55 protein-coding genes, 3 tRNA genes and 1 other annotated feature (1 of these 59 running past the window's edge) are annotated in these 57,671 nt (G+C 38.9%); of the genes, 27 read left to right on the top strand and 31 right to left on the bottom strand.

Annotated features, from left to right (window positions below; translation table 11 throughout):
• The 16 genes from ODU34_RS06965 to ODU34_RS06890 all read right to left on the bottom strand — a co-directional run.
• Window positions 1-1,592: the 5' portion of an SspB-related isopeptide-forming adhesin gene (locus ODU34_RS06965; protein WP_105183392.1), read on the bottom strand. The gene continues 1,981 nt to the left of window position 1, outside the view; only the first 1,592 of its 3,573 coding nucleotides appear in the window; it begins with the start codon at window positions 1,590-1,592; its stop codon lies beyond the left edge, outside the window.
• A 64-nt stretch (window positions 1,593-1,656) separates the two neighbouring features.
• Window positions 1,657-2,406 carry an LPXTG cell wall anchor domain-containing protein gene (locus ODU34_RS06960; RefSeq protein WP_105183393.1) on the bottom strand — a complete coding sequence of 250 codons (750 nt, stop codon included), beginning with the start codon at window positions 2,404-2,406 and terminating at the stop codon, window positions 1,657-1,659.
• A gap of 32 nt (window positions 2,407-2,438) precedes the next feature.
• Window positions 2,439-2,747 carry a hypothetical protein gene (locus tag ODU34_RS06955; protein WP_024380723.1) on the bottom strand — a complete coding sequence of 103 codons (309 nt, stop codon included), beginning with the start codon at window positions 2,745-2,747 and terminating at the stop codon, window positions 2,439-2,441.
• Window positions 2,748-3,039: 292 nt separating this feature from the next.
• Window positions 3,040-3,264, bottom strand: a complete 225-nt coding sequence (locus ODU34_RS06950; protein WP_024380722.1) for a helix-turn-helix domain-containing protein — start codon at window positions 3,262-3,264, stop codon at window positions 3,040-3,042.
• Window positions 3,265-3,271: 7 nt separating this feature from the next.
• The gene (locus ODU34_RS06945) at window positions 3,272-5,749 is read right to left on the bottom strand and encodes an SEC10/PgrA surface exclusion domain-containing protein (RefSeq protein WP_105183400.1); all 2,478 of its coding nucleotides are present in this window, start codon (window positions 5,747-5,749) and stop codon (window positions 3,272-3,274) included.
• A gap of 44 nt (window positions 5,750-5,793) precedes the next feature.
• Window positions 5,794-6,861 (bottom strand): replication initiator protein A, encoded by a 1,068-nt coding sequence (locus tag ODU34_RS06940; protein WP_105183394.1) that lies wholly within the window; start codon window positions 6,859-6,861, stop codon window positions 5,794-5,796.
• A gap of 9 nt (window positions 6,862-6,870) precedes the next feature.
• Window positions 6,871-7,035 (bottom strand): hypothetical protein, encoded by a 165-nt coding sequence (locus ODU34_RS06935; RefSeq protein WP_153595807.1) that lies wholly within the window; start codon window positions 7,033-7,035, stop codon window positions 6,871-6,873.
• Between the two features lie 405 nt (window positions 7,036-7,440).
• The gene (locus ODU34_RS06930) at window positions 7,441-7,659 is read right to left on the bottom strand and encodes a hypothetical protein (protein WP_024400304.1); all 219 of its coding nucleotides are present in this window, start codon (window positions 7,657-7,659) and stop codon (window positions 7,441-7,443) included.
• A 119-nt stretch (window positions 7,660-7,778) separates the two neighbouring features.
• Window positions 7,779-8,030, bottom strand: a complete 252-nt coding sequence (locus ODU34_RS06925; protein WP_002938218.1) for a Veg family protein — start codon at window positions 8,028-8,030, stop codon at window positions 7,779-7,781.
• A gap of 3 nt (window positions 8,031-8,033) precedes the next feature.
• Entirely contained in the window at window positions 8,034-9,389 is a 1,356-nt protein-coding gene (gene dnaB / locus ODU34_RS06920; RefSeq protein ID WP_105178897.1) for a replicative DNA helicase, read from the bottom strand.
• Between the two features lie 31 nt (window positions 9,390-9,420).
• Entirely contained in the window at window positions 9,421-9,873 is a 453-nt protein-coding gene (gene rplI / locus ODU34_RS06915) for a 50S ribosomal protein L9 (RefSeq protein ID WP_398578427.1), read from the bottom strand.
• A 10-nt stretch (window positions 9,874-9,883) separates the two neighbouring features.
• Complete coding sequence (locus ODU34_RS06910) at window positions 9,884-11,845, bottom strand: DHH family phosphoesterase (protein ID WP_044758771.1); 1,962 nt, start codon at window positions 11,843-11,845, stop codon at window positions 9,884-9,886.
• A gap of 106 nt (window positions 11,846-11,951) precedes the next feature.
• Window positions 11,952-13,868, bottom strand: coding sequence for a tRNA uridine-5-carboxymethylaminomethyl(34) synthesis enzyme MnmG (gene mnmG, locus ODU34_RS06905; protein WP_105178898.1), 1,917 nt, complete (start codon window positions 13,866-13,868; stop codon window positions 11,952-11,954).
• A gap of 35 nt (window positions 13,869-13,903) precedes the next feature.
• Entirely contained in the window at window positions 13,904-14,326 is a 423-nt protein-coding gene (locus tag ODU34_RS06900) for an NUDIX hydrolase (protein WP_105178899.1), read from the bottom strand.
• A 36-nt stretch (window positions 14,327-14,362) separates the two neighbouring features.
• Entirely contained in the window at window positions 14,363-14,815 is a 453-nt protein-coding gene (locus ODU34_RS06895; RefSeq protein ID WP_398578426.1) for an NUDIX hydrolase, read from the bottom strand.
• Between the two features lie 141 nt (window positions 14,816-14,956).
• Window positions 14,957-15,283, bottom strand: a complete 327-nt coding sequence (locus tag ODU34_RS06890; protein WP_014638837.1) for a helix-turn-helix domain-containing protein — start codon at window positions 15,281-15,283, stop codon at window positions 14,957-14,959.
• 125 nt (window positions 15,284-15,408) lie between these two features.
• Here ODU34_RS06890 and ODU34_RS06885 point away from each other — a divergent pair, with 125 nt between their 5' ends.
• On the top strand, window positions 15,409-15,798 hold the full coding sequence (locus ODU34_RS06885) for a nuclear transport factor 2 family protein (RefSeq protein ID WP_024389859.1): 390 nt from the start codon (window positions 15,409-15,411) through the stop codon (window positions 15,796-15,798).
• 42 nt (window positions 15,799-15,840) lie between these two features.
• Here the strand turns inward: ODU34_RS06885 and mnmA are convergent, their stop codons facing one another.
• Entirely contained in the window at window positions 15,841-16,965 is a 1,125-nt protein-coding gene (mnmA, locus tag ODU34_RS06880) for a tRNA 2-thiouridine(34) synthase MnmA (RefSeq protein ID WP_029179677.1), read from the bottom strand.
• 214 nt (window positions 16,966-17,179) lie between these two features.
• Here mnmA and sdaAB point away from each other — a divergent pair, with 214 nt between their 5' ends.
• Together sdaAB and sdaAA are read left to right on the top strand one after the other, a co-directional pair.
• Entirely contained in the window at window positions 17,180-17,851 is a 672-nt protein-coding gene (gene sdaAB, locus ODU34_RS06875) for an L-serine ammonia-lyase, iron-sulfur-dependent subunit beta (RefSeq protein WP_002938202.1), read from the top strand.
• Between the two features lie 12 nt (window positions 17,852-17,863).
• On the top strand, window positions 17,864-18,736 hold the full coding sequence (gene sdaAA, locus ODU34_RS06870; protein WP_398578425.1) for an L-serine ammonia-lyase, iron-sulfur-dependent, subunit alpha: 873 nt from the start codon (window positions 17,864-17,866) through the stop codon (window positions 18,734-18,736).
• A 441-nt stretch (window positions 18,737-19,177) separates the two neighbouring features.
• Here the strand turns inward: sdaAA and ODU34_RS06865 are convergent, their stop codons facing one another.
• The 8 genes from ODU34_RS06865 to yfmF all read right to left on the bottom strand — a co-directional run bounded on the left by ODU34_RS06865 (window position 19,178) and on the right by yfmF (window position 26,334).
• Complete coding sequence (locus ODU34_RS06865) at window positions 19,178-19,732, bottom strand: LysM peptidoglycan-binding domain-containing protein (protein WP_398578428.1); 555 nt, start codon at window positions 19,730-19,732, stop codon at window positions 19,178-19,180.
• Window positions 19,733-19,863: 131 nt separating this feature from the next.
• Window positions 19,864-20,658, bottom strand: coding sequence for an energy-coupling factor transporter transmembrane protein EcfT (locus ODU34_RS06860; RefSeq protein WP_044667418.1), 795 nt, complete (start codon window positions 20,656-20,658; stop codon window positions 19,864-19,866).
• Window positions 20,651-21,493 (bottom strand): energy-coupling factor ABC transporter ATP-binding protein, encoded by an 843-nt coding sequence (locus tag ODU34_RS06855; protein WP_002938195.1) that lies wholly within the window; start codon window positions 21,491-21,493, stop codon window positions 20,651-20,653. Before ODU34_RS06855 ends, ODU34_RS06860 begins: the two co-directional genes overlap by 8 nt.
• Window positions 21,469-22,305, bottom strand: a complete 837-nt coding sequence (locus ODU34_RS06850) for an energy-coupling factor ABC transporter ATP-binding protein (protein ID WP_105178921.1) — start codon at window positions 22,303-22,305, stop codon at window positions 21,469-21,471. Before ODU34_RS06850 ends, ODU34_RS06855 begins: the two co-directional genes overlap by 25 nt.
• A complete protein-coding gene (pgsA, locus tag ODU34_RS06845) occupies window positions 22,305-22,844 on the bottom strand; it encodes a CDP-diacylglycerol--glycerol-3-phosphate 3-phosphatidyltransferase (protein ID WP_014638849.1) in 540 nt (179 codons plus the stop codon). Before pgsA ends, ODU34_RS06850 begins: the two co-directional genes overlap by 1 nt.
• Window positions 22,845-22,863: 19 nt before the next feature.
• Window positions 22,864-23,718, bottom strand: a complete 855-nt coding sequence (rodZ, locus tag ODU34_RS06840) for a cytoskeleton protein RodZ (protein WP_105121897.1) — start codon at window positions 23,716-23,718, stop codon at window positions 22,864-22,866.
• Between the two features lie 82 nt (window positions 23,719-23,800).
• Window positions 23,801-25,084 carry an EF-P 5-aminopentanol modification-associated protein YfmH gene (gene yfmH / locus ODU34_RS06835; protein WP_136647022.1) on the bottom strand — a complete coding sequence of 428 codons (1,284 nt, stop codon included), beginning with the start codon at window positions 25,082-25,084 and terminating at the stop codon, window positions 23,801-23,803.
• Window positions 25,081-26,334, bottom strand: coding sequence for an EF-P 5-aminopentanol modification-associated protein YfmF (gene yfmF, locus ODU34_RS06830; protein ID WP_105178903.1), 1,254 nt, complete (start codon window positions 26,332-26,334; stop codon window positions 25,081-25,083). Before yfmF ends, yfmH begins: the two co-directional genes overlap by 4 nt.
• A gap of 73 nt (window positions 26,335-26,407) precedes the next feature.
• Here yfmF and yaaA point away from each other — a divergent pair, with 73 nt between their 5' ends.
• Together yaaA and recF are read left to right on the top strand one after the other, a co-directional pair.
• Window positions 26,408-26,791 carry a S4 domain-containing protein YaaA gene (gene yaaA / locus ODU34_RS06825; RefSeq protein ID WP_105256916.1) on the top strand — a complete coding sequence of 128 codons (384 nt, stop codon included), beginning with the start codon at window positions 26,408-26,410 and terminating at the stop codon, window positions 26,789-26,791.
• Between the two features lie 2 nt (window positions 26,792-26,793).
• The gene (recF, locus tag ODU34_RS06820; protein WP_105256915.1) at window positions 26,794-27,888 is read left to right on the top strand and encodes a DNA replication/repair protein RecF; all 1,095 of its coding nucleotides are present in this window, start codon (window positions 26,794-26,796) and stop codon (window positions 27,886-27,888) included.
• 70 nt (window positions 27,889-27,958) lie between these two features.
• On the opposite strand, the gene guaB is transcribed toward recF, so the two are convergent.
• Together guaB and trpS are read right to left on the bottom strand one after the other, a co-directional pair.
• A complete protein-coding gene (gene guaB / locus ODU34_RS06815) occupies window positions 27,959-29,440 on the bottom strand; it encodes an IMP dehydrogenase (protein WP_024379541.1) in 1,482 nt (493 codons plus the stop codon).
• A 230-nt stretch (window positions 29,441-29,670) separates the two neighbouring features.
• Complete coding sequence (gene trpS, locus ODU34_RS06810; protein ID WP_105256914.1) at window positions 29,671-30,696, bottom strand: tryptophan--tRNA ligase; 1,026 nt, start codon at window positions 30,694-30,696, stop codon at window positions 29,671-29,673.
• A gap of 46 nt (window positions 30,697-30,742) precedes the next feature.
• Window positions 30,743-30,949 (bottom strand) — a binding site (T-box leader).
• A 101-nt stretch (window positions 30,950-31,050) separates the two neighbouring features.
• Here trpS and ODU34_RS06805 point away from each other — a divergent pair.
• From ODU34_RS06805 to ODU34_RS06795, 3 genes are all read left to right on the top strand, one after another.
• Window positions 31,051-31,923: a YitT family protein gene (locus ODU34_RS06805; protein ID WP_105256913.1), complete on the top strand. Its 873-nt coding sequence runs from the start codon at window positions 31,051-31,053 to the stop codon at window positions 31,921-31,923.
• 64 nt (window positions 31,924-31,987) lie between these two features.
• Window positions 31,988-33,610, top strand: a complete 1,623-nt coding sequence (locus ODU34_RS06800; RefSeq protein WP_002941755.1) for an ABC-F family ATP-binding cassette domain-containing protein — start codon at window positions 31,988-31,990, stop codon at window positions 33,608-33,610.
• A gap of 36 nt (window positions 33,611-33,646) precedes the next feature.
• Window positions 33,647-36,226 carry a YfhO family protein gene (locus tag ODU34_RS06795; protein WP_136647387.1) on the top strand — a complete coding sequence of 860 codons (2,580 nt, stop codon included), beginning with the start codon at window positions 33,647-33,649 and terminating at the stop codon, window positions 36,224-36,226.
• A 68-nt stretch (window positions 36,227-36,294) separates the two neighbouring features.
• On the opposite strand, the gene ODU34_RS06790 is transcribed toward ODU34_RS06795, so the two are convergent.
• Window positions 36,295-36,367 (bottom strand) — tRNA-Asn (locus ODU34_RS06790).
• A 5-nt stretch (window positions 36,368-36,372) separates the two neighbouring features.
• Window positions 36,373-36,444, bottom strand: a tRNA-Glu gene (locus ODU34_RS06785).
• 111 nt (window positions 36,445-36,555) lie between these two features.
• Between ODU34_RS06785 and ODU34_RS06780 the strand changes: the two genes are divergently transcribed.
• Window positions 36,556-36,629: transfer RNA gene (locus ODU34_RS06780), tRNA-Arg, on the top strand.
• Here the strand turns inward: ODU34_RS06780 and ODU34_RS06775 are convergent.
• Window positions 36,627-37,310 (bottom strand): YoaK family protein, encoded by a 684-nt coding sequence (locus ODU34_RS06775; protein ID WP_136647388.1) that lies wholly within the window; start codon window positions 37,308-37,310, stop codon window positions 36,627-36,629. The two genes, ODU34_RS06780 and ODU34_RS06775, sit on opposite strands and share 3 nt — an antisense overlap.
• 24 nt (window positions 37,311-37,334) lie before the next feature.
• A complete protein-coding gene (gene rlmH / locus ODU34_RS06770) occupies window positions 37,335-37,814 on the bottom strand; it encodes a 23S rRNA (pseudouridine(1915)-N(3))-methyltransferase RlmH (protein ID WP_002941741.1) in 480 nt (159 codons plus the stop codon).
• A 173-nt stretch (window positions 37,815-37,987) separates the two neighbouring features.
• Here rlmH and ODU34_RS06765 point away from each other — a divergent pair, with 173 nt between their 5' ends.
• From ODU34_RS06765 to ODU34_RS06680, 18 genes are all read left to right on the top strand, one after another.
• Window positions 37,988-39,184: a S1C family serine protease gene (locus tag ODU34_RS06765; protein ID WP_136647389.1), complete on the top strand. Its 1,197-nt coding sequence runs from the start codon at window positions 37,988-37,990 to the stop codon at window positions 39,182-39,184.
• The gene (locus ODU34_RS06760; RefSeq protein WP_012775418.1) at window positions 39,184-39,948 is read left to right on the top strand and encodes a ParB/RepB/Spo0J family partition protein; all 765 of its coding nucleotides are present in this window, start codon (window positions 39,184-39,186) and stop codon (window positions 39,946-39,948) included. The genes ODU34_RS06765 and ODU34_RS06760 overlap by 1 nt, the downstream gene beginning before the upstream one ends.
• 202 nt (window positions 39,949-40,150) lie before the next feature.
• The gene (gene dnaA, locus ODU34_RS06755; RefSeq protein WP_105106256.1) at window positions 40,151-41,524 is read left to right on the top strand and encodes a chromosomal replication initiator protein DnaA; all 1,374 of its coding nucleotides are present in this window, start codon (window positions 40,151-40,153) and stop codon (window positions 41,522-41,524) included.
• Between the two features lie 154 nt (window positions 41,525-41,678).
• Complete coding sequence (gene dnaN / locus ODU34_RS06750; RefSeq protein ID WP_105243060.1) at window positions 41,679-42,815, top strand: DNA polymerase III subunit beta; 1,137 nt, start codon at window positions 41,679-41,681, stop codon at window positions 42,813-42,815.
• Between the two features lie 91 nt (window positions 42,816-42,906).
• Entirely contained in the window at window positions 42,907-43,788 is an 882-nt protein-coding gene (locus ODU34_RS06745) for a diacylglycerol kinase family protein (RefSeq protein WP_105147666.1), read from the top strand.
• Window positions 43,789-43,797: 9 nt separating this feature from the next.
• Window positions 43,798-44,001: a DUF951 domain-containing protein gene (locus tag ODU34_RS06740; RefSeq protein ID WP_029171245.1), complete on the top strand. Its 204-nt coding sequence runs from the start codon at window positions 43,798-43,800 to the stop codon at window positions 43,999-44,001.
• A gap of 103 nt (window positions 44,002-44,104) precedes the next feature.
• Window positions 44,105-44,464: a helix-turn-helix domain-containing protein gene (locus ODU34_RS06735; protein WP_029179657.1), complete on the top strand. Its 360-nt coding sequence runs from the start codon at window positions 44,105-44,107 to the stop codon at window positions 44,462-44,464.
• An 83-nt stretch (window positions 44,465-44,547) separates the two neighbouring features.
• Window positions 44,548-45,663: a redox-regulated ATPase YchF gene (gene ychF / locus ODU34_RS06730; RefSeq protein WP_014637241.1), complete on the top strand. Its 1,116-nt coding sequence runs from the start codon at window positions 44,548-44,550 to the stop codon at window positions 45,661-45,663.
• A gap of 538 nt (window positions 45,664-46,201) precedes the next feature.
• The gene (gene pth, locus ODU34_RS06725) at window positions 46,202-46,771 is read left to right on the top strand and encodes an aminoacyl-tRNA hydrolase (RefSeq protein ID WP_105178913.1); all 570 of its coding nucleotides are present in this window, start codon (window positions 46,202-46,204) and stop codon (window positions 46,769-46,771) included.
• Window positions 46,771-50,265, top strand: a complete 3,495-nt coding sequence (gene mfd, locus ODU34_RS06720; protein ID WP_136647390.1) for a transcription-repair coupling factor — start codon at window positions 46,771-46,773, stop codon at window positions 50,263-50,265. The genes pth and mfd overlap by 1 nt, the downstream gene beginning before the upstream one ends.
• A 49-nt stretch (window positions 50,266-50,314) precedes the next feature.
• The gene (locus ODU34_RS06715) at window positions 50,315-50,587 is read left to right on the top strand and encodes an RNA-binding S4 domain-containing protein (RefSeq protein ID WP_004194330.1); all 273 of its coding nucleotides are present in this window, start codon (window positions 50,315-50,317) and stop codon (window positions 50,585-50,587) included.
• Complete coding sequence (locus ODU34_RS06710; protein WP_004194327.1) at window positions 50,574-50,942, top strand: septum formation initiator family protein; 369 nt, start codon at window positions 50,574-50,576, stop codon at window positions 50,940-50,942. Before ODU34_RS06715 ends, ODU34_RS06710 begins: the two co-directional genes overlap by 14 nt.
• Window positions 50,939-51,052 (top strand): SP_0009 family protein, encoded by a 114-nt coding sequence (locus tag ODU34_RS06705; RefSeq protein WP_105142890.1) that lies wholly within the window; start codon window positions 50,939-50,941, stop codon window positions 51,050-51,052. Before ODU34_RS06710 ends, ODU34_RS06705 begins: the two co-directional genes overlap by 4 nt.
• A 12-nt stretch (window positions 51,053-51,064) precedes the next feature.
• Entirely contained in the window at window positions 51,065-52,345 is a 1,281-nt protein-coding gene (locus tag ODU34_RS06700; RefSeq protein WP_105178915.1) for a serine hydrolase, read from the top strand.
• Complete coding sequence (gene tilS / locus ODU34_RS06695; RefSeq protein ID WP_105178916.1) at window positions 52,346-53,614, top strand: tRNA lysidine(34) synthetase TilS; 1,269 nt, start codon at window positions 52,346-52,348, stop codon at window positions 53,612-53,614.
• A gap of 7 nt (window positions 53,615-53,621) precedes the next feature.
• The gene (hpt, locus tag ODU34_RS06690; RefSeq protein ID WP_012775463.1) at window positions 53,622-54,164 is read left to right on the top strand and encodes a hypoxanthine phosphoribosyltransferase; all 543 of its coding nucleotides are present in this window, start codon (window positions 53,622-53,624) and stop codon (window positions 54,162-54,164) included.
• Window positions 54,165-54,185: 21 nt separating this feature from the next.
• Window positions 54,186-56,159: an ATP-dependent zinc metalloprotease FtsH gene (gene ftsH, locus ODU34_RS06685; RefSeq protein ID WP_024407779.1), complete on the top strand. Its 1,974-nt coding sequence runs from the start codon at window positions 54,186-54,188 to the stop codon at window positions 56,157-56,159.
• 637 nt (window positions 56,160-56,796) lie between these two features.
• Window positions 56,797-57,267 carry a sigma-70 family RNA polymerase sigma factor gene (locus ODU34_RS06680; RefSeq protein ID WP_105178917.1) on the top strand — a complete coding sequence of 157 codons (471 nt, stop codon included), beginning with the start codon at window positions 56,797-56,799 and terminating at the stop codon, window positions 57,265-57,267.
• Window positions 57,268-57,671 lie beyond the last annotated feature (404 nt).

Raw genomic sequence — 57,671 nt, 5'->3', positions numbered from 1 at the left:
CCAAATGTATCTCCACTTTCCGAAACAATAGCACCTGAACCATAGTAGCGTACAGGTGAATCAATACTATCGTGACCACTATATGGAGCAATCGTATCAATAGATGTACTAGCATAAATATAACCATTATGGTTTTGGACTTGACTGCCAGTAATCGGAACAAAACGCATATTTGCACTTAAGTCCTTGACATACTCAAAATAACTATCTTCTCCCAAGGAATTCATGGATGAAATAGAGAAAATAATCGGATTCTCTTTAGTCGCAACTACCTTGCCAGAAGCAGTATAAAATGTTTTTTCAATATGGAGTTCATCACCGACACCTACAAATCCTTGTGTTGCATCTGAACCAAAGATGACTGTTTCAGTCGGATCTTTAGAGACAGTCACAATTGATGCTCCTTTTTCTGATGCAACAGCTGTATAGCGAGCAACAACCTTTGTAATCTTTTCTCCGTTAGCTGTTCCAGAAAAATCCCCTACATACGTTACCGTTGCGGTCTGCCCAACTGCAAGAAGAAATGTTGTTCCATTTGAATAATCTACAGTGCCTACATAATCTCCTTCCGAGTAACTAGATACCGTGTGAACAAGATTACGATTTGCATTACTAACTTCTTTACGTTTTTCAGGGTTTACAAACTTTGTAACACCATCGATACTTCCGATTGTTACATTTGGCTCAGAACGATAAATAAGACTCTGACCCACCGCTTCACTAAGATGACCTTCTTCTTTTGTTTTAGCTTGCATCTCAGCTAATTCAGCTTCATATTTAGCTTTCTCTTTGATATAGTTAGCTAGTTGAATATCGTACAATGCTTTTGCTTGATCGTATTCAGCCTTAGCTTTGATATAGTCTGGGTCATTGACACCAGTAGTCGCTTTTGTCTTCTCCCACTCCGCTAGAGCTTCTTTGTATTCACGTTCTACTCGCTCTACTTCTGCCTTGTTATAATCCATGGCTTCTTGACGAGCTTTTTCATTTTCAATGACCTGAGTCTTGCGTTCGCTATTGATTTTATCTGCCTTTTCTTGAGCTGCCTTGTTTCGGGCATCGATTTCCGCATTTTCACGAGCGATACGCTCTGCTTCTTCCTTGTTTTTGCGGTCGATTTCCGCATTGTAGTCTTCAGCTTTCTTGATAGCTTCTGTATTGTCTTCTTGTTTGACAGTAGCTTCTTTGACCGCTTCTGCCTGTTTAGCTAAATCTGCCTGAGCTTGGTCTAGGTTATCGTAGACGATTGCTTTACTGTCTTCAGTAACGGTCACTCCTGCTTCTTTGGCATCAGTCACAGCCTTGTCTAGCTCAGTAGACGTTACAGGACTTGTCAGCTCACCTGTCTTCTGACCGGCTTCTGCTTGCGTCGCTAGACTCTCAGCCGATGGAGTTTCTTGGACCGTTTCAAGGTTGGTAGCAGGATTGGGATTAACCACCTCAACTGCTGGAGTTGTTTCGGTTACGATTTCTTCTGCACTAACAGATGTAGTAACCATTGCGCCAAAGAGGGCAATCCCACATACAAGCCCATAGGCTTTCGACTTGCGGAAGAATCCGTGCCCATTAACTGTTGTTATTTTTTGATACATTTTGTATTCCCTTTGCTTTCTTTTTTTCTTAGTTTAATGACATTCCGGTCAAAATTGGTTTTAACTAGTTAAATTGTTTTTTACGATAGTAACCCACTACACCCAACAGGAATATACCTAACAGAGATAGGAGGGAGTTTGCTTCCCCTGTATTTGGGAGAGTTTTCATCTGTCCATCCACTGTTTTGACACTAATGGTCTTATCCTTGTTTACGACTGCGCCGATTGATTCCGCAGAAACAGTCGCAGTTGATCCGTCCGCATAGCGAATGATTGGCTGGCTATTATCCGTACTAATGATGGTATAGCCAGTGTCTGTCACAATAGGCTTGTCTGGTGTGACTGCTTCTACTGGTTGCTTGGTTTCTGTCGAGATAGTCCCAATTTGACTCTCGCCGTTATTCACTGCCTCTTCTGCAGTTTTAGGGGGAGCGGGTGTCTCCGGTTGTGGAACATCCTGTTTTGGTTTTTCCGTTGGTGGAGTTGGTGTGTCTGGTCTTGTAGAGGGTTCTGTCGGCTGAGTCGGTATTTTCTCCTTTGGTTGTTCCGTAGACGGGAGCGTTGGGTCTACAGGTACAGTTGGTTCTTCAGGGGTTGTTGGCTCTTCCGTTGGAGTGGTCGGTTCGACTGGTTGACTTGGCTCAACTGGGGTTGGGACTTCTGTACTCGGTTCTGTGGATGTAGATGGTTGTGTGACCTCAACAGGGGCAGACGAATCAATTGGAGTTGTTTCATCTGCGAAAGCTACAACACTATTTGACAAGACAAGTGCTGATAGTGTAAGCATAGAAAGAATGTTCTTTTTATTTAACATAGTGTTACCTCAGTGTTTAATTTTTGTGTTGATTAGTTAGGACGGTGATACCCTTTTCCAGTCAAGCGTAGGATAGATTGATTTTTATAGCGTTCTCTTCTTGCAATCAGTATATGATCACGCTGAACGGTTCTAATTTGTCGGTAGAGTTTATGAAATGGAATCACTTCCTCTACTATCTTTAGCTCTCCATCCACAATCGCTCTTTTTGGCGTTGTGCCGCAATCTGAACGAAGGGTAACGATCTCGCCTGTCAATAGATACGCTGTTACATTCCCTTGACCTCCTAACTTTCGTAAATCAGAGAGTGTCATCTCTCTATCTGGTCTTATTTCATTCATGACAATTCTCCTTTTTTTGGATTGAATGAAAGGCTGCATTTACAGCCATGCCGAAAGCTCCCGTAGAGCTTTGCCGTGTTTCATGCGCACGTTTTACAGTCTGAGAAAACGCAAACTCTTACTAAAGCAGGACACGTCAACTGGCTTTAGTCGTGTTGTGGCTGGACTAGATATCCTTTTCTAGTTCGTTACTCGCCCCCTTTTTTCTTTTATCCATAGCCACGCTGTATCAGGGCAAGCCTTGTATTTGATTGTCAATGTGCTGTAGTTTTATGACGTCTCGGTCAAATAGTTATTTTTGTACGGTATCTGCTGGAATCTGTATACCCAGTAGATCAGAAACAGGGACTTGAAAAAAGGTTGCGACTCGCTCTATATTTTCTACATTGGTTCGACTAGCTCCTCTTTCCCAATTTGAGATGGTTTCACGTAGTACCCCTATGTTGTCCGCCAGTTCCTGTTGACTTAATCCAGCTTGTTTTCGTAGGGTTTTAATGCGTTGTGCAGTATGTGTCACAAGTAGCTCACCCCTCTTTCTTTTTCCGTGAGAAGAAGACGAGACTAGCTAGAGCTAGACCAAGTACCATCAAGGAAGAAGTTTTCGTTCCTGTAGTTGGTAGACTAGCTTGTGTGGTTTTTGTTGGTACTGTCTGAGTGATTGGTTTGGAAGTTTGTGCCGGTGCTTTTGGAGCTTCTGACACATAGCCTGTAATACGACCTGTTCCATCCACGACCGGGACTGGTTGACCCCCTTCATGGATAATAGTCTCATACTGTTTAGCCAACTCTACTTGACGCTGTGCTTCAAGGACAGCTTGATAAGCAGATAGGACCGTTTGATAGTGGTTCAATGCTTTCGCTTCTTCCTGTTTTAGTTCTGCTAGTGTTTCAAGCGCTTCTGTCAAGATAGCTTCTTTTGCCTTTAGGCTATTTGAAGCCTGTAGAAGACGAATTTTAGCTACTTCTAATCGAGCAGGAGCTTCTTCTAGCTTGATGAGATAGGTTTGCGCTTCCTTCAGTTTTGATTGAGCGGTAGAAAGCTGTGTTTGAGCAACCGCTACGTTTGTGTGAGCTGTTTCTAAGTCCAATTGTAATCGTGCCAGCTTTTCTTGTTCAATAGACAGTTGTTCTTTAGCTTTGTCTAGGATAGCTTGTTTCTGTGCTAAGATTTGTTTGGCTTTAGCTAGATTCGCTTGCTTCACTTTGACGTCTTCCTGTAGATTTGCAAGAGTTTCTTGTGCCTTGTCATTCGCAAGATTAGATAGACGGACAGTTTCTTCCAAAGCTGATACTTTCGCTTGTGCTTGTGGTGTTAATACTGGAACAGCCTGTGCAGTTGCTAAATCTGTTTGTGCTTGAGTAAGTGTGGCTTGGGAAACAGCTTGATTTTGAAGAGCTTGTGTCTTGATCGCTTGTGCTTGACTATTTTGAATTGTAGCCTGTGCCAAGACTTCCTGTGCTGTTTGATAAGTAGCTAAAATCTGCTCGTTCGTTTTAAGATTTTGGATCGCTGTCGTATCAAACGTTGAACTGGATTGAATATGCGAATCTGCTACAGTTAGGAAATGAACAGATGAAGCATCTTGACGAGAGGAGAGATCAACTCCTGAATAAACAACATCATTAGACAAACCAGCAATGGATAGTGCATGTAAGTATTCATAACCTCCAACCATAAAATTAAGCAACCCTTGATAAATCATAGCCTTAGCTTGAGAAATCGTCATTTTTGGTTGTGGGCGACTGACCGTAAACATATTCTCGTAATATTGACCGCCAGTTTTCAAACCAAGTTTTTCAGCCGCTTGCTTCACTGCTTTTACATCATGACCAACATCATTCCAAGACCAATTGTCAGCTACATAACCATCTGTAGTTGCATCTGCTAGTTGTAAAGCTCCTTTTGTCACGACTGTTGGTTTTGTACCAACTAGATGACGAATTTGATTGATCAAATCTGATGCAAATAGAGAGAGTTCAGTACGTGCTTCTTCCGAAAGATTGTTGGTATCAAGTAGCTCCTCACTATCATTTAGATTAGCTTTGAAGCTGTTTTGTTTACGTAAATCTGTTATGAGAGCATCAAGTTTTTCTTTGGCAGGCTGGCTATATGTTTTTCCATATTCTTTGAGAGCCATGATATAGTCAGACGATAGCGTGATTGTGTTGAGCGCATTCAAATCATTCTCAGTAACCTTAAAGGCATCTTGTGCCACTTGTAAAACCGAAGCTGTTTCCGTTGCTTTATCAGTCGCTTCAGTAACAAGAGCTGTTTTAGATGCTACATCTTGTGTAGCTGCCGATACCGTTTGTTCAGCTTGGGCAATCGTTGATAATCTAGTCGCATCTGCTTTTTGGGCTGTGGCTAATTCTGTTTGAGCTGTCACTAGGGCTTGTTTGGCTTCTGTTAGTTGTTTTTCAGCTTGTTCAGCTTTGGCAATAACTTCCGCTTGACCTGTACCATCTAAAATCGCTTGTGCTGTATTGACATCTTTTTCTGCTTCTGTGACAGCTTGTGTTTTCTCATTGACATCTACCTGAGCAGTTGATACAACAGTCTTCTGGTCTTTGACAGCTTGTTGGCTATCCGCTTCTGCTTGGTTTTTGTCTTCTAGGTTTTGACTAGTTTCCGTAACGGTAGCTTCTGCATTTTTAATCGATGCTTTTGCCTTAGAGATATTTTCTGGTGTAGCTTGTTCTGCCAACTCGGCACTCTCTACTAGCTCGGTTTGAGCTTGATTGACTGTTTCTTTAGCTGTGTCAACGTCTTTTTGAGCTTGGTTCACAACTTCTTCTTGTGCTGTTACAGTTTGGTTAGCTTTATCAAGTTCAGCTTTAGCGGTTGCCACGTCGGTTTCTGTGACTGTAGCCTGTTGGCTTGTGCTTGTTTCCACAATTGGTTTTGATTCAGTTGCTTGTGGTACTTCTTCTGCATGGACCACTTCACGGCCGGTAGATAATACTGCGGTTGCAAGTGCGCTTAAGACGGTTAATTGTTTCATGATACTCTCCTTTTATTTACTTGTGTTTTTGTTGTATTTTTTTATCATACTTGACCACCCTCATAATAGCGTTGTGCATTCAGATGGGCGACTCTTCTTACTTCTGCTTGTCTCTCTGTTTTGAGGTTTTCAAGCATAGCTAGTAGATAAGCCAAGGGCTTCTCGCAGTCATGAGGAATATGGTCAATCATATTCAAGACCTCTCTGCTTGTCGCAAAGCCTTCTGTGAGATACTGCCCTATTCTCATTTTTTGGTTATGGGTTAAGGTATAACCGTGAGGATAGATATACCGATCATTGTACTTATCCGCAATCACCTGTAGTAGCGAATAATATTCTGGTGCTACGTATTTTTCCTTATTTTTATTTTGTGTAGCTGTATCAGCTCCAGCTCTTCTAGAACTATTATCTAGAAAACCAGAATTGTTATTATCAGTATTACTTCCGTCCATAATATGGACGCCCTGAGGTATAGATTTTGGACGTCCATTTTCTGGACTCCCATTTTTCGTTGATTTTTCGGGGTTTGTTGGGCGTCCATTTTTCGGACTCCCATTCTCATCTTCCGGAGCTTTGGGAAGTTCAAAGAGGACTTCTCCATTCAGATTGACAGTTTTTACATGGATGTATGTGACCTTTCCCTTATCTCTTCCCGAGGTAAGATAGTTAGCCTGATAATACTCGTATTCCTGGAGGTTAGCATTCACATTCTGGAGATAGAGACGGTTGGGACGGTTGGCTCCTTGACTGACTTCTCGTAGTAGACCAATTTCTTGAAGCTCTTTCTTGATTTTATGGACAGTCATTTTGCCTTTGTCCAATACCTCCATCAGTTCCTCTACTGTATAAACCATAAAGACTGAACCATTCTCGTCAACATAATCTTTAACTCCCTGATGATATGAGCGAATACTCAATAAACACCGATTATAGAAAGCTCCATAAGCCAGCTTGGCGTCATTAGATAACTTTCTAGCATAAGGGCTGGTCAGCTTGATTTTCTTCTTTACTCTTCCATCAGAACCATACTCTTTTTCAATACTGGGTAAAAAGATTTGAGGAATTTGGTAAAATGTTTGAGTACTTATTTGATCAATTGTAATATCTGCCATTTGGGTCTCCTATCTTGTTTTCAATAAAGCTGTCTGTCCAGATGGTGTAAAGAATATGAGACCTGAAATCTCCCATTCCTGCATAATAGCTATTGCTTTAGGGAGCGAGACCCTTTGACTATTCATAATATTTGTGACAACGCATTTTCTTGCAAGTAGTTCTTTTTGTGTCATGTTGGTATCCTTTCTCAGTTGTGTTGTAATAGCTCCTCTGACATTAACTTTGTTTCTTTGGCGTGTTCAAGACCAGTAACGTAGCCTTCAAGGTCCATTTCAATTTCGATTTTAATGGTTTTACTTTTCTCCACGTAAAGGTTTTATATTATACTTACAAGCTCTTCTTCAGTCAGTTTCCAGAAACAATGACTGCAAATAGTTCTGTCTATATCCATCCACCAGCAAGCTCCATGAATAGAATCAATACATGGCGTATTCCAAGTGCAGCCACATATCCTACAAATTCCTGTTTCCATATTCTCCCTCCTCATCAGGTATTAATTGTTTTAATTCACTGGGAAAGCCATTCTCTATCCAGTCTTCAATCATCTTGTCTATTTCTTCTTGGGTCATAACATCTCCTTATGATGAGTTATATAGATAGGGCTTAGATGATACAAACATTGAGTCAGTGATGCTATCGAATAAAGTTAACTGGATACATTCTGAAACGTGTATATTCGAAATAGATACATTTTCTTCCTCGACTTCAATATCTTCTAAATCATCTTGACTATGATCGATAACTTCAAAAATTTCTAATGTATCTAAATTCATTATGATTTCAATTTGGTTTGACATCAGATAAAGTATCCTTTCAACATTTTGAACAAGCAAAAAAGAGAGCAAATTCATGCTCTCTTAGGCTAATTAGGTATTTTATTTTTGTTTTCCCAAAACTCTAGACACTTACATAGCGATTAATCCAAATAATGAATCAAAATCTTTTCTGTCAAAATGTCTGAGTAAGTATAAGATTCCACAAAGGTATTGTTTGGATCTTCAAATTCAACGATAAAGAGAGACTGATAAACCTCCACAATACGCCCCTGCTTATTCTTCTCACGCTTACGACCATTTTCAAGGGTCAATTCAACAATTTGTCCCTCATGGTCTTTAATATCTTGTTTGATTTGCTTCATTTTAGCAACATCTGTAAATGCATCACTCATTCTCTATCCATCCTCTCTCTTGGAAATACTTGCAAATTTATTGTATTCTTTTTGGAACATCAGTTCCACGGTACCACGCGCACCGGAACGGTTTTTCTCGATGATGACTTCAACCGCATTGTTAGGAATGCCACCGTCTTCCTGCTCACCGCGCTCATAGTAATCATCACGATACAAGAAGGCAACGATATCGGCATCCTGCTCGATAGATCCCGATTCACGAATATCAGATAGAACAGGTCTCTTATCCTGACGTTGCTCAACTCCACGCGACAACTGACTGAGGGCGATAACAGGAACTTTCAATTCCTTGGCCAAAATCTTCAGCTGACGGGAAATCTCAGAAACCTCTTGTTGTCGGTTTTCACGACCTGTTCCCGTAATCAATTGAAGATAGTCAATCAAGATCAAGCCCAGATTGCCCGTTTCCTGAGCCAACTTACGTGAACGCGAACGAATCTCTGTAATCTTGATACCTGGTGTATCATCAATATAGATACTAGCCCGAGCCAGGTTAGCTTGAGCCACCATGTACTTATTCCATTCTTCCTGCGTCAAATGCCCCGTACGAATAGCCCTCGAATTGATAACTCCCTCAGAAGCGAGCATACGGTCAACCAAGCTTTCTGCACCCATCTCCAAAGAAAAGATGGCAACTGTCAACCCCAGTTTTGTACCGATATTTTGTGCAATATTGAGAGCAAATGCCGTCTTACCAACCGCAGGACGAGCGGCAAGAATAATCAACTCTTCCTCATGCAGACCCGTTGTCATGGCATCAAGAGCAGGATAACCAGTTGCAATCCCTGTAATATCCGACGTCTGCTTAGCACGAGTTTCAAGGTTGTCAAAGTTGATATTCAAGACATCATCAATCCGCTTGAAACCACTTCGACTGGCTCCCTCACTGACATCAATCAAAGCTTTTTCAGCATTGGCAATAATGTCATCTGAACCATCCGCACCCTCATAAGCCTGATTAACTACATCCGTCAAACGGGCAATCAGTTTACGGAGATTAGACTTTTCAGCAACAATCTTGGCATAGAATTCCGCATTGGCTGCCGTCGGCACGGAACTAATGATTTCAGCCAAATAGGCCAAACCACCGATATTTTCCAAATCACCATGGTTGACCAGATAGTTCCGCATGGTAGTCGCATCAATTGCCTCATTTCTATCAGAAAGAGCAATCATAGCTTTAAAAATTAGCTTATGAGCATGTTTGAAAAAATCTTCAGCTTCGATGTATTCACGAACGAAGACCAGCTTGCCTTCATCAAGGAAAATAGCTCCTAATACCGATTGTTCAGCTAGAATATCCTGCGGTTGCACCCGCAATTCATCCAACTCTGCCAAGATCTCACCTCCTCACTGGCTAGATAAATAATTAAGCTTCCTTAATACTCAAATTAATGATGCCTGTTACATCTTGATAGATTTTAACTGGTACATCAATGAGACCAATCGCACGAATTGGGTGATCCAGCTGAATATGGCGTTTATCAATATTGATGCCAAATTGCTTGTCCAATTCTTCAGCAATTTTCTTGCTGGTAATAGAACCAAAGGTACGACCATCTGGACCAACTTTTTCGACAAATTTCACTAAAGTAGCTTCCTCAGCCAGCTTAGCCTTGATAGCCTCTGCTTCTGCAATCATCTCTGCATGAGCCTTTTCCTTAGATTTTTCCTGACCACGAAGGGCACTGATCGCTTGATTTGTTGCTTCCTTAGCCAAATTTTTCTTGATCAAGAAATTTTGGGCGTAACCTGTTGGAACTTCCTTAATCTCACCCTTTTTACCTTGACCTTTAACATCTGCTAAAAAGATTACTTTCATATCTGTTCTCCTAATTTCCATTTATTTCTTCGCGGATTTTATCCGTCAACTTTTCACATACTTCTGCGATTGTCTGGTCATATACCTGAGCGGCAGCTAGGTTAAAGTGGCCACCTCCACCCATTTCTTCCATAATGCGTTGAACATTGATTTTACTATGACTCCTTGCAGAAATAGATACATACCCTTTGGTATTTCTTGTTACAACGAATACCGCCTCAATTCCTGCCATGTCCAATATTGTATTGGCAGCCTTGCTCGGAATAATATTATCGTATTCTTTAGTATCATCTGCACACGCAATAACAACATTGGACTCAATTCTCTGCCCACTTAAAATCAGTTCATTGATTTGACGATATTCCTCAAAATCTGTCGCAGCAATCTGCTGAATTTCCAAGCTATCGCTACCACGAGTCCGCAAGTAACTAGCCACATCAAAAGTACGACTGGTCACACGAGATGTGAAATTTTTTGTATCAAGCATAATCCCAGCCATCAATAAACTAGATTGAATGCGATTAAGCTTATGGTGTTTGTCATTCTGGAACTGAATTAATTCCGTTACTAACTCACTCGCAGAACTAGCACCACTCTCTATATAAGTCAAAACTGCATTATTTGGGAAATCTGTATCGCGACGATGATGATCAACCACCACAACCTGGGTAAATTGTTCATAGAAATCCTTATCCAAAGTCAAGCCAATCTTTGAATGATCTACCATGATTAACAACGACTGGAAAGTGACCATCTTCATGGCTTCCTCAACCGTTAGCAAATTAGAACAATTTTCATCACTCAACTTCTTGATAGCACGTGCAATATCTGGTGCCATTTCATCTGGATTATACACCGTATAGGCATTGTTCATAATATTTTGAGCAAAGTACTGCATACCGACCGCGGATCCAAGCGCGTCCATATCTAAATTACGATGTCCCACCACAAAAACAGCATCAACCGATTTGAGTTTATCTGATACAGCAGTCATCATAGCACGAGTCCGCGTACGTGTTCGTTTAACGGAAGAAGCCGAGCCACCGCCAAAGAAAAGTGGCTGTTTACTCTCATCATTTTCCTTGACCACAACCTGGTCTCCACCACGAACCTCAGCCATATTGAGATTTTGGAGCGCAACCTGTCCGATTTGGTGATGATTTTCATTACCATACGCCAATCCCATACTCAAAGTCAAACCTAAATCTAACTTTTTAGCCTCCTCGCGGAACTTATCAATAACTGAAAACTTATTCTCTATCAATTTTTCCAACACAGCATAATCTGTAAAGAAATAGAATCGATCCATTGTGCCGCGTCGGTAGTAGATACCGTAATCATGGCAAAATTCCGAAACAAATTGAGCCAAGAAGGAATTGACTTGGCTGATTTGAGAATCCGTTACAGCATCCTCAAGCTCATCATAGTTATCAACTGAAATAATCCCTATAACAGGACGGCTTCCGATCAAACTATTTGTCGCCGAATACTCTGTTGACGCATCAAAAAAGTAAAATAACCCTTGATCAAAATCAACGTTAACAGCGTATCTCTTGCCTGAAAAGTTCGCATAAATTCGCTCCTCATCCAGACCAACGTCAATAATTTCACGTAGTTTTTTTTGATCAAACTCACCATTTTCTTGAGCAAAAATCAGCTCAGCAAAGGGATTAAACCATTCTACCTGATTACTATCTGGTCGAACTTTGATAACTCCCACTGGCATTTTATCCAAGAGCATCATCAAACCAGAATTGGCCTGATTATTGAGATATTCAATCTGTTCTAGCTCACTAAATTCATAAGAATGTTTTTGATAAATAAACAGCGCAATCAACACCAATAGGCTGATGAGTAGCGCAAAAACTGTACTGGCACCAATTGGAAAAAGTCGGTGGACAAGAGCCACCAACCCAAATAAAATGACACCTATCATGACAAAGTGAATTGTCGAAAATCGAAATCTTTTCATCACTAACCTCTGCCTGCCATTCTACCATAAATTCAGTAAAAAAGCTACTTTTCACATGATTTTAAAGTAGTTGACATATAGCTGACATACAGCGAAAAGAACAGCCTTAGTGACTGTCCTTTGATTTGTTTTTAGAAATGGAACGACTGCGTCCTTCCAAGTAGACCATGAGAATGGATATATCCGCTGGATTGACACCGGAAATCCGACTAGCCTGACCAATGGTTTCTGGTGAAATCAGCTTGAATTTCTGGCGAGCCTCGGTCGCAATGGAGTCAATGTCATCCCAGTCGATGTCAGCTGGAATGCGTTTTTCTTCCATACGTTTCATCTTCTCCACCTGATCCAAGGCCTTGGCAATATAGCCCTCATACTTAACCTCTGTTTCAATCAATTCAATGGTCTTGGCATCCAAGTCCTCTGCCGCTGGACCGATAAAGGCCACCGCATCTGCGTAAGTCACATCTGGACGACGCATGAATTCCTTGGCGGTAAGGGCATCCGTCAATGGCTTGAAGCCCATAGCTACGACTTTTTCGTTGGTTTCCTTGATTGGTTTGAGTTTGATAGACTCCAAGCGTTTCATTTCATTGTCAAATTGGTTTTTGTGAATCTGGAAGACCTGCCAGCGTTCATCATCCACCAAACCTACCTGACGACCGATTTCCGTCAGACGCATATCAGCATTGTCATGACGCAGAATCAAGCGGTATTCTGCCCGACTGGTCAAGAGGCGATAAGGCTCCACCGTTCCCTTGGTTACCAGGTCATCAATCATAACACCAATGTAGCCGTCGCTTCGTTTCAAAATCAACTCAGGCTTGCCCTGCACCTTGAGGGCTGCATTGATACCAGCGACAATTCCCTGACCTGCCGCTTCTTCATAACCCGATGTTCCGTTGGTCTGACCTGCTGTAAAGAGTCCTGAAATCTTCTTGGTTTCCAGCGTCGCCCGCAACTGATGAGGCATAACCATATCGTACTCAATGGCATAGCCCGTCCGCATCATCTGGGCATTTTCCAAGCCTTTAATGGAGTGGATCAAGTCCTGCTGCACATCTTCTGGCAGACTGGTTGACAGCCCTTGGACATAGATTTCATCGGTATTACGACCTTCTGGCTCTAAGAAAAGCTGGTGGCGTTCCTTATCCGCAAAACGAACAATCTTGTCCTCGATAGATGGACAATAACGGGGGCCAATCCCTTTGACAATGCCTGAAAACATAGGTGCTCGGTGAAGATTGCTGTTGATAATCTCATGGCTGGTCGCATTGGTATAGGTCAACCAGCAAGGGATCTGGTCCTGCAAATAATCCTCGTCCTTGGACAAGAATGAAAAGTGATTTGGCTTTTCATCGCCTGGCTGAATCTCGGTTTCGTCGTAGTTAATGGTGCGAGCATTGACACGCGGTGGCGTTCCTGTCTTGAAACGACCGATTTCAAGACCCAATTCTTTCAGATTATCCGCCAGCGTGATAGAAGCTAGGCTATTGTTAGGACCTGACGAATACTTGAGGTCCCCTATGATAATCTCGCCACGCAAGGCTGTACCCGTCGTCACCACAACTGCCTTGGCGGAAAATTTCTGGTTGGTAGCCGTGCGGACACCGATAACCTTGCCGTCTTCTACCAAAATCTCATCAATCATGGTTTGACGTAGGGTCAGATTTTCCTGACGCTCGACCGTCCGTTTCATCTCCGCTGCGTACTCTGTCTTGTCCGCCTGAGCCCGCAAGGCACGAACAGCTGGCCCCTTACCCATATTGAGCATCTTCATCTGGATATAGGTCTTGTCAATGTTGCGGCCCATTTCGCCACCTAGGGCATCGATTTCCCTTACCACAATCCCCTTGGCAGAACCACCAATGGAGGGATTACATGGCATAAAGGCCACCATGTCCAAGTTAATCGTCGCAAGCAGGGTCTTACAGCCCATCCGACTAGCTGCCAATCCCGCCTCTACACCCGCATGCCCCGCACCGATTACGATGACATCGTAGTTTTCTGCAAATGTGTGTGTCATTTTTATTTCTCCTTTATGTTCATGATATGTTTGACTTACCCATTCCAGTTTGGCAAGTCTTGAGCCAGAAAGGCTGGCACGACATCTAGGTTGACAAGCTTGTCAACGTCAATCCATTCACAAGCTTGTTTCAAGCTTTCTTCAATCATCTCCTTAGGCATTTCTCCAATAGGATCGACGATAAAATGAAACTCGATGTTGTGAAAATCTATATCTTCGTGTGTAAACTGATTTTCAACGACAAAAGCTAGTTGGTTGACACGACTGTCAATCCCTAATTCTTCTTTGACTTCCCGAACAACCGCATCTTGTGCAGTTTCGTTGACTGCAATCGCACCGCCAATGGTATAATAACGCCCCTTAGAGTCCTTCGTGAGGAATATTTTCCCATTTTTTATAATCAATGCAGTCGCCCGAACACCAAAAATCTGATTGTCAATTCTGGTCCTAAAATCCATTCTTCCTTCTCTTTTCTAAAATTTCATTTAGATAGGCTAGCTTTCCCAATTAATAAAATGCTGCAACTGTCCCTTCCAACCAACTAGTTCCGTCTTGAGAAAGGCAGGGTTGAGGTCGAGATTTTCCAAGTCTGCAAAAGCAACCCACTCACACTGACGAATGGAAGCCCCTTCTTCCAGATAGGTAACTGGCTCAGACAGTGGGGTAACAAGGTAAAGAAATTCAATCTGATGATAGGATTTCTCCTGCAAACTAAACTGATTTTCAACGATGAAAGCCAGCGGTCCAACCTCCACATCAATTCCAAGTTCTTCTTGCATTTCCCGTTGCACAGCCTCTTTGGTTGTTTCACCAAGCTGAATAGCACCACCCAAGGTATAGTAGTTCCCCTCCGGTGACTTAACAAGATATAACTTCTCATCTTGTACCACCAAGCCCGTCGCACGAACACCGAAGATTTGATTGTCGTGTCTCGTTCTGAAATCCATCTTCTCTCCCCAATCGCAAAAAATAGCCAAAACTCTCGAAAATTGCAGGACAAAAAAGCCTACAATTCCCATGAGCTTTGACCATCATGATAATTGTTACTCTTATTCTATCAAAAGATTTGTAGAATTTCAAATCTAGTGTTACGCTAACGTTTCAATATATTCTAAGCCCCAAGCCTCAACAGCATCCAGTACCGAACGAAATTTTTCGCCCATCTCAGTCAAGCTATACTCTACACGAGGGGGGACTTCTGCATAGACCGTGCGACTAATAATGCGATCCTCCTCCAATTGTCTAAGGTGCCTTGTTAACATGGTTTGAGTAATACCTGGAATCAGTCGCTGTAATTCATTGAAGCGTTTCGTTCCTGTACTGAGTTGGTAGATAATCACCAATCCCCACTTACCAGTCAAAACTTTTTGTGTTGTTGCAAAAGGGCAAATACCATATTCACTAACTTTTTTCAAAAAAATTCTCCTTTATTTATCACAATAGTATCACTTTTGATACTAACGAATGCAAAAGTACCTACTTGCATAATGGAATGCTTCAGCTATAATTGTACTATATCAAAAAAATTGGAGGACATCAAATGTCAACAAACTTGGAAATTTTTAATGCCTATAACAATGCTCTCATCGCTGGTGATTTTGCAGCTCTTTTTGAAACAATGGCTAATGACATTATCTGGCATCAACCCGGAAATCATTCAACATCTGGTGCTAAAATTGGTAAGGAAGTACTCGGAGCACATCTAGCAACTTTCGCCGAAAAAACAAATGGAACTTTCAAAGTAGTGACAAACTGGGTATCCGATAATGATACTCTTGTTGCCGCTAACGTAACATTCCTCGGTACTCGAACAGATGGTGAAGAACTAAACATGAATGGCATCGATCTTTTCCGTATGGAAGATGGCAAAATCAAGGAAGTTTGGCTCTTCTCAGCCGACCAAAAAGCCGAAGATGCTTTCTGGGGATAAGATAAAAAGCTTAGCATGAGGGTGCTAAGCTTTTATTTTTGATTAAATATACTGACAAGCAACCCCATCTTTGTAGGCCATATCGATCATGCCACCGCCCAGACACTCTTGACCGTCGTAGAAAACAACGGCTTGTCCTGGTGTGATTGCTCGTTGTGGCTCTGCAAAAATAACTTCTGCCTTGTCACCTTTTACCTTGACAGTTACTTTACTATCTGGTTGACGATAGCGGAACTTAGCTGTGCATTCTAGCGTGAATTCTTCAGGCATATTACGTGTAAAATGTACTTGACTAGCCTGTAAAGAAGTTGACATCAAGGACTCATGATAGAAGCCTTGACCGACATAGAGGATATTTTTTGACAGGTCTTTCCCGACAACAAACCAAGGCTCATTGTCCCCACCGATTTGTCCTCCGATACCAAGCCCGCCCCGCTGGCCAATGGTATAGTACATAAGACCTGTATGTTCTCCCATGTCACGACCGTCCACCGTCATCATCCGGCCGGGCTGGGCTGGCAAATATTGTCCTAAAAATTCTTTGAAGTTCTTTTCACCGATAAAGCAGATGCCTGTCGAGTCTTTCTTTTTAGCGGTCGCCAAGCCTGCTCGCTCTGCTATTTCCCTTACCTGAGGCTTTTGTAAATGGCCGAGCGGAAACATGGTTTTCTGCAGCTGTTCCTGTGAGAGTTGGCTAAGGAAGTAGGTCTGATCCTTGCCATTGTCTGCCCCACGTAGCATATGAACGGTGCCGTCCTCGTCGCGTGACACCTGAGCATAGTGCCCCGTCGCCACATAGTCCGCCCCCAAATTCATAGCGTAATCCAAGAAGGCCTTGAACTTGATTTCCTTGTTACACATGACATCTGGATTGGGGGTGCGGCCAGCCCGATACTCTGCTAAAAAGTACTCAAATACGCGGTCCCAATACTCTTTTTCAAAGTTGACAGAGTAGTAAGGAATGCCGATTTGGTCTGCCACTGCAGCCACGTCCTTGTAGTCTTCTGTTGCTGTACAGAAGCCATTTTCGTCCGTGTCGTCCCAGTTTTTCATGAAGATGCCGATCACATCGTAGCCCTGCTCCTTGAGCAAGAGAGCCGTAACCGATGAATCCACACCGCCACTCATACCGACAACAACACGGGTTTTAGAATTGTCAATTGACATAATCTTCTCCCATCTTTTCGTAGAAATAACGATTTGAAGGTCGTATTCCAAAATTTGATTATCCAAAAACGATTGACGATTTTGAACAACTTGTATTATACCATACAAAAAGAGTAAGCGATAGAATTTTAACATAAGAAAACACATTCATCTAGGCATATTCTCTAACTGGAAAATTTGATATAATAGTACCAAGAAAAACGTGAGGATTACTATGACAAACTTAAAATTTCAGTCGGTCTTTGATATTATTGGACCTGTTATGATTGGTCCATCTTCTAGTCACACAGCTGGTGCGGTCCGCATTGGAAAAATTGTGTCTTCCATCTTCGGCGATGAGCCAACAGAGGTGGAATTTCAACTCTACAATTCCTTTGCCAAGACCTATCGTGGTCACGGTACGGATGTAGCCTTGGTAGCAGGTATTCTGGGCATGGATACGGATGATCCCCGCATTCCTGACTCTCTTGATATTGCAAGAGAACGAGGCATTAAGGTTTACTGGCGTGTCAACAAGGACAGCAATACCCCACATCCCAATACCACCAGAATCATCATAAAAAACGATAAAAAATCCATCTCAGCCACAGGCGTTTCCATAGGTGGGGGAAACATTCAAGTAACAGAGCTCAACGGTTTTTCTGTCAATCTCAATATGAATACGCCAACTATTATTATTGTTCACCAAGATGTCCCTGGTATGATTGCGAAAGTGACCGATGTCCTTTCTAAGTATGACATCAATATCGCCCAAATGAACGTGACACGTGAAAAAGCTGGCGAAAAAGCCATTATGATTATCGAAGTGGATGCTCGCCAATGTGAAAATTCTATTGCAGAAATTGAAAAAATTCCACACCTGCACAATGTAACCTTCTTCAACTAGAAAGAGAAAGACATGTTTTATACTATCGAAGAATTAGTTCAGCAAGCAGACAACTTTTCTGGTAATGTAGCTGAACTCATGATTGCTACTGAAATTGAATTGACCGGTCGCAGCCGCGAAGAAATATTGACAATTATGTCAAGAAACTTGACAGTTATGAAAGACTCCATCGTAGATGGACTTACTGAAAGCAAATCCGTATCTGGTTTAACAGGGGGTGATGCTGCCAAGTTAGATGCCTATATGAAATCTGGTAAAACCTTGTCAGATTCCGCTGTCCTATCCGCCGCAAGAAATGCCATGGCCGTTAATGAGTTGAATGCCAAAATGGGCTTAGTCTGTGCCACTCCGACAGCAGGATCTGCAGGCTGTCTACCAGCTGTGCTAGGAGTTGCTATTGAAAAGTTCAATTTGACAGAAGAACAGCAACTTGACTTCCTATTTACAGCTGGAGCCTTTGGACTAGTTATCGCCAACAACGCCTCCATCTCAGGTGCAGAAGGAGGGTGTCAGGCAGAAGTCGGATCTGCCTCTGCTATGTCTGCCGCAGCATTAACTCTTGCAGCAGGTGGAACTCCCTACCAAGCCAGCCAAGCCATCTGCTTTGTCATCAAAAATATGCTGGGTCTGATTTGCGATCCCGTCGCTGGTCTGGTAGAAGTCCCTTGTGTCAAACGTAATGCAATGGGAGCAAGCTACGCCTTGGTTGCTGCCGATATGGCACTAGCAGGTATCGAATCCAAAATCCCCGTTGACGAAGTTGTCAATGCCATGTACCAAGTTGGTTCAGCCCTCCCAACTGCCTTCCGTGAAACTGCTGAAGGTGGCCTTGCAGCTACACCGACGGGTCGTCGCCTTGCTCAAGAAATTTTTGGAGAAGATTGACAATAGTGTAAACCAAAAAGGACCTTAACGGTCCTTTTCTTATTATGACTTCGAGCTAGTTTTCTCATAGAGAAAAACAAGAAGACCATCACCTATGCTTGTGGCTGGCAAGGCTTTGAGCTTCCCTTTCTTTTCCTGTTATAATCTAATTTGTCAAGTTAAATAAAGGAGGAGTAAACTAGTCCAGTGGACTAGTTTAGCATGGCTAAAACCGTTACAGTTTATCACATACCAAATGTATGTCACCCCTAAGTACCGCAGGAAATCCATTTACTAAAACATTAGAAGGAACTTAATTGATATTTTCCATCACCTATGTCCATACAGCGTGGAAATCAAAAGTTTTGAGCTAGAGGCTACTACTGAACGAAAAAGCAGTTGCGAAATACATTCGTGAGACAGAAAAAGTCTAGCATCGTGCTAGACTTCTTCTAATTTATCTTAGTACCAACCATTTGCCAACCAGAAAGCCTTGGCTGCAGACCATGAACCATAGCGACTAGCAACATAAGCATCTGCTACACGCTCTTGGTTTTCTGGTAAGTAATCACCATTCAAGTAAGTATTTGTCAACTGGTAACGACCAATGTAGATACCGTTACGGGCATCATAGCTACCGCTTGATTCCTTCATTGCAATCCATTCTTTTGCTGCTGCATCTTCAGCACTCAAATTTGAAGAATAGGTGCTAGTTGTTGCAGTAGAAGTTGATGATGTTGTTGATTGAGTTTGTTCAACTGAACTCTCTACTGCCTTCACTGTCACATCACCCAATTCGATAACTTGACCGACATGGATAAAATCTAAGTTGGTAATCTTATTCTGCTCTGCTAATTTTTCAACAGTAGTATTGTGTGTTTCAGCAATTTCAGACAGGGTATCACCAGACTTTACAGTATAGGTTTCTGCACTGACTACACCCGCAGTCAAAAGGGAGATTCCCGCTACCAAACCAGCAATAGTTGTTTTTAAGTTTTTCTTTAATGTAATGTTCATAATAGTCACATTCCTTTCTGTCATGTGTCTATCATACCCTCTAACTATTACTTAGACTTTGTGAAATTGTTACAAATATTACAGACAAATTGAGATTAGACAATAAAAACGCTATTTCTAGCGTTTTTTACTCATTTTTTCAATATAAATAAGAGTCCAGCTAAAGCTAACATAACTAAAATTGCTAACGTATCTGCTAACTTCCATTCCAAAATCCGATACTTGGTTCTCCCATCTCCGCCTTGATACCCACGCGCCTCCATCGCCGTTGCAAGAGCATCTGCCCTCTTAAAACTTGATGCGAATAACGGAATCAAAATAGGAATAACTGACCTTACCTTCTGAATAAGATTTCCCTCATTAAAGTCCACTCCACGAGCTCTCTGAGCATTCATAATCCGAGTGGTATCATCCATCAAGGTCGGTACAAAACGCAAGCTCATGGACAACATCAAACCAATTTCATGCACAGGAACTTTAAATTTCTTCAAAGGTGCAAGACCTGATTCAATACCATCAGCCAAACTGAGCGGTGTCGTCGTCAAGGTCAATAAGGTCGAGAAGAAAATAATCAAAACAAAGCGAACAAAAATAATCGCCGCCTGTTGCAAACCCTCAACTGATAATTTAAAAATCCAAAATTCCCATAAAAGTGTCGCTCCAGGTGTAAAGAAAACCTGAAAGAAAGTTGTAAATAGAATAATTCCTATCATCGGTTTCAAACCATTAATAAAAAATGATAAGCGAATACGAGATAAAACAACCATTCCTAAAACAAATGCTATCAACAAGGCATTGGTGACCAAATTATTGGCCCAAAAAATCATCAATAGAAATCCAAACATTGCTAAAAGCTTACTTCTTGGATCCAAGCGATGAATAATTGAATCCCCAGGAATATAGCGACCTAAAATTAATTTATCCATGTGTCACCATCCCCGTAAATTCTTCAATTGTAATAGGAAGACGTTCAAATACAAAGCCTCTTCTCTCCAAATTAGCTGCAAACTTAGTAATCTTAGGCACTCCCAACTGAATACTCTCTAAAAAATCTACCTCTTGAAAAATATCGACTGGTTTACCAGAACGGACCAGCTTTCCCTTCTCCATAATGTAAACAAAATCAGCATAGTTAGCCACATCGTCCATCAAATGAGTTACCAAAACGATTGTCATGCCTGATTCATGAAGCTTTTTGAAAATATCCATCAATTCCTGACGACCCGCAGGGTCCAAGCCAGCTGTTGGTTCATCCAAAACTAAGATACTTGGTTCCATTGCCAGAATCCCAGCAATAGCCACCCGACGCATTTGACCACCAGATAGTTCAAAAGGACTACGCTCAAACAAGCTTTCATCAATTCCAACCAAGGCCAACTTTTCACGCGCAATCGTTTCAGCCTCTTCCTGAGAAACTCCGAAATTTTGTGGACCAAAAGCAACATCTTTCAAAACTGTCTCATCAAACACTTGACTTTCAGGAAATTGGAAAACGAGCCCCACTTTCTTCCTTACTTGCTTAATATCCTTATTTTCAGACGTCGCTGTAATCACAACATCATCAATGACTACTCTTCCTTCTGTTGGTACATTTAATCCATTCAAGAGTTGTAAAATTGTTGATTTGCCCGAACCCGTATGCCCAATAAGGGCCGTGTAAGAGCCATCAACAATCTCCAAATCCACACCAAAAAGCGCACGCCCCTCAAAAGGAGTGCCAGCTTGATAGGTATAGCTTACTTCTTGGAGATCAATTCCCATAAAGTTTCCTCTAATTCTTCCTCTGTAAAATAGCGGAGCGGTAAATCAAGTCCAGTCTGGCGCAAAAATGAAGCCAGTTCTGTCGTAAATGGTCTATCCAAGTCTAAATCTACCAAATCTTCTCGCATAAATAGTTCATTTGGAGTGCTAATTGATTCAACCTGTCCATTTTTCATCACGATAACTCGGTCACTCAATGCAACCTCATCCAAATCATGTGTTATAGAGATAACCGTCATACCATGACGCTCCTTAATTTCACGGACAATTTTAATCAAGTCGAGACGACCTTCTGGATCCAACATAGACGTAGCCTCATCCAAAATAATAATTTTTGGACGTAAGGCAACCACTCCAGCAATCGCCACCCTCTGCTTCTGACCACCAGATAAACGAGCAGGCTCACGTGTTTTGAAATCAGTCATTCCAACCAATTCCAAAGCTTCGTCAACTCGACTACGCATCTCCTCCAAAGAGATTCCCTGGTTCTCTAAACCAAATGCAACATCATCTTCAACTGTGGCACCCACAAATTGGTTATCTGGATTTTGAAAAACCATACCAATCAAGCGTCGCTTATCCCATACATTATCAATGGTTAAGGCATCACCGTCAATATAAATATCACCTGATTCAGCTTCCAACAAACCATCAATCAAACGAACTGTTGTTGATTTACCCGAACCATTATGTCCAATAATAGACAACCACTCTCCCTGTTTCACGTGAAACGAGACATCATTTAGGGTATAGCGCTCATCCTCTTGGTTGTATTTATATTTAAGATTTTTTACTTCGATAATATTTGTCATCATTTAAAAGTATCTTTGAATAAGTAAGAGGCACCCCTGAAATAATCATAGCCTGAATATAGGGTGAAGAAAAGTGCAATATAGAGTGTTATTTGCCCCACGACGTTCCAGTGTAAGAGCAGGAAAATAACTGCAAACATCTGTGAGAATGTTTTGATTTTTCCTGGCATAGCCGCAGCTAGAACTGTTCCTCCATTTTCCACCAAGAGTAGACGAAGACCTGTCACTGCCAATTCACGACAAATAATAATTGCAACTACCCAAGCTGGAGCAAAGCCAAGCTCTACAAGCATGATAAACGCTGTCATCACCAAAATCTTATCTGCCATCGGATCCGCAAATTTTCCAAAGTTTGTTACAACCTGCCATTTACGAGCCAAGTAGCCGTCTAGATAATCCGTAATACTAGCTAATGCAAAAATAAGTGCTGCCAACACATGACTAATTGTTGAATCCCAAACGGTCAGTAACAAGATAAAAATTGGGATTACCAAAATCCTACCTATCGTCAATGCATTGGGAATATTTTCTTTTTTCATTCTAATACCTTTATTGCCCTTATTCAAAATTTAAAGTGACCGACCCTGTATCGGCTGTCAGAGCTGATATATCTAACTTTTGGCCACCTACACTTACCTCTACTCCTTTGACAACACCAAGAACAAGTGTAGTAGAAGTCACTCCTTCTTCAATAGTAGTAGTTACTGTTGGATTATCAGGTGTTAGTGTAACGCCCCCCTCTAACAAGGTGTCAGAAAGGCTGATCCAACTCGTTGTATTTTTTGCTGTTACAGTCACTTCTACTGGATAAGTCACTGTTTTAAGGGTCGCAACAATGTTAGAACCTGATCCTGAAATAGTCACATTTTCTGTAGCGGAACTACTTGAACTCGTTGAATTTGACTGCGCCTGCTCAGTAGAACTCGTCTCTGTGCCACTACTTGCTTCAGATACAGATTGCTCAACTATACTATATGACGTTGTAGTAGGCGTAATAGATGCTCTATTTTGGAGCCTGCTATGAACAATATAAGTCACAAAAATAATAATCAAACCCGTCGCAAGTAATAAGTAAATCAACGGAAGATAAGAGTTCTTTTTACGTTTGCGAACCTTATAGCTTCTTTTCAATTCTGAAGATCGGAGTTCTTCTTCTCCATCTTCATAATATTTCACTAAACTATTGGTCTCGTAAGCATCCAGTAGGACATCTGCATCTAATTCCAAAGCCTCAGCATATGCTTTTAAAATAGAATGAACATCATCTGAGTTTGCAATAAAATCAAAATCATTGTACTCAAGTGCCTGCAAATATTTAGCTTGGATTTTTGTTATCCGTTGCAAGTCAACGAATGTCCAACCCCGTCCTTCTCTAGCTGTTCTAAGTACTTCACCTATACTCTTTTGTCTCATACATACCCTCTCTCTATCGCTCATCATGTACAGTATACTATTCTAACAAAATTCCAAGGAAATTTCGACGGGTTGCGCCCACTTATTTTGGAAAAATCGTGAAATCTGTCATATCACAGTGTTCAATAAAGCGACGCCCTGCCTCTCTGATGTCATCTAACTGAAGACTTTGTATCATTTGAGGTATATCAAAAACATTTTCATATTCTGAATACTGAGAAACAAAGTGACTAGCTGTAAACTCAAGAGAATTTAAGCTACGAATAAAATCTCCATACATCTCGTTTTTCAACAATTGTAAATGATCCTCTGTCACATCTGCATCATCCTCAAATTTCCTAAGTGCTTTCATCAGCATACTAGAAAGCGTAATGGGTTCTTGAGTATCTCCCGAGATAATCAAATAGTGGTACTCAGGTGTAACCTCTAATTGGAACTGGAAAGAAGAATCAATTTTTCCCTGCTCGTATAACTGTTGGTATCGTTTTGAAGTCCAACCAAACAACATGGCAAATAAAAATTGTAAACTGAGCCGATATTTCTGAATAGTCTCCCTATCAACCTCGTCATTTCCCCGTAAACCAACAGCCAATTTTGGGGTAGATACTTCAAATTGTTCTGAGAGATGCTCCTTTATCGGCAACTTTTGGACACCTGCCAATTCAAACGACTGAGCTGGATTATCCATCTGAGCTACTTGATAACTTGAAATTTGTTTCCAAACTGCCTCTAAATCAAAATTACCAATAACGAATAAATTCATGTTACTTGGATGATAAAACACATCAAAATTCTCATGTAAATCATCCGCAGTAATTGCAGCAATTGATTCAACTGTCCCTGCTATATCATAGGCCAAAGGACTTTTTGGATAAAGCGATGATAAAATTCCCATAAACAAGCGATAATCTGCATCATCTTGATACATCTCAATTTCTTGTTCAATAATCCCCTGTTCTCTTTCTACATTGTCTTCTGTAAAATACGGTTCTCGAACAAAAGATTGTAAAAGTGATAGAGACTCCAATACTTTCTGAGTCGTTGAAAATAAGTAACTAGTCTGTCTAAAACTGGTATAAGCATTTGCGCTTGCTCCCAATTTAGCAAACTCATTCATAATATCCTCTTCATTCTCAGTTTCAAACAGCTTATGTTCTAAAAAGTGTGCAATCCCTGCAGGATAAACAACACTGTTACCATTAGCCAATGTAAATCGAGTATGAATACCCCCAAAATTTGTCGTTAGAATTCCATATGTCTCATGAAAATCTACTTTAGGAAGTAAAACAACTGTCAACCCATTGTCAACTTTCCCATAAAAGACAGATTCTTTCATGTAAGGATACTTCTTCTCAACTAACTTCATTCTTCTGTCCCCTCCATAAAGTAAACAGCCTGTAAATTAATCATCTGTCCTACTCGAATGACATCGTCTATTGATACCGATTTGATAGCCTCAATCCAATCTAGCCAACTTAAATTTCTATTTCCTAAGGTAACTTGATTATATACTTGTTCTATCAAATTATTCTGCCTATCTTGAGCCAAGGTTGCTGAATGAATCAACATGTTTTTTGTCAACTCTAATTCTTCTTCTGTAAATTTACCACATTTTAAATCAAGTAGTTGTTTACTAATTAACTTCATTACCCTGAGTCTATTTTCGCGGCTAATTCCAGCATAGACCTTCAGCATTCCTGAAAAAATAGAGACCTGACTTCCAATTGTATAGGCCAAACTTTCTTTCTCACGAACATTCATAAATAACTTCGAATGGGAGAAAGCACCTAGTAGACCATTAAATACCATCAAAGCCGGATAGTTTACATCGTTGTAAACCACCTGTAAATGATATGCCAATTCCAAAATGGACTGCCTTGCCTGTTTACGCTCGATTTTTTCTTGCGTGATGTTTGAGTATTCTTGATGATATTCTAACTCTAATTTTGGATTTCTATAAGTAAAACCAAAATCTTCAAGTTTTCTTTTTACTTGTTCTCTGTCAACCTTCCCTAAGACAAATATATCAATTTTATCCATACGCAACATATTCCGATAAATCTGAAAGGTTGATTCTGCTGTTTCTTTTTCAACCAAATCAAGCCTACCGACGCGTGGAATTTGAAGAGAGGGATCTTTATAAAAAAGCTTACTCATTTCAACATCTGCATGATAAAAATTATCTTCTATCTCTGACTGAAGAAAATTGATTAAATTCGTTTTTTCAACCTCGAAAATCTGGCTATCAAATCCTCGCCCCTTTTTCAGTGGTCTAAATATACACGTGTGTAAAAAATCAAGAATCTCTACTGTAATATCCTCATTTTCTGGCAAGTGACGAGGACTGACATATGAAATTATCACATCTACACAGTGCACCCTACCACGTTTTGAAACTGAGGTCGAGAACTGAGCACCATACAATTCTGCCAATCTTCTCCGAACAGCCTGAGCTGTCTGAAATTCTTGGTTACCCATTTCAAAAATATTTGCAACTAACACACGACCAGCAACTGTAGCCTCACTCATTTCAGCTGCAAAGCGAATACGTATACGATTTGTCGTAAACTGATCTGTATCAATAAAATGAAGATCTACTCCCTCTTGTAATTTCATCTTCTTCCTCTTTCAAACATTGTACCTTCCATTATACCATTTTGTGATATAATATTCTGTAACGAGGTGACTTATGGAATTTAAATTATTTGATGACTACATCACATTACAAGCATTATTAAAAACGACTGGTATTCTCCATTCAGGAGGTGCCATTAAAGGTTTCTTAGAAGAAAATACCATTCTTTTCAATGGAGAGGATGAAAAAAGACGCGGTAAAAAAATCCGTATCGGAGATGTTATCACACTCCCAGACCACAACACCAACATCACAATCGTCGCACCTAGTGCAGAAGAAATACAGCAACACCAAGAATATCAAGCTGAAAAAGAACGTGTGGCTGCAATCGTTAAAAAGTTAAATCAAGAAAATAAAAAGAATAAGAAACAGGTAAAGACTCCTAAAAAAGCAACTAAAAAGACTGAAAGAAAACCTGTTCGTTTCCCTGGTATGTAGACATGTGGCTAGAACGATTAGAGTTACAACATTTTCGCAATTACAACCAATTAGATATTGAGTTCCACAAAGGGCTCAATGTCTTTTTAGGCGAAAACGCCCAAGGAAAAACCAATATTCTAGAATCTATCTATACTTTAGCTTTAACACGAAGTCATCGAACACGGACAGATAAGGACCTACTACAGTTTCAAGAAAAGGAATTATCTATTTCGGGTTTACTCCATCGCGCAAGCGGTAAAGTTCCACTTGACATTCACTTGACAGATAAGGGGCGAGTGACCAAGGTCAACCATCTCAAACAAGCAAAACTTTCTAATTACATTGGACATATGAACGTCGTCCTATTTGCTCCAGAAGATTTACAGCTGATAAAAGGTGCGCCTGCTTTGAGAAGAAAGTTCATCGATGTCGAGCTCGGGCAAATCAAACCACTCTATCTCTCTGACCTATCGAATTATAACCACGTTTTAAAACAAAGAAATACTTACCTCAAATCTACAGATAAGATTGATGAGAACTTCCTATCCGTGTTAGATCAGCAACTTGCTGAATATGGTAGTCGTGTTATCCAACATCGTATTGACTTTTTAAAGAAATTAGAGGAATTCGGAAATAGAAAAGTTCAAGATATTTCAGATAAGAAGGAGGAACTAACTATCGAATATCAATCCTCAATTAAGTTTACTACTTCTGTCAATTTAATTGACATATTCTTGACAGAATTGGAAAGGTGTCGAAAACGTGATTTATTTAAGAAAAATACAGGAGTTGGACCACATCGAGATGATGTAGCTTTCTTTATAAATGGAATGAATGCCCATTATGGTAGTCAAGGTCAGCACCGCAGTCTTGTTCTGTCACTTAAACTGGCTGAAATCGAGCTGATGAAAGAAGTCACACGAGAGTATCCAATTCTACTCTTAGATGATGTTATGAGTGAGCTGGATAATAATCGTCAAATCAAGCTACTAGAAACTATTACAGATACGATTCAAACATTTATTACAACGACATCTTTAGACCATTTACATAAGCTACCTAATAGTTTAAAAATCTTCCATATTGAGTCTGGTAAGGTTACTGAGTCAGAATAAGATTGTTTACACTGTTGTCAATAAAATTTACAAAAAAGTAAAGACCCTGTCAAGAGGGTCTTGTTTTTGTTTACTGTACTGAATAGTTTGGAGCTTCGTTTGTAATTTGAACATCGTGTGGATGGCTTTCTTTCAAACCAGCACCTGACATTTCGATGAACTGAGCATTTTCATGCAATTCAGTCAAGTTACCAGCACCTACATAACCCATACCTGAGCGAAGTCCACCAACCATTTGGAAAATCATATCTGCAACAGAACCTTTATAGGCTACACGTCCTTCAATTCCTTCTGGAACAAGTTTGTTGGCTTCATTTACAGATGCTTGGAAGTAACGGTCTTTTGAACCTTGTTTCATGGCAGCGATAGAGCCCATACCACGATAGGTCTTGAACTTACGACCTTGGAAGATTTCTGTCTCACCTGGTGCTTCATCCGTTCCTGCAAACATAGAACCAAGCATAACGGCATGACCACCCGCAGCAAGTGCCTTGACAATATCTCCTGAATACTTGATACCACCGTCAGCGATAATGGTTTTACCATATTCACGCGCGACACCAGCTGCATCATAGATAGCTGTCACTTGTGGTACACCAACACCTGCGATGACACGTGTTGTACAGATTGAACCTGGTCCAATACCGACCTTGACAACATCAACACCAGCTTCATAAAGAGCACGAGCTCCTTCAGCTGTGGCAATGTTGCCAGCAATCAAGGTACGAGTTGGGAAGTGGTCACGGATTTCTTTGATCTTACGAAGAACACCTGCTGAGTGACCGTGAGCCGTATCGATGACAATCGCGTCTGCACCCGCTTCAAAAAGGGCTTCTGCACGTTCAAAAGTATCAGATGTGACACCAACAGCACCCGCAACCAAGAGACGACCAAATTCATCCTTCGCTGCATTTGGGAACTCAATGACTTTCTCAATGTCTTTGATAGTAATCAAGCCTGACAAACGACCATTTTCATCAACCAATGGCAATTTTTCAATACGATGCTTGTGAAGAATAGCCTCCGCAGTCGCAAGGTCTGTTCCAACTGGCGCTGTTACCAAAGCATCGCTTGTCATGTTTGTAGAAATTGGCTGTGAATAATCGGAAATGAAACGCATATCACGGTTGGTGATGATACCAACCAATTTACGATTTTCCAATGTTTCAACGATTGGCACACCGGAAATACGATAAGTAGCCATTAATTTCTCAGCCTCAGCAATGGTGTGCTCTGGTGTTAGGAAGAATGGATCAATAATGACACCATTTTCGGAACGTTTTACCTTACGCACCTCATCAGCCTGCTCCGCGATAGACATATTCTTATGGATGACACCCAAACCACCTGCACGTGCCATAGCGATAGCCATTTTACTATCTGTTACTGTATCCATGGCAGCAGAAATAATCGGAAGATTAAGGGTCAAATTTGGTGCTAATTGTGTTTTTAAATCAATATCATGTGGTAAAACATGACTTTCAGCCGGAATAAGTAATACATCGTCGAAAGTAAAGCCTTTTTTCAAAAATTTAGTGTCCCAGTTTGACATTTTCTTCCTCTTTTCTTATTTAATATGTAGCATGATTGTATTTGTATTTTAATTATGATAACATTTTGAAATCATTTGTCAATCATTATTCGCTTTAATATCATCATTCCTAAAAATTCAGAAAATTCTATTCAGTTTTATATATAAAATTCGAACGTTTGTTTTTTACTACGTCGTAAAACAAATGAAAAAAGCAACATTTTCTCAACATTGCTCTTTCATTGTTAACCTTATTTAAAGTAGTTAATTCCCATAGCAGATTTCACTTGGTCAAGAGTTGTCGCAGCAACTTGGCGAGCTTTTTGGCTACCTGCTTCCAACATTGCATAGACCTGTCCCATATCCTGTGCAAACTCCAGACGGCGTTCACGGATTGGTCCTAATTCTCTCTCTAAAATGTCCAGCAAATAACGTTTAGTCTTCACATCGCCCAAACCACCACGTTGATAGTGCTCCTTCATAGCCTCAATCTCAGCCTTATCTTCTTCGCGCCCAAAAACGTCAAGATAGTGGAAAACCATGTTTCCTTCAATCTTACCTGGATCTTCAACACGGATGTGGTTGGGATCAGTGTACATGGACATGACTTTCTTTTTGAGTGTATCCATGTCATCTGCCAAGTAAATCCCATTTCCAAGTGACTTGGACATCTTGGCATTGCCGTCCAAACCTGGTAAGCGACCAGCTGCCTCATTTTCAGGATAGATACCTTCTGGCTCCACCAAAATATCCGTCTGATAAGCATGGTTAAAGCTACGAACGATTTCACGGGTCTGCTCAATCATCGGTTTCTGGTCATTTCCAACAGGGACAAAATTTGCCTTGAAGGCTGTGATGTCAGCCGCTTGAGACACAGGATAGACCAAGAAACCAGCTGGAATTCCTTCGCCAAATCCCTTCTGAGCAATCTCGGTTTTTACAGTTGGATTGCGTTCTAGACGTGCAACAGATACCAAGTTCATATAGTACATGGTCAACTCTGCCAATTCAGGAATTTGACTCTGGATGAAAATCGTTGTCTTAGCTGGATCAAGTCCTGCCGCTAGATAATCTAGTGCTACGTTTCCAACGGATTCAACAATCTTTTGCGGTTCCTTTGCATGATCTGTCAACGCTTGTTGGTCTGCTAAAAAGACAAAAAGTTCATGTTGACCTGCATCCTGTAATAAAACACGATTTTTCAACGAACCAACATAATGTCCAATATGTAATTTGCCTGTTGGACGGTCTCCTGTTAGGATAATCGTTTTCCCCATAAAATATTCTCCTTTTACATAATAAAAGCCCACGCACAGAAAACTGTGCGAGGGCGTCAAGGACACGGTGCCACCTCACTTATAAGCATTAAATAAGCTTACATCTTTTTGCACATAAGGCCTGCTAGCCGAATCCTTATTTATTCAGATTCTATTCACTCAGTCCATTCATAAGCGACTCTTGTTTGTTCCCACCAACCACAAACTCTCTAAAAATTATCCACTTACTACTCTTCTGATTGATTCCTATTATAACCGCAAAAAATTAGAAAGTCAAGCTGACAAAGCCTTGACGATACTGTCTAAATTAGGGATAATAGAAATTGCTTTTATAACACTAACCAAGGAGAATATATGAAAGAACGTATAAAGGACTTTATCTCTGTCACACTCGGATCAGTTGTCATGGCCATTGGATTTAACAGTTTTTTTCTAGAGAATAATATCGTATCTGGTGGGGTCGGAGGTTTAGCAATCGCACTCAATGCTCTTCTGGGGTGGAGTCCGTCTGACTTTGTCCTCTACTGTAACATCCCTTTATTAATCATCTGTTGGTTTTTCTTAGGAAAATCTGTATTTATCAAAACTGTCTATGGTGCTGTCATTTATCCTCTTTGCATCAAGTTGACAGCAGGTTTACCCAACTTGACAGAAAATCCTCTCCTAGCTGCTATTTTCGGTGGAATTATCCTAGGTTTTGGACTTGGGCTTGTTTTCCTTGGAAATTCTTCTACTGGTGGAACAGGTATTCTTATTCAATTTATTCACAAGTACACCCCTTTATCATTAGGTCTGACAATGGCTATTATTGATGGTATTATCGTTGGTCTTGGATTTATTGCCTTCGATACTGATACTGTTATGTACTCGATTATTGCCCTAATGACCATTACTTATATTGTCAACCGCATGATGTCTGGTACCCAATCTTCTCGAAATGTCATGATTATTTCTCAAAAATCAGAAGAAATTAAAGACTATATTACTAAAGTTGCTGATCGCGGTGTGACAGAACTTCCAATTATCGGTGGCTTTACAGGGGTTGACAAGCGCATGTTGATGACTACTATCTCTATTCCAGAAATGCAAAAACTGGAAACAGCTATATTAGAAATTGATGAAACTGCCTTTATGGTTGTTATGCCTGCGAGTCAGGTGCGCGGACGTGGCTTCAGTCTTCAAAAAGACTATAAACATTATGATGAAGATATCTTGATTCCAATGTAATTCATTGAAAATTCAAGTTCTTTCTAGTACAATAAAACTAACAGACAGAAATAGAGGAGAAACTATGCTTACAGTATCAGACGTATCGCTTCGCTTTAGCGACCGCAAATTATTTGACGATGTCAATATCAAATTTACAGCAGGAAATACCTACGGTTTGATTGGTGCAAACGGGGCCGGTAAATCTACATTTTTAAAAATTCTTGCTGGTGACATCGAGCCATCAACAGGTCATATTTCACTTGGACCAGACGAACGCCTTTCTGTACTACGTCAGAACCATTTCGACTATGAAGATGAGCGCGTGATTGACGTTGTTATCATGGGAAATGAGCAACTTTACAGCATCATGAAAGAGAAAGATGCCATTTACATGAAGGAAGATTTTTCTGATGAAGATGGGGTTCGTGCTGCTGAATTAGAAGGTGAGTTTGCTGAACTTGGTGGCTGGGAAGCTGAAAGTGAAGCCTCTCAATTGCTCCAAAACCTCAACATCTCAGAAGACCTCCACTACCAAAACATGAGCGAATTGACCAACGGTGAGAAGGTTAAGGTCCTATTGGCTAAGGCCCTCTTTGGTAAACCAGATGTTCTTCTTTTGGACGAGCCAACCAACGGTCTGGACATCCAATCCATCAACTGGCTCGAAGATTTCTTGATTGACTTTGAAAATACGGTTATCGTTGTATCCCACGACCGCCACTTCTTAAACAAAGTATGTACCCACATGGCCGACCTTGACTTCGGTAAAATCAAGATTTTCGTTGGTAACTACGACTTCTGGAAACAATCTAGTGAATTAGCAGCTAAACTACAAGCTGACCGTAATGCCAAAGCAGAAGAAAAAATCAAGGAATTACAAGAATTCGTTGCTCGTTTCTCTGCTAATGCCTCTAAGTCTAAGCAAGCTACTTCACGTAAGAAGATGTTGGATAAAATCGAGTTGGAGGAAATTATTCCTTCTAGCCGTAAGTATCCATTTATCAACTTCAAATCAGAACGTGAAATCGGTAATGACCTCTTAACAGTTGAAAACTTAAAAGTTGTCATCGATGGTGAAACGATTCTTGACAATATCAGCTTTATCCTGCGTCCAGGTGACAAAACTGCTCTTATTGGTCAAAACGACATCCAAACAACTGCTCTCATTCGTGCTCTTATGGGCGATATTGAATATGAAGGTACTGTCAAGTGGGGTGTCACTACTAGTCAATCCTACTTACCAAAAGACAATACTCGTGACTTCGATACAAACGAATCTATCCTTGATTGGCTCCGTCAATTTGCCAGCAAGGAAGAAGATGACAATACCTTCTTGCGCGGTTTCTTGGGACGTATGCTCTTCTCGGGTGATGAGGTTAACAAACCTGTAAACGTCTTGTCAGGGGGCGAAAAAGTGCGCGTGATGTTGTCAAAACTCATGCTCCTCAAGTCAAATGTCTTGGTCTTAGATGATCCAACCAACCACTTGGACTTGGAGTCAATTTCCAGTCTGAACGATGGTTTGAAAGCTTTTAAAGAGGCCATCATCTTTGCCAGCCACGACCACGAATTTATTCAAACTTTAGCAAACCATATCATCGTCATTTCTAAAAACGGTGTTATCGATCGAATCGATGAAACTTACGATGAATTCTTGGAAAATGCTGAAGTACAAGCTAAAGTACAAGAACTTTGGAAAGCATAATAAAAAGGCGATTTATTCGCCTTTTCTTTTAAATCTATGAAAAAAATATTTACAAAAACATCCATTTATTATCTCTTATCTTTCCTTATTCCGCTAACTATTATTTCTATAGTCTTAGCATTTCAAGGAATCTGGTGGGGAAGTGATACAACAATATTGGCCAGTGATGGCTTCCACCAGTATGTTATTTTTAATCAAACATTACGAAATACTTTACACGGAGACGGCTCTCTCTTTTACACATTTTCAAGTGGTTTAGGACTCAATTTTTATGCTCTATCCTCCTATTACCTAGGTTCATTCCTATCTCCAATTGTCTTTTTCTTTGATTTACAATCCATGCCTGACGCTATCTATCTTGTCACTATTGTCAAATTTGGATTGACTGGATTGTCAACTTATGTCAGCCTAAAGGGTATCCATAAAAATTTGAAAGAAGAATGGGCACTATTACTCGCTACTAGTTTTTCTCTGATGAGTTTTAGTACAAGTCAATTAGAAATAAACAACTGGCTAGACGTTTTTATACTCCTCCCACTAATTCTTCTTGGATTGCATCGATTATTAAAAAAACAGGGTCCGATTCTCTACTACATAACATTAACATGCTTGTTTATCCAAAACTATTACTTCGGTTATATGGTGGCTATTTTTCTAACATTGTGGACATTGGTTCAATTATCATGGATAGATAGTCAGAGAATCAAAAGATTTATCAACTTTACAATAGTGTCAATTTTATCTGCTCTAAGTAGCATGTTCATGTTGTTACCAACCTACTTGGATTTAAAAACTCATGGTGAGACATTTACAAAAATTGTCAACCTAAAAACCGAAGACTCTTGGTATCTGGACTTCTTTGCAAAAAACTTAGTTGGTAGCTTTGATACAACAAAATTCGGTTCTATTCCCATGATCTCTGTTGGTCTCGTTCCATTAATACTCGCTTTATTATTCTTTACATTAAAAGAAATAAAATCAACTGTCAAACTCTCCTATGCTCTATTCTTTACATTCATTATTTCAAGTTTCTACCTAAAACCACTCAATCTTTTTTGGCAAGGCATGCATGCGCCAAACATGTTCCTCTATCGTTATGCATGGGTTCTATCAATAACCGTTATCTATTTAGCAGCAGAGACATTGGTACGACTACGTCAAGTAAGTATTAAAAATTTTACTCTGATTGTTTCATTTTTACTCATTTGCTTTGCTACTACCTTTATTTTTAGAGATCATTATGAGTTTCTAATGGATGTAAATTTCCTACTCACACTAGAATTTCTAATAGCCTACTTCATTCTTTTTGTAGCAATGATTCACTATAAATCATCCTTAAAATGGATTAATATTGTTTTATTGTTCTTCACTTTCTTAGAACTTGGATTACATAGTCATTATCAGGTTCAGGGGATTTCTGATGAATGGCATTTTCCTAGCCGATCAAACTATGAAGAAAAATTGACAGATATTGACAGTATTGTAAAGTCTACAAAGACTACAACTGATTCGTTTTATCGTATAGAACGTCTATTACCACAAACTGGCAATGATAGCATGAAATTCAATTACAACGGTATTTCTCAATTCTCCTCCATTCGAAATCGTGCTTCCAGCTCAGTACTAGATAAGCTCGGTTTCCGTTCAGACGGTACCAATTTGAATCTTCGTTATCAGAATAATACAATTATTGCTGATAGCCTATTCGGAATCAAATATAATTTAGCTACTACGGACTCAAATAAGTTTGGTTTCACACTGAATCAGAGTCAGTCTACTATTAATCTTTACGAAAATAGTTTTAATCTAGGGTTAGCACTATTGACTGAAGGGATTTACAGAGATGTCAATTTTACAAATCTGACTCTCGATAATCAAACAAATTTTCTTAATCAACTAACAGGGCTATCTCAAAAATATTACCACACTTTATCAGATGTTGTTTCACAAAATACAGTTGAACTGAACAATCGAATGACTGTCAACAAAGTTGACAATGAGGATGCTGCAAAGGCAACTTTCTTAGTAAATATACCTGCAAATAGCCAGGTATACTTAAATTTGCCAAATTTAACATTCTCAAATGAGAATCAAAAAAAGATTGTCATTACTGTCAATAATCAGTCAAGTGAGTTTACACTAGATAATGCTTTCTCTTTCTTCAATGTGGGGAGCTTTACTACAGATGTACAAGTTCAAGTCGATGTATATTTTCCTGAAAATAATCAAGTTTCTTTTGATGAACCACAATTTTATCGATTGGACTTATTAGCTTTCCAACAGGCTATTTCCATTCTCCAAGAAAAACAAGTAGTAACAAAAACTGATGGTAATAAAGTAACCGTTGATTTTGTAACCGATAAAGAAGCCTCGCTCCTCCTTACTTTACCCTATGATAAAGGATGGAATGCAACCATTGATGGTAAACCTATCAAAATCCAAAAAGCACAAGAGGGTTTTATGAAAGTGGATGTAAGTCCAGGTCAAACTAAACTAGTTTTAACCTTTATACCAAATGGTTTCTATCTAGGTTTACTGATTTCTTTTGGTGCAGTTTTTGTATTTTTCTCCTATCAATTCATTAGATACTATTATTCTAAGAACCGAGAATCCTAAACTTTCTCGGTTTTTTCTTGTAAAAAACAAAAAACCTTGATTTCTCAAGGTTTCCTATGCTTTATTTACTCCGCCAACAGGGCTCGAACCTGTGACATCATGATTAACAGTCATGCGCTCTACCAACTGAGCTATGGCGGAAGAAATAGTCCGTACGGGATTCGAACCCGTGTTACCGCCGTGAAAAGGCGGTGTCTTAACCCCTTGACCAACGGACCATTTTTAGAACAATAACTAGTATAATACATGTGACTTTGTTTGTCAATACATTTTTTGATTTTTTATTGTATTGACAGAGTGCCTTGTTTAATGTAAAATAAAATAGTTAAGGTTCCATAGCTCAGCTGGATAGAGCATTCGCCTTCTAAGCGAACGGTCGCAGGTTCGAATCCTGCTGGAATCATTCAGATCTACCTCGAGTAGGTCTTTTTTCTTGCCATAATTCATAATTAATATATAAAACTGGCAAAATCAGACCAATAAGGGCATATTCTTCAAATTGGAAGGATAGGTGAGCAGATATAATAACACCTAGCATAAACCCTATAATGGTCAATAAGATGTTTCTACCTGTTTTTCTAAGTTCTGAATCTTTTTCAATAACTCCTTTAAACCAGAGATAAGCAGCATTTTTGACATTCCCTGTCATCATCACATTTGCATACGGAGCACCTCGTAACCTTCTAAATGTTTCTACTTGAATAGAGGCTACGAAGGCTAAACTAGCAATTGTAAAAGACGCAGGCATAATAGGTGAGAAAATGATAGTTAGTAAAATAAGAACTAACATCATTACACTACTACCAAAGTGCCAAGACCATGTTTGTTTTTCAAAATACCTTCTTGCTAAGTAGGTAAAAAATTGTCCGAATACAAAAAATAAAATGGGAATGGAAAAATTAACTACTTGCGCAAAGTTACCTTTAGCTAAAAAATAAGCTAGGGAAATAACATTTCCAGATTGTACGCCAGCAAAGCGACCACCCTGAGTCACAAAAGTAAAGGCATTTAAATAACCACTGATAAACGTTAATGAACAAGCAATTCTCAATCCCTCAAAAACACGATAATCTTTTTGATTCATTTTCACTCCTTGTTTCACGTGAAACTACTTATGATATGGGCTTCCCTGCTGAATCATAAATGCACGATAAATCTGCTCGATGAGAACTAATTTCATTAGTTGATGGGGAAGTGTCAACTGTCCAAAACTCATCAACAAATTAGCTCTTTTTTTAATACAAGAATCGAGACCCAAACTACCACCGATGATAAAAGTTATATCTGAATACCCATTTACTGCAATATCAGATATCTTTTGACTAAATTCTTCCGATGGAAATTGTTTCCCTTCTATCGCTAAGGCAATGACAAAATCTCGCTCTCCAATTTTAGACATAATTCTATCGGCTTCTTTTTTTAATATTTGTTCATTCTCTGCTTGACTGGCTTTATCTGGTGTTTTTTCATCAGGAAGCTCAATCATATCCAACTTAGTGAATCGTCCCAATCGTTTACTATATTCTGCAATACCTTCTTTGAGGTACTTTTCTTTCAATTTTCCAACGGTAATCAATTTTATTTTCATAAAATAATTGTAACATATCCACAAGCATACGACAGAAAATATTTTTAGAAAATCAGGATATGGCTACAGTTTTTCACATAATTCACAGAGTTATCCACAGATTGTGGATTGATTTTTGAAAACTTTAAGTTATAATTAAGAAAGAAATAGTACTCTTAAGGAAAATTAAAGAAATGGAAAGGATTCCTTATATGAAAAAATATTTGAAATTTGCGATTTTATTTGTAATTGGATTTTTTGGGGGTCTTATCGGGGCCTTATCAGCCTCTTTCTTCCAGCCACAGGTTCAACAAGCAAATTCTGCTATCACTAGTGTCAGCAATGTTCAATATAATAATGAAACTTCTACTACAAAGGCTGTAGAGAAAGTACAAAATGCTGTTGTGTCTGTTATTAATTACCAAAAGTCAGCCAACAATAGTCTTGGTGCTATCTTTGGAAATATTGAATCATCTGACGAACTAGCCGTTGCTGGGGAGGGATCTGGTGTTATCTACAAAAAAGATGGTCGATATGCCTATATTGTGACAAATACGCATGTTATTAATAACGCAGAAAAGATTGATATCCTTTTAGCATCTGGAGAAAAAATTAGCGGTGAACTTGTTGGTTCTGATACATATTCTGATATAGCTGTTATAAAAATATCAGCAGATAAAGTCACTGCTGTTGCTGAATTTGCTGATTCCGATACAATTAAAGTTGGAGAAACTGCAATCGCAATTGGTAGTCCTCTAGGTAGTGTCTACGCCAATACAGTTACTCAAGGTATTATTTCCAGCCTAAGTCGGACAGTTACTTCACAATCAAAAGATGGACAAACAATCTCAACCAACGCTATTCAAACTGATACAGCTATCAACCCTGGAAACTCTGGCGGACCGTTAATCAATACACAAGGACAAGTGATAGGCATTACCTCTAGCAAAATTACCTCAAGTTCTGCAAATAGCTCAGGCGTGGCTGTAGAAGGGTTGGGATTTGCTATTCCTGCAAATGATGCCGTAGCTATTATCAATCAGCTTGAAAAAACTGGACAAGTTAGCCGACCTGCTCTTGGAGTTCATATGGTTAACTTGACGACCTTGTCAACTAGTCAATTAGAAAAAGCTGGATTATCAAATACGGAATTAACATCCGGTGTCGTAATTGTCTCTACACAAAGTGGACTACCTGCAGATGGAAAATTAGAAACTTTTGATGTTATTACTGAGATTGACGGAGAAGCTATTCAAAATAAGAGTGACCTCCAGAGCGCTCTCTACAAACATCAAATTGGAGATACAATCACTGTAACTTATTACCGCAATAATCAGAAACAAACTGTTGACATTAAGTTGACACATTCTACAGAAGAACTTAGCGAATAATGGAAGAATTACGTACACTAAATATTTCAGAAATCCATCCCAATCCCTATCAGCCAAGAATTCATTTTGATGAAAAGGAGCTACTTGAGCTCGCTCAATCCATTAAGGAAAATGGCTTAATTCAACCGATTATTGTAAGAAAATCTTCTATTATCGGATACGAATTATTAGCTGGAGAAAGAAGGTTGCGAGCCAGTCAATTAGCTGGACTGACTACAATACCAGCAGTGGTAAAAGAGCTGACTGATGATGATTTACTCTATCAGGCTATCATAGAGAATCTGCAACGTTCTAACTTAAATCCGATAGAAGAAGCAGCCTCTTATCAAAAATTGATTAGTAGAGGGTTAACACATGATGAAGTTGCTCAAATCATGGGAAAATCAAGACCATATATCAGTAATTTATTGCGCCTACTAAATCTATCATCTCAGACTAAACAAGCTGTAGAAGAAGGAAAAATTTCACAAGGGCACGCGCGACAATTGGTGTCATTTTCAGAAGAAAAGCAAGCCGAATGGGTTCAACTCATTTTATCAAAAGATTTAAGTGTGCGTACGCTTGAAAAATTAATAGCTGCAAATAAGAAAAAACACACTAAGCTTAAACAACGCGACCAATTTTTAAAAGAACAGGAAGATTCACTCAGTAAAACTCTTGGAACAGCTACAAAAATTATCAAGAAGAAAAACGGGAGCGGAGAAATTCGAATTAGCTTTAATGACCTCGATGAATTCGAAAGAATTATCAACAATTTTAAATAGACTTGTTTACAATTTATTTTTATAAACACTCTTTTCCACACTAAAATCATTACAAAAAGTCAGGACCAGCAAAGGTTCTGACTTTTATTCACATCTTGTGGAAAACTTTTCTTAACAGTGTGGATTTTTAAAATTATCTGTGGAAAACTTTTGTTTTTTATGGTACACTATTCTAACGAATATAATGTGAAAGGGGGAAAATATGAACCAAGAACAACTTTTTTGGCAACGATTTATTGAATTAGCAAAAGTAAATTTTAAGCCATCTATTTATGATTTTTATGTCGCTGATGCAAAATTACTTGGAATCAACCAGCAAGTTGCCAATATTTTCTTAAATCGTCCATTTAAAAAAGATTTTTGGGAAAAAAACTTCGAAGAGTTAATGATTGCCGCTAGTTTTGAAATCTACGGAGAACCTCTTGCCATCCAATATCAATTTACAGAAGATGAACAGGAAATTAAGAACATTACAAACGCAAGAAGTTCAGTGTTTCACCAGGTACAGACACCTGGGCCGGCTACTCCTCAAGAAACTTTTCAACCGGTTCATTCTGATATAAAATCCCAGTACACCTTTGCTAATTTTGTACAAGGAGACAATAATCACTGGGCAAAGGCTGCAGCTTTAGCTGTATCTGATAACCTAGGTGAGCTCTACAATCCATTATTCATTTTTGGTGGTCCTGGTCTTGGAAAAACTCATATTTTAAATGCGATTGGAAATAAGGTTCTAGCCGATAATCCCCAGGCAAGGATAAAATATGTCTCATCGGAAACATTCATCAATGAATTTTTAGAACACCTCCGTCTCAATGATATGGAAAGTTTCAAAAAAACCTATCGCAATCTGGACTTACTTCTAATTGATGACATTCAGTCTCTCCGTAATAAAGCAACAACACAGGAAGAATTTTTCCATACTTTTAATGCGCTTCATGAAAAAAATAAGCAGATTGTACTCACAAGCGACCGTAATCCCGATCACTTAGATAATTTGGAAGAAAGACTAGTAACACGTTTCAAATGGGGGTTAACCAGTGAAATCACTCCACCTGATTTTGAAACACGTATCGCAATTTTACGTAACAAGTGCGAGAACCTGCCTTATAACTTTACAAATGAGACGCTATCCTATCTAGCTGGGCAATTTGATTCGAACGTACGTGACCTTGAAGGTGCCTTAAAAGATATCCATTTGATAGCCACTATGCGGCAACTGTCTGAGATAAGTGTCGAGGTTGCTGCTGAGGCTATTCGATCAAGAAAACAAACAAATCCACAAAACATGGTTATTCCTATTGAGAAAATCCAAACCGAAGTGGGAAATTTCTACGGTGTCAGCTTGAAAGAATTAAAAGGTTCTAAGCGTGTTCAACATATCGTTCACGCACGACAAGTTGCTATGTTTTTATCACGTGAAATGACAGACAATTCCCTTCCAAAAATTGGGAAAGAATTTGGTAATCGAGACCATACAACCGTTATGCATGCATACAATAAAATAAAAACTCTCCTCTTGGATGATGAGAATTTAGAAATAGAGATTACCAGTATAAAAAATAAACTTCGTTAACCTGTGTATAACTTTTAAAAAAACTTCTGTTTTTTCCACAAGTTGTGAACAAGTTAATTCCCGCAGTTTTATTAGTCTTTCATCACTTTTCCACAGAATACACAGAGACTACTATCTACTATTAACCTTATAGATAATAAATAAAGGAGAATCCATGATTCAATTTTCTATTAATAAAAATATATTTCTACAAGCACTTAGTATTACTAAACGGGCAATCAGTACAAAAAATGCTATTCCAATTCTTTCAACAGTAAAAATTACAGTAACTAGTGAAGGAATCACTTTAACTGGTTCAAATGGACAAATCTCGATTGAACATTTTATTTCTATTCAAGATGAAAATGCAGGACTTTTGATCAGTTCTCCAGGTTCCATTCTCTTAGAAGCTGGTTTCTTTATTAATGTCGTATCCAGCATGCCGGATTTGGTCCTTGACTTCAATGAAATTGAACAAAAGCAAATCGTTTTGACAAGTGGTAAGTCTGAAATCACATTAAAGGGAAAAGAAGCAGAACAGTATCCTCGTTTACAGGAAGTTCCAACTTCAAAACCATTGGTGTTAGAAACCAAAGTATTGAAACAAACAATTAATGAAACAGCATTTGCAGCTTCTACACAAGAAAGTCGTCCTATTCTTACGGGTGTTCATTTTGTTTTAACGGAAAATAAAAATCTAAAAACTGTTGCAACAGATTCACACCGTATGAGCCAACGGAAATTGGTCCTTGATACATCTGGTGATGATTTTAATGTTGTCATTCCAAGTCGTTCTCTCCGTGAATTTACTGCAGTTTTTACAGATGATATTGAAACAGTAGAAGTCTTCTTTTCAAATAATCAAATCCTTTTTAGAAGCGAGCATATTAGCTTCTATACACGCTTATTAGAAGGTACCTACCCTGATACCGACCGCTTAATTCCAACTGAGTTTAAAACAACTGCAATTTTTGATACTGCAAATCTTCGTCACTCGATGGAGCGTGCTCGTCTTCTTTCAAATGCAACGCAAAATGGTACAGTAAAACTGGAAATTGCTAATAATGTTGTATCGGCTCATGTAAATTCTCCAGAAGTTGGACGTGTGAATGAGGAATTAGATACTGTAGAAGTATTAGGTGAAGACTTAGTAATCAGCTTTAACCCAACTTACTTGATAGAAGCATTGAAAGCCACAACTAGTGAACAAGTGAAAATTAGCTTTATCTCTTCTGTCCGTCCATTTACATTGATTCCCAATAATGAAGGGGAAGATTTTATTCAATTGGTTACACCAGTTCGTACCAACTAAATAATATTAAGAACGGCTAAACTAGCCGTTTTTATGTTATACTAAAAAATAGCACCTAGCTTATTTTTATATATTTAGTGATGGGGAATAAATGACGTTATATATATTAGCTAATCCTAATGCTGGTAGTCATACTGCTGAACACATCATATTCAAAATAAAAGAAAGTTATCCACAGCTTGCAGTTAACATTTTTATGACAGTTGGGCCTGAGGATGAAAAAAGTCAAATAGAGGCTATTTTAAAGGAGTTTGTCAGTAGTGAAGACCAATTAATGATTTTAGGCGGAGACGGCACCCTATCTAAAGCCTTGCGTTTTTGGCCAGCTAGTCTACCGTTTGCTTATTATCCAACAGGATCTGGAAATGATTTTGCAAAAGCAATGAATATAACATCGCTCTATAGAAGTGTAGATGCCATTTTAGAGGGAAAAACAAGTCGGATATATGTTTTAAACAGTTCACACGGAACGGTTGTAAACAGTATGGATTTTGGCTTTGCAGCTCAAGTTATCAATGGTTCAACGAATTCAATTTTGAAAAAAATTCTGAACAAGGTAAAACTTGGGAGGTTAACTTATCTATTCTTTGGTATTAAAACATTATTTTCAAAACAAGCTATAAACTTAGAATTAACTCTTGATGGAAAATCTTATCAGTTAGGTAATCTCTTTTTTATTTCTGTAGCAAATAGTCTTTATTTTGGTGGAGGAATCATGATATGGCCAACAGCAAGTGCTAAAAAGAAGGAAGTAGATATTGTTTACTTCAAAAATGGAAATTTCTACCAACGTCTACAATCATTGTTAGCCTTATTAACGAAGAGGCATGAATCTTCTCATACAATTCAGCATTTAACAGGGGTAGATGTAGTTTTAAAATCAAAAGAAAAATTATTATTGCAAATAGATGGAGAGATATGCACTGCAAATGAGGTAACGTTAACCTATCAGGAAAGAAGTATGTATCTTTAAGGAGGAAGTATGTATCAATTAGGATCCTTTGTCGAAATGAAAAAGCCTCATGCCTGTGTCATCAAATCGACCGGCAAGAAGGCCAATAAATGGGAAGTCATCCGTCTAGGAGCGGATATCAAAATCCGCTGTACCAACTGTGACCATGTAGTCATGATGAGCCGGCATGATTTTGAACGAAAAATGCAACAAGTGCTGCCTAGTGAAACCTAGTTGACAGTTTGCAACTGCTGGTTGCGAATTTTTCCTAAAAAGTGCTAGTCAACTGTTCCTTTCTAAACTATAATAGACTTATAAAAAAGAGGAGGAAATGATCATGAATCAGTTAGCACAGCAAATTCGAGTTTTACGCACAGCCAATAACCTATCCCAAGATGAGTTGGCAGAGAAACTCTATATTTCCCGTCAGGCTGTTTCCAAGTGGGAAAATGGTGAAGCAACGCCAGATATCGACAAACTGGTCCAGCTGGCAGAAATTTTTGGTGTCAGTCTGGATTATCTGGTTTTAGGAAAAGAACCTGAGAAGGAAATTGTGGTGGAACAACGAGGAAAAATGAATGTTTGGGAATACTTGAACGAAGAATCCAAACGACCTCTTACAAGAGGAGATGTTGTCGTTCTCATTTTTCTTGCAGTTATGCTTTTAGGTGGATTATTTATTCAGCATTATTTTTAACGAAGCTTGCTAATCGGCAAGCTTTTTCTCTTATTTTCTGCTATAATAGTCATGATTGAATTTTTAATTGGAGAGTAAAAAACATGGCTTTAACAGCAGGAATCGTCGGTTTGCCAAACGTTGGTAAATCAACCCTATTTAACGCAATTACAAAGGCAGGAGCTGAGGCTGCAAACTACCCTTTCGCGACCATTGATCCAAACGTCGGCATGGTAGAAGTGCCTGATGAGCGTTTGCAGAAGTTGACAGAACTCATCACTCCTAAAAAGACAGTTCCAACCACTTTTGAATTTACCGATATTGCTGGTATCGTAAAAGGTGCCTCTAAAGGTGAAGGGCTTGGAAATAAATTCTTGGCCAATATCCGCGAAGTTGATGCCATTGTCCATGTGGTGCGTGCATTTGACGATGAAAATGTTATGCGTGAACAAGGCCGTGAAGATGCCTTTGTTGATCCTATCGCAGATATTGATACTATTAACCTAGAATTGATTTTGGCGGACCTAGAGAGCATCAACAAGCGTTATGCGCGTGTAGAAAAAATGGCCCGTACACAAAAAGACAAGGATTCTGTCGCAGAATTTGCAGTCCTTGAAAAAATCAAACCAGTCCTAGAAGATGGAAAATCTGCTCGTACAGTTGACTTCACAGATGAAGAACAAAAAATCGTTAAGCAACTCTTCCTCTTGACCACCAAGCCAGTCCTCTATGTTGCCAATGTCGATGAAGACAAGGTAGCAGATCCTGAGTCTATCAGTTATGTTCAGCAAATCCGTGACTTTGCAGCAACAGAAAATGCAGAAGTGGTAGTGATTTCTGCGCGTGCTGAAGAAGAAATTTCAGAACTAGACGATGAAGACAAGGGTGAGTTTTTGGAAGCCCTCGGCTTGACAGAATCTGGTGTGGACAAATTAACACGTGCAGCCTATCACTTGCTTGGTCTAGGCACCTACTTTACAGCAGGAGAGAAGGAAGTTCGTGCTTGGACCTTCAAACGTGGTATGAAAGCTCCTCAATGTGCTGGCATCATCCACTCAGACTTCGAAAAAGGCTTTATCCGTGCCGTAACCATGTCCTATGATGATTTGATTCAATACGGATCTGAGAAAGCTGTTAAGGAAGCAGGACGCCTCCGTGAAGAAGGAAAAGAATATGTCGTTCAAGACGGGGACATCATGGAGTTCCGCTTTAACGTATAATAGACAATCAGGTTGGAATGCATTTTCCAGCCTTTTGGTATTTCTAGTCGTTTAGTTTGCTTTTAGTACTAGGCAACGAACCGTAGGCAGTACTAGAGTACGACAAGATGAGTTCAAATAATTTCATAATTATTTGAATCTGGAAATAGGGAGTGGGAAAGAACTCAACCATTCATAGAAGAGTTCGTCAACAAGTCTTTATTTCTAGTTGTTGAGCTGAAACAGTCTATTCCCAGACTGTTTCACTCCCACCCCCCGCACAGCTCAAACTGTCTGGGAGACAGTTTGAGGTTGGAGATAAGGCGAACTTTGTTTCGCAACAGTCGTAATGGTTAGATTTGGAGTGTAAAACACGAATTGCAGAGATTTGCTTCGCAAATCTTATCTCCAACCTTTAACAGTCCACTGGACTGTTAAACCCAATCAACCACTGCGCTGAGATGTTGACACTAACTTTGAGAAGCGGTTCTGGGCTTTTTGCCCAGCCTCCGTTCGTTGAAGTAATAAAAGATAAACTAAGTGACGATAAGGAGAAAAAATGACACGATTGATTATAGGCCTAGGAAATCCTGGGGATCGCTATTTTGAAACTAAGCACAATGTCGGCTTTATGTTGCTAGATAAGATTGCCAAGCGTGAAAATGTAACTTTTAGTCACGATAAGATTTTCCAAGCAGACATTGCCACAACCTTTATTGACGGTGAAAAAATCTATCTAGTAAAGCCAACGACCTTCATGAACGAATCAGGCAAGGCTGTCCATGCCCTGATGACCTATTATGGTCTAGATGAGACAGATATTTTGGTGGCTTACGATGACTTGGACATGGCTGTTGGGAAAATCCGTTTTCGTCAAAAGGGTTCAGCTGGTGGCCACAATGGGATTAAATCCATTGTCAACCACATTGGAACACAAGAATTTGACCGCATTAAGATAGGTATTGGACGACCAAAAGGAAAAATGAGTGTTGTCAACCACGTCTTATCAGGATTTGACACAGAAGACCGTATTGAAATCGACTTAGCACTTGATAAACTTGACAAGGCTGTCAACTTTTATCTGGAAGAGGACGATTTTGATAGCATCATGAGAAAGTTTAACGGATAATGAATATACTAGATCTTCTTCACAAAAATAAGCAAATCAATCAGTGGCAGTCTGGCTTAAACAAGTCAGCTCGCCAACTATTATTAGGACTCACTGGAACCAGTAAGTCATTAGTCATGGCGACTGCCTATGATTGTTTGGCTGAAAAGATTATGATTGTGACTGCTACTCAAAATGATGCTGAGAAATTAGTTGCAGATTTAACAGCCATCGTTGGAAGTGAGAATGTTTACAACTTTTTTACAGATGATAGTCCTATTGCCGAGTTTGTTTTTGCATCAAAAGAACGGACTCAATCAAGGATTGACAGTTTAAATTTCTTGACAGATTCTACTAGTTCAGGAATTTTAGTTGCTAGTATGGCTGCTTGTCGGGTCTTATTGCCGAGTCCTGAGACTTATAAAGGTTCTAAAATAAAGCTTGAAGTTGGTCAAGAAATAGAAGTTGAAAATCTTGTAAAGAAACTTGTCAATATAGGTTATAAAAAAGTTTCTCGTGTTTTAACACAAGGGGAATTTAGCCAACGTGGGGATATTCTAGATATTTTTGATATGCAAGCGGCATCTCCCTGCCGTTTAGAATTCTTTGGGGATGAAATTGATGGCATCCGTATTTTTGATGTAGATAGTCAAAAGTCTTTAGAGAATCTCGAACAAATCAGTTTGTCACCAGCATCAGATATTATTTTATCGTCTACTGACTATGAGCGGGCTAGTCAGAAAATCCAAATCTCTATTGACCAATCTAGAAGTGGGGAGCAGCAGTCTTATTTACGAGAAGTCGTGACAGATATGCAAACGGAATATCGTCATCCCGATTTACGAAAATTTCTATCATTTTTATATGAACAATCTTGGACATTGTTGGATTATTTGCCAAAGGGTTCTCCCTTATTTTTAGATGATTTTCATAAAATTACTGACAAGCAGGCTCAATTTGAAAAAGAATCGGCAGAGTTATTGACAGATGATTTACAAAAGGGGAAATCAGTGTCAAGTTTGCACTATTTTGCATCTACCTATTCGGAGTTAAGAAAATACAAACCTGCCACCTTCTTTTCAAGTTTTCAAAAAGGTTTAGGCAATGTAAAGTTTGATGCTCTCTATCAATTCACACAGTATCCTATGCAGGAATTTTTCCACCAGATTCCACTGTTAAAAGATGAATTGACTCGGTATGCGAAGTCAAACAATACCGTTGTTATTCAAGCGAGTTCTGATGTAAGTTTACAGACTTTACAGAAAACTTTACAAGAGTATGATATCCATCTTCCAGTACATGCAGCAGATAAGTTAGTAGAAGGTCAGCAACAGGTTACGATTGGTCAGTTAGCTTCAGGTTTTCATTTGATGGATGAGAAACTAGTTTTCATCACTGAAAAAGAGATTTTCAATAAGAAAATGAAGCGTAAGACACGTAGAACCAATATTTCTAACGCTGAACGTATTAAGGACTATAGTGAATTAGCAGTTGGTGACTATGTTGTTCACCATGTTCATGGTATCGGTCAATACTTAGGAATTGAGACTATTGAAATTTCAGGCATTCATCGTGATTATTTAACGGTTCAATATCAAAACTCAGATCGCATTTCTATTCCTGTAGAACAAATTGATCTTCTCTCCAAATACTTAGCGTCTGATGGGAAAGCTCCAAAAGTTAATAAACTAAACGATGGTCGGTTCCAACGAACCAAGCAAAAAGTTCAGAAGCAAGTGGAGGATATTGCAGATGATTTGATTAAGCTTTATGCGGAGCGTAGTCAACTGAAAGGCTTTGCCTTTTCACCAGATGATGAGAATCAGGTTGAGTTTGACAACTACTTTACACATGTGGAAACCGACGACCAACTTCGTTCCATTGATGAAATCAAACAAGATATGGAAAAAGACTCTCCAATGGATCGTTTGCTGGTAGGGGATGTTGGCTTTGGTAAGACAGAGGTAGCTATGCGTGCTGCTTTCAAAGCTGTCAATGATGGCAAGCAAGTAGCTATTCTTGTTCCTACGACTGTTTTAGCCCAGCAACACTACGCTAATTTCCAAGAACGGTTTGCAGAATTTCCTGTTAATGTTGATGTTATGAGTCGTTTTAAAACAAAGGCAGAGCAGGAAAAAACACTTGAGAAGTTGAAAAAAGGCCAAGTTGACATCTTGATTGGTACCCATCGCCTTCTATCAAAAGATGTTGTTTTTGCTGATTTAGGTTTACTGGTTATTGACGAAGAGCAACGGTTTGGTGTCAAGCATAAGGAACACTTGAAGGAACTGAAAAAGAAAATAGATGTCCTAACCCTAACTGCAACTCCAATTCCTCGGACATTGCAAATGTCCATGTTGGGAATCCGTGACTTATCAGTAATTGAGACTCCACCGACAAATCGCTATCCTGTCCAAACTTATGTGATGGAAACAAATCCTTCGGTTATCCGAGATGCAATGCTTCGTGAGATAGATCGCGGAGGTCAGGTTTACTATCTTTACAATAAAGTTGACACAATCGAACAGAAAGTGTCTGAATTAAAAGAATTGGTTCCAGAAGCTACTATCGGATACGTCCATGGACAAATGTCGGAGATCCAATTAGAAAATACTCTCTATGCCTTTGTAGAGGGTGAGTATGATATTCTGGTGACCACAACAATCATCGAAACAGGTGTTGATATTCCAAATGCGAATACCCTCTTTATTGAAAATGCCGATCACATGGGACTGTCAACTCTCTATCAACTTCGAGGACGTGTTGGCCGTTCCAGTCGGATTGCCTATGCCTATCTCATGTACCGTCCAGACAAGTCCCTGACAGAAGTAGCTGAAAAACGTTTGGAGGCAATCAAGGGCTTTACAGAACTAGGATCGGGTTTCAAGATTGCCATGCAAGATTTGTCTATCCGTGGAGCTGGAAATATTTTGGGCGCTGCCCAGTCAGGATTTATTGATTCTGTAGGGTATGAACTGTATTCACAATTGCTGGAGCAAGCCATCTTGGAAAAACAAGGTAAGGCAGCCCAACGTCAGAAAAGCAACACTGAGGTCAACCTACAGATTGACGCCTATCTACCAAGTGACTATATTGCTGATCAGCGACAAAAAATTGAAATTTACAAGCGTATAAAGAATATTGACAGTCGTGTCAACTATCAAGAATTACAAGAAGAATTGATAGACCGTTTTGGAGAGTATCCTGATGTAGTAGCCTACTTACTGGAAATCGGTCTATTGAAGTCATTTTTAGACCAAGTTTTCTGTCATACAGTTCTTAGACGACAACATCAAGTGACAGTAACATTCGAACCTATGGCTGGTCAAATTTTCCTAACGCAAGATTACTTTGAAGCTTTATCTGTGACAAATTTGAAAGCTCAGATAACGGAAAATAAAGGAAAACTAGCTGTTGTGTTTAACATTCAACAGAAAAAAGAATATGAAATATTAGAGGAATTGATTTCTTTTGCCGAAAAATTAAAAGAAATTAAAGCAAGGAAGGCAGAATAAATTTCTCAAATACCTTGAAAAATGGTAAAATAGTGAACTGAGGTAAAGTATGAGACTAGATAAATATTTGAAAGTATCCCGCATTATCAAGCGTCGAACAGTTGCGAAGGAAGTTGCCGATAAAGGACGAATAAAAGTCAATGGGATTTTGGCGAAATCTTCAACAGATTTAAAAGTAAATGATCAGGTTGAAATCCAATTTGGTAATAAACTACTCACTGTAAAAGTACTTGAGATGAAAGATTCGACTAAAAAAGAAGACGCACTGAAAATGTATGAAATTATCAGTGAAAAAAGGATAGAAAAAGATGAAGAAATCTAAAATTCTACAACTGAATAATGCCTTTATTCAGTCGGAGCGTAAAAAAACTCAGCATCAATTGGCAGAACGCCAACAAAAAAATCGTTTTATGGGTGCAATTCTCATTCTAGTTATCTTTCTTTTTATGTTGCCTGCCTACAATCTTGTTGGGACTTACACTAATATTCAGCAGCAGGAAAAGAAACTTGCTGAATTGGAAAAAAATTACGAAGAATTGACCAAAGAACAGAAGCAGGAAGCAGAGATGGTTGCAAAATTGAAAAATGAGGAATACGCAGCAAAGTATGTTCGGGCTAAGTATCAATACTCTAAAGAAGGGGAATTTGTCTACAATATTCCAGGGTTACCAAAATGACCGAATCTATTTTTAAAATTGTAGAGCAATTTTTACAGCATTCTGATGAAAAATTAGAAGAGTTGAAGCAAAAGAATAGAGAATTAAAGTTAGAAGAAAATGAATCGTAGAAAGGAGGGAGTATGCAGAAAAAACTGCTCGTATGGTTATTGCCAGTTTTATTTGGATGGCAGGTGGTCGATAGTACAGAAATACCATTTGAACTCACAGCGCAAGAAGAATACGAATTGACTCATACTATCTATGACCAGTATTTTCAAACTATCCCTCAAAACCCAAATGTTTTTCAAACTGAGAATCTTTATTCGGATGAAGAACTGACTATAGCAGGTGGACAATTACAGCCGAACCAACATTTTTCTATTACGGATGTTCTAGTCAATAGCAAAAAAGAATTGGTTTTCCAAATAGATGACAAGGGTTATATTCTTGCAAGTAGGCATCTACTATTTGATGATGTAATTGTTACAGAAACTACTGTAGAGCAGACTTATTGGACAAAAAAAGGTTTCACATTGTTAACCTCACCAATTGCTAACGAAGCTACGGAAATAAAAAATGATTTACAACCCTATCAAGCTATTATGGTTTCTAAAATCGTAACAACTTCCCTAGGTGAGTTTGCCTATGTTACAGATAAAGGTTGGATTGCAGTAAATAATCTTTCTAAAACGGATAATAGAGTAGAAGCCGTTCAAGAGTTGTTGACTAACAAATATTCCAAAGATACTATTGGTATATATGTGAAACAATTGTCAACAGGTCAAACTGCAGGTGTAAATCAAGAGAAACTATTCTATTCTGCCAGCATTGCTAAACTACCAATTCTTTATTACGTTCAAGAGCAACTGAATGCTGGGTATATTGATTTGACTACTGAAGTGAAATATACAGCCGAATCTATGTCCTTCCCAGGAGCTTATGTTGCTGGAGGAAGTGGTTCACTGTCAAAAACTCCTGACAACAAAGATTATTCAGTGGAAGAATTAATCAATAAGACTGCTAAAGAGTCAGATAATGTAGCTAGTAACTTACTTTCTTATTATGTAGCTAATAAATTCGATTCCAATTTTTATCAAGTAATAACTGCCAAAACAGGTAGTGAGTGGAGTATGGTTACACGTGAAACTTCAGCTGAGATCGCAGGGAAAATGATGGAAGCCTTATATATTCAAAATGGCTATGTGCTAGAAAGTTTGTTATCTACTCAATTTGATAATCAACGTATTTCGAAAGACATCTCAGTTCCAGTTGCTCATAAAATTGGCGATGCAGATGATGTCAAACACGATGTAGCGATTGTTTACGCAGGATCTCCTTTTGTTTTATCTATTTTTACAGATAAATCAAATTATGATGAGATTACACAAATTGCAAATGATATTTACGGGATTTTAAAGTAAATGAAAGATAGATTTTTAAAAGTGACACAGGATGGTCACTTTTTTGATAAACATAAGAAAGTACTAGTAGCCGTATCCGGTGGGGTAGATTCTATGAACCTATTCCATCTTTTATACGAATGCAAACAAGTGTTAGGGATTGAACTTGGAATTGCCCATATTAATCATGGACAGAGGGAAGAATCTGTCATTGAGGAAAAATATCTTAAACAGTTAGCAGAAGAAAGTAATGTTCCCTTTTATCTGTCCTATTTTGAAGGTGTTTTTTCAGAAGAAGCGGCGCGAAAATGGCGTTATGGATTTTTTGCTACAATCATGGAGAAGGAAGGCTACACTGCACTAGTGACAGCCCATCATGCAGATGATCAAGCAGAAACTGTCTTTATGCGATTGATTAGAGGAGGGCGTTTACGTCACTTATCAGCAATTCAACCGACTCAGCCTTTTGCAACAGGAGAACTTATTCGACCACTTTTATCTTTTAAAAAGGCAGATTTTGATAAGCTATTTCATTTTGAAGATTGCAGCAATGCAGATTTCAAATATTTTCGAAATAGAGTCAGAAATGGCTATTTACCAAAGTTAAAACAGGAAAATCCTAAAATCGAACTTGCTCTCAATAATCTTGCAGTTGATACAAATAATCTATTTCAAGCGCTAAGAGATTTGACACAGGATTTATCCGTTACAGATGTGATGAGTTTTCAACAACAGACACCTGCGGTACAAAGTTATCTATTAGAGGAATATTTGGAAAAATTTCCTGATTTACAGCTCTCTCGTCCACAATTTAATGAAGTATTACACATATTGCGTTCAAAAGCTAACTACTATCATTTATTGAAAAATGATTACATGTTAGAGAAGGATTATCATCGTTTTCAAATTTATAAAATAGGACCAGAGACGGATAGTCAACCAGAAAAAATCATGATAAAATCAGAGGGGATTTTTTCTTACGGTTCATATATTTTTTCTCTCAATCATCCTTTGGAAGAAGCGGATAGTATTTTATATTTTCCTACAGAAAATCCAATTGTAGTGAGGAGAAGGCAGGCTGGGGATACCATTTTAATAAACGGAGTAAATAAAAAACTCCGCCGTTGGTTTATTGATAATAAAATCTCACAGAAAGTTCGACAAAATGCGCTTATTATCGAGCAGGATGGAGAAATTTATGGAATTACGAATCTTGTTAGCAGTGATTTGAGTAAATCAGTAAAAAATGATATAATCAAAGCTACCTTATATATAAAAATGAAAGAGTAGAACAACTATGTTGGACAAAGATATTAAGAAAATTCTTGTTTCAGAAGAAGAAATCGTTGCAAAATGCAAAGAACTCGGTCAAATTCTAGCAACAGACTATGCAGATAAGAATCCTATTCTTGTAGGAATTTTAAAAGGTTCTATCCCATTTATGGCAGAATTAATGAAACATATTGATGCCCATGTAGAAACAGATTATATGGTTGTTTCTAGCTACCATGGTGGTACTGAGAGTTGCGGTACCGTTAAGATTATCAAGGATTTGGACAATAGTGTTGCAGGTCGACATATCATCTTTGTAGAGGATATTATTGACACTGGTCGCACATTAAAAGAATTGAAAGAACTCTTTGCTTTGCGTCAGGCAGCTTCTATTAAAATTGCCACTCTTCTTGATAAACCAGAAGGTCGTGTTGTTGAAATCGAGCCAGACTACACTTGCTTTACTATTCCAAATGAATTTGTAGTTGGATTTGGCTTAGATTATGATGAAAATTATCGTAATCTTCCTTATGTTGGTGTACTCAAAGAGGAAGTTTACACAAAATAGAAAAAGGTCTCCTACTATATTATGAACAATCAACCAAATAAAGGATTTATAAAAAATCCTTTTCTCATTATTCTCGTTATTGCCACTATTGTTACAGCCTTTCAATTTTTTAACGCTGGTCAGCAAGTAGCAACTCAAGAAATCAGTTATTCACAAGTAGTAACTGAATTGAAAAATAATAATGTATCTGAAATTACTTATCAACCAAATTCAAGTGTTATTGAAATTACTGGTAAGTACAAAACAGAACAGGAAGCTAAAGATGAGTTAGCTTCATCTATTAAGTTATTCCAAGTTTCTAGCAAAGTTAAGTATAAAAACTTTAAGTCACTAATTTTACCGTCAGAAACGAATTTGTCAGAGCTACAAGCGCTTGCAAATGAAAATGGAGTAAAGGTTACTATTAAACCTGAAAGTTCAAATGGACTTTGGTTAAATATCGTCTTTAATTTGTTACCGCTTATCATTGCTGGTGTATTCTTCATGATGATGATGAACCAGGGTGGCGGTGGAGCACGTGGTGCAATGAACTTTGGACGGAATAAAGCTAAAGCTTTGGAACAAAGTAACATCAAGGTACGTTTCTCAGATGTAGCAGGTGCAGAGGAAGAAAAACAAGAATTAGTTGAAGTTGTTGAATTTTTGAAAGATCCAAAACGCTTTACTAAACTTGGAGCACGTATTCCAGCAGGTGTGCTACTAGAGGGTCCTCCAGGAACAGGTAAAACCTTGCTTGCCAAAGCAGTAGCAGGTGAAGCGGGTGTGCCATTCTTCTCCATTTCTGGTTCAGATTTTGTTGAAATGTTTGTTGGTGTTGGTGCCAGCCGTGTTCGTTCATTATTTGAAGATGCAAAAAAAGCAGCACCAGCCATTATTTTCATCGATGAAATCGATGCTGTCGGTCGCCAACGTGGTGTCGGCATGGGTGGCGGCAACGATGAACGTGAACAAACCCTCAACCAACTCTTAATTGAAATGGATGGTTTTGAAGGGAACGAAGGGATCATTGTCATTGCCGCAACCAACCGTAGTGATGTTTTAGATCCTGCCCTTCTTCGTCCAGGTCGTTTTGACCGTAAAGTATTGGTTGGTCGTCCGGATGTTAAGGGACGTGAAGCAATACTTAAAGTTCATGCGAAGAATAAACCACTAGCAGCAGATGTAGATTTGAAATTAGTAGCACAACAAACACCAGGATTTGTTGGTGCAGATTTAGAGAATGTTCTTAACGAAGCAGCCCTTGTAGCTGCACGTCGAAACAAGACTGTCATTGATGCTTCAGATATTGATGAAGCAGAAGATCGTGTTATTGCAGGTCCATCTAAGAAAGACCGTCAAGTTTCAGCCAAAGAACGCGAAATCGTTGCCTACCATGAAGCAGGTCATACAATTGTTGGTCTCGTACTATCAAATGCACGTGAAGTTCACAAAGTAACAATTGTTCCCCGCGGTCGCGCAGGTGGATACATGATTGCCCTCCCTAAAGAAGATCAAATGCTTCTATCTAAAGAAGATATGAAGGAGCAATTGGCTGGTCTTATGGGTGGTCGTGTTGCGGAAGAAATTATTTTCAATACCCAAACAACCGGTGCCTCAAATGACTTTGAACAAGCTACACAGATGGCACGTGCCATGGTTGCAGAATATGGTATGAGTGAAAAAATGGGACCAATGCAGTATGAAGGCAGTCATGCAATGTTTGGTGGACAAACAACTCAAAAACATATTTCTGAGCAAACTGCATATGAGTTAGATAATGAAGTAAGAGATTTGCTAAATGAGGCTCGTAATAAAGCTGCAGATATTATTCAATCAAACCGTGATACACACAAACTGATTGCAGAAGCACTGCTCAAATACGAAACTCTTGATAGTGTTCAAATTAAATCTCTGTATGAAACAGGCAAAATGCCAGAGAATATTGAACACGATGACGAAGATGTTCATCCCCTTTCTTATGAAGAAGTAAAAGAGAAAATTAATACGAAAGAGTAGTATAAAAATACTCTGGGCAAGACATTCCATAACGGATCTGCCCTCACTCTCAACCACTAAAATAACCACCAAGCCTTCGCTAAGTACATAATCTTGGCGAAGGCTTTTTTTACATGCTACACATCAGAAACAGGGTATTTATACTCATTTAAAATCAAAAATAGCCACCTACCACTCAAAGTGGATATGGAGCGTTTCGATTTTGTTATTTTTTTAGAAGAAAACAGCTACTTGAAATCCACAATCCTCAACTCAAACTTATAAATTAAAATTTCACATGTTATAAGTAGCTTAGACTTGCTATTTTTGATTTTTATTGAGTATTACAAGAAGAACGAATCAATAGTTATTTATCACAATCTTAGAAATATACAAATATAGTTTTAAACAGCTAGACCTTTAGACATAGACATGATTCTCTCAAGCCATACTGGTAGTAGAGCTAAGAAATGAGGAACCAAAAACCAATATAATAATTCCCTTCTGGAGCAGAATGCAATGTTTTTCATAGAGTATCAATAGCAAATGTACTTTAAAAAAAGAAAAATCAAATAAAGTATGAAGCTAGACAAAAATGTCCTGTAGAAAGGCAGCACTTTTCGATAAACTTAAACCATCAACAAAAGGAGATTAAGTAATGGACTTCGAAAAAGTGTATGCAAGCGTCAAAGGTATTGTAAACAAGGCTCGAAAAGAGTTTTACATTAAACTATGGGATCGAGATGATTGGGAACAAGAAGGAATGATGACCTTGTTTGAATTGTTGGAAGATCAACCGTGGCTAGTTGATGAACAAGTTCAATTATATTGTTATTTCAAAGTCAAGTTCAGAAATCGAATCAAGGATCGTATCCGCAAACAGGAAAGTCAAAAACGCAAGTTTGACCGTATACCACATGAAGATATTCACGAATTATCTCACGCAATACAATCACCGGGATTGATAAACGATGAACTATTAATGTTGAGAGGTGCCTTGAGAGATTATCGAAAAAATCTGAGCAATGATCAACTTGATAAATACGAAAAATTAATTAGCGGACAATGTTTTAATGGTCGTCGTGAAATGATACGTGATTTACAAATTCATTTGAAAGACTTTCGCTAAAGCTAGTCACTAACATTATGTTAATCAAATTAAGAAATTGGGCAGAAGTATCATAAAAAGTTCTGTTCAGTTTCTTTTTATATAGGTTATAGCAAAGAGAAGAAGGAATGGGAAAAAAAACAAATTTCAAGTTGAAATTAGCCAATAGTAACCTAAGTGCCTGATTGACTGATTCAGCGATATTATTTGGAATTAACCTTATGCTTTAGTATCTACATAGAACTTTCAGGTAAATTCTCAAAGTAAGTTCTAGTTCCCGTCCTTCCAGAAGTTACTTTGAGAAAACTGCATAACACCAACAGAATTTAGTCTCAGACTAAGTTCTGTTTTTGCCTAAAGCTGCAGATTCAAGGAATTTTTAGGGTTGAAAATGTTGAAAAAAAGAGTACACTAAAGTTACTGGC

It is taken from the genome of Streptococcus sp. 2018WUSS126, assembly GCF_044427425.1.
In the GTDB taxonomy this organism is placed as follows: Bacteria; Bacillota; Bacilli; order Lactobacillales; family Streptococcaceae; genus Streptococcus; species Streptococcus hashimotonensis.
Note: the sequence above shows the minus strand (reverse complement) of the source record. Positions and strands in the feature narration are given on the sequence as shown.

Bases quoted from the DNA above. Each gene is read 5' to 3' on its own strand.
- ODU34_RS06960 (WP_105183393.1), bottom strand. From the start codon at position 2,406: ATGTTAAATAAAAAGAACATTCTTTCTATGCTTACACTATCAGCACTT.
- ODU34_RS06955 (WP_024380723.1), bottom strand. From the start codon at position 2,747: ATGAATGAAATAAGACCAGATAGAGAGATGACACTCTCTGATTTACGA.
- ODU34_RS06945 (WP_105183400.1), bottom strand. From the start codon at position 5,749: ATGAAACAATTAACCGTCTTAAGCGCACTTGCAACCGCAGTATTATCT.
- ODU34_RS06940 (WP_105183394.1), bottom strand. From the start codon at position 6,861: ATGGCAGATATTACAATTGATCAAATAAGTACTCAAACATTTTACCAA.
- ODU34_RS06935 (WP_153595807.1), bottom strand. From the start codon at position 7,035: ATGACACAAAAAGAACTACTTGCAAGAAAATGCGTTGTCACAAATATT.
- ODU34_RS06930 (WP_024400304.1), bottom strand. From the start codon at position 7,659: ATGTCAAACCAAATTGAAATCATAATGAATTTAGATACATTAGAAATT.
- ODU34_RS06925 (WP_002938218.1), bottom strand. From the start codon at position 8,030: ATGAGTGATGCATTTACAGATGTTGCTAAAATGAAGCAAATCAAACAA.
- rplI (WP_398578427.1), bottom strand. From the start codon at position 9,873: ATGAAAGTAATCTTTTTAGCAGATGTTAAAGGTCAAGGTAAAAAGGGT.
- ODU34_RS06910 (WP_044758771.1), bottom strand. From the start codon at position 11,845: ATGAAAAGATTTCGATTTTCGACAATTCACTTTGTCATGATAGGTGTC.
- mnmG (WP_105178898.1), bottom strand. From the start codon at position 13,868: ATGACACACACATTTGCAGAAAACTACGATGTCATCGTAATCGGTGCG.
- ODU34_RS06900 (WP_105178899.1), bottom strand. From the start codon at position 14,326: ATGGATTTTAGGACCAGAATTGACAATCAGATTTTTGGTGTTCGGGCG.
- ODU34_RS06895 (WP_398578426.1), bottom strand. From the start codon at position 14,815: ATGGATTTCAGAACGAGACACGACAATCAAATCTTCGGTGTTCGTGCG.
- ODU34_RS06885 (WP_024389859.1), top strand. From the start codon at position 15,409: ATGTCAACAAACTTGGAAATTTTTAATGCCTATAACAATGCTCTCATC.
- mnmA (WP_029179677.1), bottom strand. From the start codon at position 16,965: ATGTCAATTGACAATTCTAAAACCCGTGTTGTTGTCGGTATGAGTGGC.
- sdaAB (WP_002938202.1), top strand. From the start codon at position 17,180: ATGACAAACTTAAAATTTCAGTCGGTCTTTGATATTATTGGACCTGTT.
- sdaAA (WP_398578425.1), top strand. From the start codon at position 17,864: ATGTTTTATACTATCGAAGAATTAGTTCAGCAAGCAGACAACTTTTCT.
- ODU34_RS06865 (WP_398578428.1), bottom strand. From the start codon at position 19,732: ATGAACATTACATTAAAGAAAAACTTAAAAACAACTATTGCTGGTTTG.
- ODU34_RS06860 (WP_044667418.1), bottom strand. From the start codon at position 20,658: ATGGATAAATTAATTTTAGGTCGCTATATTCCTGGGGATTCAATTATT.
- ODU34_RS06855 (WP_002938195.1), bottom strand. From the start codon at position 21,493: ATGGGAATTGATCTCCAAGAAGTAAGCTATACCTATCAAGCTGGCACT.
- ODU34_RS06850 (WP_105178921.1), bottom strand. From the start codon at position 22,305: ATGACAAATATTATCGAAGTAAAAAATCTTAAATATAAATACAACCAA.
- pgsA (WP_014638849.1), bottom strand. From the start codon at position 22,844: ATGAAAAAAGAAAATATTCCCAATGCATTGACGATAGGTAGGATTTTG.
- rodZ (WP_105121897.1), bottom strand. From the start codon at position 23,718: ATGAGACAAAAGAGTATAGGTGAAGTACTTAGAACAGCTAGAGAAGGA.
- yfmH (WP_136647022.1), bottom strand. From the start codon at position 25,084: ATGAAGTTAGTTGAGAAGAAGTATCCTTACATGAAAGAATCTGTCTTT.
- yfmF (WP_105178903.1), bottom strand. From the start codon at position 26,334: ATGAAATTACAAGAGGGAGTAGATCTTCATTTTATTGATACAGATCAG.
- yaaA (WP_105256916.1), top strand. From the start codon at position 26,408: ATGGAATTTAAATTATTTGATGACTACATCACATTACAAGCATTATTA.
- recF (WP_105256915.1), top strand. From the start codon at position 26,794: ATGTGGCTAGAACGATTAGAGTTACAACATTTTCGCAATTACAACCAA.
- guaB (WP_024379541.1), bottom strand. From the start codon at position 29,440: ATGTCAAACTGGGACACTAAATTTTTGAAAAAAGGCTTTACTTTCGAC.
- trpS (WP_105256914.1), bottom strand. From the start codon at position 30,696: ATGGGGAAAACGATTATCCTAACAGGAGACCGTCCAACAGGCAAATTA.
- ODU34_RS06805 (WP_105256913.1), top strand. From the start codon at position 31,051: ATGAAAGAACGTATAAAGGACTTTATCTCTGTCACACTCGGATCAGTT.
- ODU34_RS06800 (WP_002941755.1), top strand. From the start codon at position 31,988: ATGCTTACAGTATCAGACGTATCGCTTCGCTTTAGCGACCGCAAATTA.
- ODU34_RS06795 (WP_136647387.1), top strand. From the start codon at position 33,647: ATGAAAAAAATATTTACAAAAACATCCATTTATTATCTCTTATCTTTC.
- ODU34_RS06775 (WP_136647388.1), bottom strand. From the start codon at position 37,310: ATGAATCAAAAAGATTATCGTGTTTTTGAGGGATTGAGAATTGCTTGT.
- rlmH (WP_002941741.1), bottom strand. From the start codon at position 37,814: ATGAAAATAAAATTGATTACCGTTGGAAAATTGAAAGAAAAGTACCTC.
- ODU34_RS06765 (WP_136647389.1), top strand. From the start codon at position 37,988: ATGGAAAGGATTCCTTATATGAAAAAATATTTGAAATTTGCGATTTTA.
- ODU34_RS06760 (WP_012775418.1), top strand. From the start codon at position 39,184: ATGGAAGAATTACGTACACTAAATATTTCAGAAATCCATCCCAATCCC.
- dnaA (WP_105106256.1), top strand. From the start codon at position 40,151: ATGAACCAAGAACAACTTTTTTGGCAACGATTTATTGAATTAGCAAAA.
- dnaN (WP_105243060.1), top strand. From the start codon at position 41,679: ATGATTCAATTTTCTATTAATAAAAATATATTTCTACAAGCACTTAGT.
- ODU34_RS06745 (WP_105147666.1), top strand. From the start codon at position 42,907: ATGACGTTATATATATTAGCTAATCCTAATGCTGGTAGTCATACTGCT.
- ODU34_RS06740 (WP_029171245.1), top strand. From the start codon at position 43,798: ATGTATCAATTAGGATCCTTTGTCGAAATGAAAAAGCCTCATGCCTGT.
- ODU34_RS06735 (WP_029179657.1), top strand. From the start codon at position 44,105: ATGAATCAGTTAGCACAGCAAATTCGAGTTTTACGCACAGCCAATAAC.
- ychF (WP_014637241.1), top strand. From the start codon at position 44,548: ATGGCTTTAACAGCAGGAATCGTCGGTTTGCCAAACGTTGGTAAATCA.
- pth (WP_105178913.1), top strand. From the start codon at position 46,202: ATGACACGATTGATTATAGGCCTAGGAAATCCTGGGGATCGCTATTTT.
- mfd (WP_136647390.1), top strand. From the start codon at position 46,771: ATGAATATACTAGATCTTCTTCACAAAAATAAGCAAATCAATCAGTGG.
- ODU34_RS06715 (WP_004194330.1), top strand. From the start codon at position 50,315: ATGAGACTAGATAAATATTTGAAAGTATCCCGCATTATCAAGCGTCGA.
- ODU34_RS06710 (WP_004194327.1), top strand. From the start codon at position 50,574: ATGAAGAAATCTAAAATTCTACAACTGAATAATGCCTTTATTCAGTCG.
- ODU34_RS06705 (WP_105142890.1), top strand. From the start codon at position 50,939: ATGACCGAATCTATTTTTAAAATTGTAGAGCAATTTTTACAGCATTCT.
- ODU34_RS06700 (WP_105178915.1), top strand. From the start codon at position 51,065: ATGCAGAAAAAACTGCTCGTATGGTTATTGCCAGTTTTATTTGGATGG.
- tilS (WP_105178916.1), top strand. From the start codon at position 52,346: ATGAAAGATAGATTTTTAAAAGTGACACAGGATGGTCACTTTTTTGAT.
- hpt (WP_012775463.1), top strand. From the start codon at position 53,622: ATGTTGGACAAAGATATTAAGAAAATTCTTGTTTCAGAAGAAGAAATC.
- ftsH (WP_024407779.1), top strand. From the start codon at position 54,186: ATGAACAATCAACCAAATAAAGGATTTATAAAAAATCCTTTTCTCATT.
- ODU34_RS06680 (WP_105178917.1), top strand. From the start codon at position 56,797: ATGGACTTCGAAAAAGTGTATGCAAGCGTCAAAGGTATTGTAAACAAG.